This is a genomic window from Phyllobacterium sp. UNC302MFCol5.2, from assembly GCF_000686005.1.
Lineage (GTDB): Bacteria > Pseudomonadota > Alphaproteobacteria > Rhizobiales > Rhizobiaceae > Phyllobacterium > Phyllobacterium pellucidum.
In genome coordinates this window covers 449,376-505,950 of the sequence record NZ_JMLL01000010.1, presented here as the reverse complement: position 1 = coordinate 505,950, position 56,575 = coordinate 449,376, and the positions used below count along the sequence as shown (strand labels likewise).

General features: G+C 60.4%; 52 protein-coding genes and 3 pseudogenes (2 of these 55 only partly in view). 39 read left to right on the top strand and 16 right to left on the bottom strand.

Annotated elements, in window-relative coordinates:
* The 3 genes in view from BR48_RS0104400 to lpxK are tightly spaced (each overlapping or abutting the next) and all read left to right on the top strand, a layout consistent with a single transcriptional unit that may run on beyond the window.
* Window positions 1-364, top strand: partial view of a lysophospholipid acyltransferase family protein gene (locus BR48_RS0104400; RefSeq protein ID WP_036813294.1) — the 3' end only. 410 nt of this gene lie to the left of the window's left edge; the window shows 364 of its 774 coding nt (coding positions 411-774); its start codon lies beyond the left edge, outside the window; it ends in the stop codon at window positions 362-364.
* Window positions 361-1,683, top strand: a complete 1,323-nt coding sequence (gene waaA, locus BR48_RS0104395; RefSeq protein WP_027230188.1) for a lipid IV(A) 3-deoxy-D-manno-octulosonic acid transferase — start codon at window positions 361-363, stop codon at window positions 1,681-1,683. The genes BR48_RS0104400 and waaA overlap by 4 nt, the downstream gene beginning before the upstream one ends.
* Window positions 1,680-2,711: a tetraacyldisaccharide 4'-kinase gene (gene lpxK / locus BR48_RS0104390; RefSeq protein WP_027230187.1), complete on the top strand. Its 1,032-nt coding sequence runs from the start codon at window positions 1,680-1,682 to the stop codon at window positions 2,709-2,711. The genes waaA and lpxK overlap by 4 nt, the downstream gene beginning before the upstream one ends.
* Here lpxK and BR48_RS0104385 read toward each other — a convergent pair.
* The 3 genes from BR48_RS0104385 to mutL all read right to left on the bottom strand — a co-directional run bounded on the left by BR48_RS0104385 (window position 2,706) and on the right by mutL (window position 5,352).
* The gene (locus tag BR48_RS0104385; RefSeq protein WP_027230186.1) at window positions 2,706-3,161 is read right to left on the bottom strand and encodes a hypothetical protein; all 456 of its coding nucleotides are present in this window, start codon (window positions 3,159-3,161) and stop codon (window positions 2,706-2,708) included. The genes lpxK and BR48_RS0104385 overlap by 6 nt on opposite strands.
* A 5-nt stretch (window positions 3,162-3,166) precedes the next feature.
* Complete coding sequence (locus BR48_RS0104380; RefSeq protein ID WP_027230185.1) at window positions 3,167-3,403, bottom strand: DUF2093 domain-containing protein; 237 nt, start codon at window positions 3,401-3,403, stop codon at window positions 3,167-3,169.
* Between the two features lie 83 nt (window positions 3,404-3,486).
* Entirely contained in the window at window positions 3,487-5,352 is a 1,866-nt protein-coding gene (gene mutL, locus BR48_RS0104375; RefSeq protein ID WP_027230184.1) for a DNA mismatch repair endonuclease MutL, read from the bottom strand.
* Window positions 5,353-5,494: 142 nt separating this feature from the next.
* Here mutL and BR48_RS0104370 point away from each other — a divergent pair, with 142 nt between their 5' ends.
* Together BR48_RS0104370 and BR48_RS23790 are read left to right on the top strand one after the other, a co-directional pair.
* Window positions 5,495-6,685 (top strand): acyl-CoA dehydrogenase, encoded by a 1,191-nt coding sequence (locus tag BR48_RS0104370; RefSeq protein WP_027230183.1) that lies wholly within the window; start codon window positions 5,495-5,497, stop codon window positions 6,683-6,685.
* 117 nt (window positions 6,686-6,802) lie between these two features.
* Window positions 6,803-7,179: pseudogene (locus BR48_RS23790) on the top strand (glyoxalase superfamily protein).
* Here the strand turns inward: BR48_RS23790 and BR48_RS23785 are convergent.
* A pseudogene (locus BR48_RS23785) lies at window positions 7,176-8,470 on the bottom strand (aminotransferase class I/II-fold pyridoxal phosphate-dependent enzyme). The pseudogenes BR48_RS23790 and BR48_RS23785 overlap by 4 nt on opposite strands.
* A gap of 4 nt (window positions 8,471-8,474) precedes the next feature.
* Window positions 8,475-8,813 (bottom strand): TIGR01244 family sulfur transferase, encoded by a 339-nt coding sequence (locus BR48_RS0104355; protein WP_027230182.1) that lies wholly within the window; start codon window positions 8,811-8,813, stop codon window positions 8,475-8,477.
* 360 nt (window positions 8,814-9,173) lie between these two features.
* Here BR48_RS0104355 and urtA point away from each other — a divergent pair, with 360 nt between their 5' ends.
* From urtA to BR48_RS0104300, 11 genes are all read left to right on the top strand, one after another.
* On the top strand, window positions 9,174-10,424 hold the full coding sequence (gene urtA, locus BR48_RS0104350; RefSeq protein ID WP_244506726.1) for an urea ABC transporter substrate-binding protein: 1,251 nt from the start codon (window positions 9,174-9,176) through the stop codon (window positions 10,422-10,424).
* Between the two features lie 160 nt (window positions 10,425-10,584).
* A complete protein-coding gene (urtB, locus tag BR48_RS0104345; protein WP_197030343.1) occupies window positions 10,585-12,150 on the top strand; it encodes an urea ABC transporter permease subunit UrtB in 1,566 nt (521 codons plus the stop codon).
* A complete protein-coding gene (urtC, locus tag BR48_RS0104340; protein ID WP_027230179.1) occupies window positions 12,147-13,325 on the top strand; it encodes an urea ABC transporter permease subunit UrtC in 1,179 nt (392 codons plus the stop codon). Before urtB ends, urtC begins: the two co-directional genes overlap by 4 nt.
* 3 nt (window positions 13,326-13,328) lie before the next feature.
* Window positions 13,329-14,075, top strand: coding sequence for an urea ABC transporter ATP-binding protein UrtD (urtD, locus tag BR48_RS0104335; RefSeq protein ID WP_027230178.1), 747 nt, complete (start codon window positions 13,329-13,331; stop codon window positions 14,073-14,075).
* A 7-nt stretch (window positions 14,076-14,082) separates the two neighbouring features.
* Window positions 14,083-14,778: an urea ABC transporter ATP-binding subunit UrtE gene (gene urtE, locus BR48_RS0104330; RefSeq protein ID WP_027230177.1), complete on the top strand. Its 696-nt coding sequence runs from the start codon at window positions 14,083-14,085 to the stop codon at window positions 14,776-14,778.
* Window positions 14,779-14,836: 58 nt separating this feature from the next.
* Window positions 14,837-15,733, top strand: a complete 897-nt coding sequence (locus BR48_RS0104325) for a LysR family transcriptional regulator (protein WP_027230176.1) — start codon at window positions 14,837-14,839, stop codon at window positions 15,731-15,733.
* Window positions 15,734-15,837: 104 nt separating this feature from the next.
* A complete protein-coding gene (locus tag BR48_RS0104320; protein ID WP_027230175.1) occupies window positions 15,838-16,311 on the top strand; it encodes a formate dehydrogenase subunit gamma in 474 nt (157 codons plus the stop codon).
* On the top strand, window positions 16,308-17,864 hold the full coding sequence (locus BR48_RS0104315) for an NADH-quinone oxidoreductase subunit NuoF (RefSeq protein WP_027230174.1): 1,557 nt from the start codon (window positions 16,308-16,310) through the stop codon (window positions 17,862-17,864). Before BR48_RS0104320 ends, BR48_RS0104315 begins: the two co-directional genes overlap by 4 nt.
* A gap of 9 nt (window positions 17,865-17,873) precedes the next feature.
* Window positions 17,874-20,753, top strand: a complete 2,880-nt coding sequence (gene fdhF, locus BR48_RS0104310; RefSeq protein ID WP_027230173.1) for a formate dehydrogenase subunit alpha — start codon at window positions 17,874-17,876, stop codon at window positions 20,751-20,753.
* Between the two features lie 2 nt (window positions 20,754-20,755).
* Window positions 20,756-21,697 (top strand): formate dehydrogenase accessory sulfurtransferase FdhD, encoded by a 942-nt coding sequence (gene fdhD / locus BR48_RS0104305; RefSeq protein WP_027230172.1) that lies wholly within the window; start codon window positions 20,756-20,758, stop codon window positions 21,695-21,697.
* On the top strand, window positions 21,690-21,938 hold the full coding sequence (locus tag BR48_RS0104300; protein WP_027230171.1) for a formate dehydrogenase subunit delta: 249 nt from the start codon (window positions 21,690-21,692) through the stop codon (window positions 21,936-21,938). Before fdhD ends, BR48_RS0104300 begins: the two co-directional genes overlap by 8 nt.
* 4 nt (window positions 21,939-21,942) lie before the next feature.
* Here the strand turns inward: BR48_RS0104300 and BR48_RS26115 are convergent, their stop codons facing one another.
* Complete coding sequence (locus BR48_RS26115; RefSeq protein ID WP_155810807.1) at window positions 21,943-22,122, bottom strand: hypothetical protein; 180 nt, start codon at window positions 22,120-22,122, stop codon at window positions 21,943-21,945.
* Between the two features lie 94 nt (window positions 22,123-22,216).
* Between BR48_RS26115 and BR48_RS0104290 the strand changes: the two genes are divergently transcribed.
* The 3 genes from BR48_RS0104290 (at window position 22,217) to pbpC (ending at window position 30,741) form a co-directional block, all read left to right on the top strand.
* Window positions 22,217-23,113 (top strand): LysR substrate-binding domain-containing protein, encoded by an 897-nt coding sequence (locus BR48_RS0104290; protein ID WP_027230170.1) that lies wholly within the window; start codon window positions 22,217-22,219, stop codon window positions 23,111-23,113.
* Window positions 23,114-23,209: 96 nt separating this feature from the next.
* Window positions 23,210-28,657, top strand: a complete 5,448-nt coding sequence (locus BR48_RS0104285; protein ID WP_027230169.1) for an alpha-2-macroglobulin family protein — start codon at window positions 23,210-23,212, stop codon at window positions 28,655-28,657.
* Window positions 28,657-30,741, top strand: a complete 2,085-nt coding sequence (gene pbpC / locus BR48_RS0104280) for a penicillin-binding protein 1C (protein ID WP_027230168.1) — start codon at window positions 28,657-28,659, stop codon at window positions 30,739-30,741. Before BR48_RS0104285 ends, pbpC begins: the two co-directional genes overlap by 1 nt.
* A gap of 48 nt (window positions 30,742-30,789) precedes the next feature.
* On the opposite strand, the gene BR48_RS0104275 is transcribed toward pbpC, so the two are convergent.
* The 6 genes from BR48_RS0104275 to BR48_RS26530 form a co-directional block, all read right to left on the bottom strand.
* Entirely contained in the window at window positions 30,790-31,116 is a 327-nt protein-coding gene (locus BR48_RS0104275; protein ID WP_027230167.1) for an RcnB family protein, read from the bottom strand.
* 129 nt (window positions 31,117-31,245) lie between these two features.
* Entirely contained in the window at window positions 31,246-32,499 is a 1,254-nt protein-coding gene (locus BR48_RS0104270; protein WP_027230166.1) for a D-amino acid dehydrogenase, read from the bottom strand.
* A 221-nt stretch (window positions 32,500-32,720) separates the two neighbouring features.
* Complete coding sequence (locus BR48_RS0104265; protein ID WP_027230165.1) at window positions 32,721-32,930, bottom strand: cold-shock protein; 210 nt, start codon at window positions 32,928-32,930, stop codon at window positions 32,721-32,723.
* A gap of 324 nt (window positions 32,931-33,254) precedes the next feature.
* Entirely contained in the window at window positions 33,255-33,509 is a 255-nt protein-coding gene (locus BR48_RS23780; RefSeq protein WP_174207676.1) for a hypothetical protein, read from the bottom strand.
* A 50-nt stretch (window positions 33,510-33,559) separates the two neighbouring features.
* Window positions 33,560-33,757, bottom strand: a complete 198-nt coding sequence (locus tag BR48_RS0104255; protein WP_027230164.1) for a hypothetical protein — start codon at window positions 33,755-33,757, stop codon at window positions 33,560-33,562.
* A gap of 229 nt (window positions 33,758-33,986) precedes the next feature.
* On the bottom strand, window positions 33,987-34,310 hold the full coding sequence (locus BR48_RS26530; RefSeq protein WP_210165008.1) for a hypothetical protein: 324 nt from the start codon (window positions 34,308-34,310) through the stop codon (window positions 33,987-33,989).
* 238 nt (window positions 34,311-34,548) lie between these two features.
* Between BR48_RS26530 and BR48_RS0104245 the strand changes: the two genes are divergently transcribed.
* On the top strand, window positions 34,549-36,009 hold the full coding sequence (locus BR48_RS0104245) for a Ppx/GppA phosphatase family protein (protein ID WP_027230162.1): 1,461 nt from the start codon (window positions 34,549-34,551) through the stop codon (window positions 36,007-36,009).
* Window positions 36,002-36,703, top strand: coding sequence for an RlmE family RNA methyltransferase (locus BR48_RS0104240; RefSeq protein ID WP_036813285.1), 702 nt, complete (start codon window positions 36,002-36,004; stop codon window positions 36,701-36,703). Before BR48_RS0104245 ends, BR48_RS0104240 begins: the two co-directional genes overlap by 8 nt.
* 187 nt (window positions 36,704-36,890) lie before the next feature.
* On the opposite strand, the gene BR48_RS23775 is transcribed toward BR48_RS0104240, so the two are convergent.
* Complete coding sequence (locus tag BR48_RS23775; RefSeq protein ID WP_036813283.1) at window positions 36,891-38,294, bottom strand: MFS transporter; 1,404 nt, start codon at window positions 38,292-38,294, stop codon at window positions 36,891-36,893.
* 231 nt (window positions 38,295-38,525) lie between these two features.
* On the opposite strand from BR48_RS23775, the gene BR48_RS0104225 reads away from it, so the two are divergent.
* The 3 genes from BR48_RS0104225 (at window position 38,526) to BR48_RS0104215 (ending at window position 41,830) form a co-directional block, all read left to right on the top strand.
* The gene (locus tag BR48_RS0104225; protein WP_051614525.1) at window positions 38,526-39,512 is read left to right on the top strand and encodes an MBL fold metallo-hydrolase; all 987 of its coding nucleotides are present in this window, start codon (window positions 38,526-38,528) and stop codon (window positions 39,510-39,512) included.
* Between the two features lie 258 nt (window positions 39,513-39,770).
* Window positions 39,771-41,273 carry an IMP dehydrogenase gene (gene guaB, locus BR48_RS0104220; RefSeq protein WP_027230159.1) on the top strand — a complete coding sequence of 501 codons (1,503 nt, stop codon included), beginning with the start codon at window positions 39,771-39,773 and terminating at the stop codon, window positions 41,271-41,273.
* A 17-nt stretch (window positions 41,274-41,290) separates the two neighbouring features.
* Window positions 41,291-41,830, top strand: a complete 540-nt coding sequence (locus BR48_RS0104215) for a DinB family protein (RefSeq protein WP_027230158.1) — start codon at window positions 41,291-41,293, stop codon at window positions 41,828-41,830.
* Between the two features lie 98 nt (window positions 41,831-41,928).
* Here BR48_RS0104215 and BR48_RS0104210 read toward each other — a convergent pair whose 3' ends face one another.
* Entirely contained in the window at window positions 41,929-42,987 is a 1,059-nt protein-coding gene (locus BR48_RS0104210; protein ID WP_027230157.1) for an SDR family oxidoreductase, read from the bottom strand.
* Between the two features lie 104 nt (window positions 42,988-43,091).
* Here BR48_RS0104210 and BR48_RS0104205 point away from each other — a divergent pair, with 104 nt between their 5' ends.
* Together BR48_RS0104205 and BR48_RS0104200 are read left to right on the top strand one after the other, a co-directional pair.
* A complete protein-coding gene (locus BR48_RS0104205; protein ID WP_027230156.1) occupies window positions 43,092-44,009 on the top strand; it encodes a LysR family transcriptional regulator in 918 nt (305 codons plus the stop codon).
* 27 nt (window positions 44,010-44,036) lie between these two features.
* Window positions 44,037-44,462 carry an MAPEG family protein gene (locus BR48_RS0104200; RefSeq protein WP_027230155.1) on the top strand — a complete coding sequence of 142 codons (426 nt, stop codon included), beginning with the start codon at window positions 44,037-44,039 and terminating at the stop codon, window positions 44,460-44,462.
* Window positions 44,463-44,550: 88 nt separating this feature from the next.
* Here the strand turns inward: BR48_RS0104200 and BR48_RS23770 are convergent.
* A pseudogene (locus tag BR48_RS23770) lies at window positions 44,551-45,336 on the bottom strand (LysR substrate-binding domain-containing protein); the annotation flags it as partial.
* 155 nt (window positions 45,337-45,491) lie between these two features.
* Here BR48_RS23770 and BR48_RS0104190 point away from each other — a divergent pair.
* From BR48_RS0104190 to BR48_RS0104150, 9 genes are all read left to right on the top strand, one after another.
* A complete protein-coding gene (locus BR48_RS0104190; RefSeq protein WP_027230154.1) occupies window positions 45,492-46,988 on the top strand; it encodes a catalase in 1,497 nt (498 codons plus the stop codon).
* Between the two features lie 105 nt (window positions 46,989-47,093).
* The gene (locus BR48_RS0104185; RefSeq protein ID WP_027230153.1) at window positions 47,094-48,383 is read left to right on the top strand and encodes an RsmB/NOP family class I SAM-dependent RNA methyltransferase; all 1,290 of its coding nucleotides are present in this window, start codon (window positions 47,094-47,096) and stop codon (window positions 48,381-48,383) included.
* 45 nt (window positions 48,384-48,428) lie between these two features.
* On the top strand, window positions 48,429-48,887 hold the full coding sequence (locus tag BR48_RS0104180) for a TspO/MBR family protein (protein WP_027230152.1): 459 nt from the start codon (window positions 48,429-48,431) through the stop codon (window positions 48,885-48,887).
* Window positions 48,874-49,527, top strand: a complete 654-nt coding sequence (locus BR48_RS0104175) for a 5'-methylthioadenosine/S-adenosylhomocysteine nucleosidase (RefSeq protein WP_245273345.1) — start codon at window positions 48,874-48,876, stop codon at window positions 49,525-49,527. Before BR48_RS0104180 ends, BR48_RS0104175 begins: the two co-directional genes overlap by 14 nt.
* Window positions 49,528-49,656: 129 nt before the next feature.
* On the top strand, window positions 49,657-51,219 hold the full coding sequence (gene guaA, locus BR48_RS0104170; RefSeq protein ID WP_027230150.1) for a glutamine-hydrolyzing GMP synthase: 1,563 nt from the start codon (window positions 49,657-49,659) through the stop codon (window positions 51,217-51,219).
* 116 nt (window positions 51,220-51,335) lie between these two features.
* The gene (locus BR48_RS0104165; protein ID WP_027230149.1) at window positions 51,336-51,695 is read left to right on the top strand and encodes a YciI family protein; all 360 of its coding nucleotides are present in this window, start codon (window positions 51,336-51,338) and stop codon (window positions 51,693-51,695) included.
* A gap of 250 nt (window positions 51,696-51,945) precedes the next feature.
* On the top strand, window positions 51,946-52,275 hold the full coding sequence (locus BR48_RS0104160; RefSeq protein WP_027230148.1) for a metalloregulator ArsR/SmtB family transcription factor: 330 nt from the start codon (window positions 51,946-51,948) through the stop codon (window positions 52,273-52,275).
* Entirely contained in the window at window positions 52,272-52,736 is a 465-nt protein-coding gene (locus tag BR48_RS0104155) for an SRPBCC domain-containing protein (RefSeq protein ID WP_027230147.1), read from the top strand. The genes BR48_RS0104160 and BR48_RS0104155 overlap by 4 nt, the downstream gene beginning before the upstream one ends.
* A gap of 38 nt (window positions 52,737-52,774) precedes the next feature.
* Entirely contained in the window at window positions 52,775-53,191 is a 417-nt protein-coding gene (locus BR48_RS0104150; protein ID WP_027230146.1) for a GFA family protein, read from the top strand.
* A 9-nt stretch (window positions 53,192-53,200) separates the two neighbouring features.
* On the opposite strand, the gene BR48_RS0104145 is transcribed toward BR48_RS0104150, so the two are convergent.
* Window positions 53,201-54,628: an MFS transporter gene (locus BR48_RS0104145; protein ID WP_027230145.1), complete on the bottom strand. Its 1,428-nt coding sequence runs from the start codon at window positions 54,626-54,628 to the stop codon at window positions 53,201-53,203.
* 121 nt (window positions 54,629-54,749) lie between these two features.
* Here BR48_RS0104145 and BR48_RS0104140 point away from each other — a divergent pair, with 121 nt between their 5' ends.
* The 4 genes in view from BR48_RS0104140 to BR48_RS0104125 are tightly spaced (at most 45 nt apart) and all read left to right on the top strand, a layout consistent with a single transcriptional unit that may run on beyond the window.
* A complete protein-coding gene (locus BR48_RS0104140; RefSeq protein WP_027230144.1) occupies window positions 54,750-55,655 on the top strand; it encodes a LysR family transcriptional regulator in 906 nt (301 codons plus the stop codon).
* A 45-nt stretch (window positions 55,656-55,700) separates the two neighbouring features.
* Window positions 55,701-56,012: a metalloregulator ArsR/SmtB family transcription factor gene (locus BR48_RS0104135; protein ID WP_027230143.1), complete on the top strand. Its 312-nt coding sequence runs from the start codon at window positions 55,701-55,703 to the stop codon at window positions 56,010-56,012.
* The gene (locus BR48_RS0104130; protein ID WP_027230142.1) at window positions 56,009-56,341 is read left to right on the top strand and encodes a hypothetical protein; all 333 of its coding nucleotides are present in this window, start codon (window positions 56,009-56,011) and stop codon (window positions 56,339-56,341) included. Before BR48_RS0104135 ends, BR48_RS0104130 begins: the two co-directional genes overlap by 4 nt.
* Before the next feature lie 36 nt (window positions 56,342-56,377).
* Window positions 56,378-56,575: the start of an ATP-dependent Clp protease proteolytic subunit gene (locus BR48_RS0104125; protein ID WP_027230141.1), read on the top strand. It continues 417 nt past the right edge of the window; only the first 198 of its 615 coding nucleotides appear in the window; it begins with the start codon at window positions 56,378-56,380; its stop codon lies off the right edge, out of view.

Here is a 56,575-nt window from a genome sequence, read left to right as displayed (position 1 = left end):
AGCACGGGCGCTGCTCGTTTTGAAAAAAGCGCTGGCCGAAGGCAAGACCGCGGCGATGATCGCCGATATTCCGCATGGAACGCCGCGCGATAGCGGTCCCGGGGTTATTCTGCTGGCCAAGCTTTCCGGACGGCCGATCCTGCCGATCTGCTACCTGACCACCCGCAGAAAAGTTCTGGAGAAGAGTTGGGACAAGACCACCATTCCCTTGCCATTCGGCAAATCGGGGTTGATTGTCGGCGACCCGATCTTTGTTCCCGAAGATGCAGATGAAGCAATGCTCGAAGCCAAGCGTGTCGAATTGACCAATAGTTTGAACGCGAACACCAAGCGCGTGCATGAACTCGTGGACGGCGCGGCATGAGCGAAAGATGGGCACGCCTGGTGCTTGGCACCTATCGCTGGATTGGCGCGGCAACATTTCCCATTGTCGGCGCCTATGTTGCCTTCCGTGCCAGCAAGGGCAAGGAGGAGCGTGGCCGTCAGGGCGAGCGCTACGGTGTGGCGAGCGTTGCCCGCCCATCCGGTCCGCTTATCTGGGTCCATGCGGCGAGTGTTGGCGAAACGTCGGCTGTCACTCCGCTTGTCGAAGCAATCGTCGACATGGACATCCATGTCGTTTTGACGACCGGTACGGTTACATCGGCGAAGATGGTGCAGGAGCGCCTCGGCGACCGCGTCATCCATCAATATGTGCCGCTCGACCTGAAGCCCGCCGTCGACCGCTTCCTGACCCATTGGCAGCCTGATCTTGCCATCATCTGCGAATCCGAGATTTGGCCGATGACGATCCTTGAACTTGGCACCAGGCGGGTTCCGCAGGTGCTCGTCAATGGGCGCCTTTCCGATCGCTCCTTTGCCAGCTGGCACAAGCGGCCCTCGATTGCCGAGGCCCTGTTCGAAAATCTCGCCCACGTCGTTGCCCAATCGGATATCGACGGCGAAAGGTTCCGGGCACTTGGCGCAAGGCCGGTGACGGTATCCGGCAACCTCAAGGTGGACACGGCCGTACCGCCCGTGAACAATACTGAACTTGCCGCAATGCAGCGCATGATCGGCACCCGCAAGACCTGGGCCGCGATTTCGACGCATCAGGGCGAAGAGGAGATCGTTGCGCAGGTGCATCACATGCTGAAAGCGCGCCATCGCGATCTTTTGACGATCATCGTGCCGCGCCATCCTGATCGTGCGCCGGAGATCGCCGAGGCAATCGAAAAAATGGGCATGAAGGTGGCGCTGCGCAGCAAGGCGGATCAGATCGAGGCTGATACGGATATCTATCTCGGCGATACGATCGGCGATATGGGCCTTTATCTGCGCCTTGCGGAGATCGCATTCGTCGGCCGGTCGCTGACCGCGCAAGGCGGGCAGAATCCACTTGAGCCGGCCATGCTCAAATCCGCGATCCTCTCTGGACGCAATGTTCAGAATTTCCGCGATTCCTATCAGCGCCTGATCAAGAATGGCGCGGCGAAACTTGTGCGCGACAAGGATATGCTCGCGGGCGCAGTCAACTATCTCTTCAATAATCCGGAAGAACGCCAGGTCATGATCGACGCTGGCCTCAAGACCGTCGAGGACATGCGCGGATCGCTCGATCGCACCTTGACCGCACTTGAGCCCTTCATCCAGCCGCTCGTTCTGCAGGCACGCCTCAGCAATCGCGAAGGCGGCTGGAAATGATGAGCGAGGCCCCTCCTTTCTGGTGGGAAAAGCCGGATTGGCGGGCCTGGGCGCTAAGCCCGTTTTCCAAAATTTACGGCAGCGTGGCCGGGCGCCGCATAAGGCGGGCGAAGCCACCGACGATTCCGGTCCCGGTGCTTTGCATCGGCAATTTCACTATCGGCGGCGCCGGAAAAACCCCGACCTCAATCACCTTTGCCAGGGCCGCAATTGCTGCGGGGCTGACGCCCGGCATTGTTTCGCGCGGTTATGGCGGCGCGTTTTCGGGCATGCATCGTGTCGATCTAGAACATGACAGCGCCCGCCTTGTCGGCGACGAACCACTGTTGCTCGCCCGGCACGCGGCGGTCATCGTCACGTCCGACCGCTTTGCCGCGGCACAGGCATTGCAGCAGTCCGGATGCGATTTCATCATCATGGATGACGGCTTTCAAAGCGCCCGCCTGCATTTCGATTTCGCTCTGATGGTGGTGGATGCCGGCCGCGGCGTCGGCAATGGCCACGTCTTGCCGGGAGGACCCTTGCGCGCGCCGTTGATCGACCAGCTGGTGCGAACCGACGCGGTGCTCAAGATCGGTACAGCGAACGGCGCCGACCGGGTCATTCGCAATGCGGCGCGGGCGGCAAAACCGATCTATGAAGGAGTTCTTAAGCCGATATCCACATCTGAGATAGCCGGCAAACGATTACTGGCTTTCGCCGGCATAGGTGATCCGTACAAGTTTTTTACGACGCTTCGCGAAGCGGGCGGGATCGTCGAGAAAACGCGCGCCTTTCCAGACCATCATCCGTACACGGACGACAATCTCGCCGAACTCGCTGAAGCGGCCGATGGGGAAAACCTGACGCCGGTCACAACAGCCAAAGACCTGGTGAGGCTTCTCGACGGCAGCGAGGCGGCGAAGGCATTTGCCGGCCGTACCTCGGTTTTGGAGGTGGAACTCGTTTTCAACCAGCCCGGCGCACCCGCTCGCATCATACGGGAAACGCGCGATCGCGCCCGTCACCGGCGCCGGGATGCCTCATAAAATGCCAGGGTACCTTCGGTTGATCCGCGGAGGCGCTTCGCGCATCGGAATATTAAGGCTCGTTCCCGTGGTCTGGCTATAGAGCCGGTCGTTAGAGAACAGCGTTCCTCCGGCGCGGGTGATTTCGACGCCAAGCGCGACGCGGGTCGAGGCTGCCGCCGGAACCCTGATTTCATAGGCGACCGGGAATGTGCCGTTTCTGTTCAGCGTAAAGCTGGTGCGGGCCAGCCGCGGCATTGGAGCCGAATTACCCCGGCTTGCGTCGTAGGCAGTGACGAACACCACTGAGCTTGCAGTGAGGCGTGCCCATGGCGGTCCCTGCAGATAGCCCCGGATTGTTTTAACCGGGCCCGTATATGCCGGCGCATTGCTGGCCGTATCGGTGGTACAGCCGCTCACAAGAATTCCAGCCGCGAGAAGAGTGAACAGGGTTGCGCGGCGGGTCAGCATATCGCTCAGCCTTTGCTTCGACTGCGCAGGTCGGGGTTCACCTGAAGCTCGCGCTCGAGCGAAATGCGCGCATCGGCATAGGCCTCCTGACGCGCGACGCTCCAATATTTGAGTTCGTCCAGGGGGATCTTCTCCGAGGTAACCGCACAGAGCACATAGGAACCCGGCGACAGGACCTGAAAGTCGCCGTCGAGATAACGAATTTTGGCTTCGCGCGAGCCGGGTCCTTCAAATCTGTTCATATTCTGCCGATGTTCCAGTCGATTGAATGTTCATTTACGGCTCAGAGCCGCAGGTGGTCAAGCATGGCGCGATTGAAAGCCCCTTATCGCCGCCCGAAAAGACGCTCTATGTCGCTGAGCTTGAGTTCGATATAGGTAGGCCGACCGTGATTGCAGGTGCCCGAGCCCGGCGTTGCTTCCATTTGGCGCAAGAGTGCATTCATCTCTTCCGGCTTCAACCGCCGTCCCGAGCGGACCGAGCCATGGCAGGCCATGGTAGCGGCGACATGGTCGAGAATGCCTTTCAGGCCATTCGATGTATCGTGCTCGGCGATCTCGTCGGAAAGGTCGCGGACGAGTTTTTGCGCATCGATCTCACCGAGCATGGACGGCGTTTCGCGTACGGCGATCGCACCCGGTCCAAAGGCTTCGATACCGAGGCCGAAACGCGCCAACGTTTCTGCATGGGCGGCAAGCCGTTCGACATCCTCTTCCGGCAGGTCGACGATTTCGGGGATGAGCAGCATCTGGGCCGGTAGCGGCCGTGAATGCAACGCGTTCTTCAGTGCCTCATAGACAAGACGTTCATGCGCGGCATGCTGGTCGACAATGACAAGACTGTCCTCGGTCTGCGCGACGATATAGTTGGCGTGTACCTGCGCGCGAGCGGCTCCGAGGGGCGCGGAAAGCAATTCCTTTGAAGCCTCAGCGGCCGCACCGCGTGCATCGGCTGCCACGGCCTGTGCGACATCATAAAGGAATGGCTGCGCCGGTTCGGCAAATCCGCCACGGGTGTCGGCGGCGAGGGCGCCTTCGACTTCGAACGGACGGTATGGGGATTGTTCAACGGAGTAATTCTGATTGACGGCAGCGTTGCCGCGCCAATTCTGATGGAGCGGGGCAGCACGCGAGGGTTCCGCGCCGCCAAGCCTGAAGGCATGCAGCATCGCTTCGGCCCCGCTGGTTGCGGCCCGGATGCCGGATTGACCGAGGGCTTCGCGGATTGCCCCGACGATAAGGCCGCGCACAAGCCCCGGATCGCGAAAACGCACATCCGCCTTGGCCGGGTGCACATTCACATCGACGAGCGCCGGATCAAGATTGAGGAACAGGACGACGACCGGGTGGCGGTCGCGCGCGATCACATCGGCATAGGCGCCGCGGATTGCGCCCCAGATCTGCTTGTCGCGCACGGGCCGGCCATTGACATAGGCGAACTGATGCAGGCTGTTGCCGCGGTTGAACGCCGGAATGCCGGCAAAGCCGGTCAGGCGCACGCCATCGCGCTCGGCATCGATGGCGATGGCATTTTCGGGAAACTCCTTGCCGAGCACCTGCGAAATCCGCTCCAGCATTCCTGACGATCCAGCGCCGGTCGCCGCCAGCTCGATCGGCGTGCGGTCGCTGCCTGCAAGCGAAAAGCGGATATGCGGAAAGGCAATGGCGATGCGCTTGACGACATCGCTGATTGCCGATGCCTCGGCCCGGTCGGTCTTCATGAATTTGAGGCGGGCAGGCGTGGCGAAGAAAAGGTCGCGCACTTCCGCGATGGTCCCGCCGTTCATCGGGGTCGGGCGCGGCCCGTCCTGGCGACCGCCATGGATGCTGATCTCGAAGCCGGAATCCGCGTCGGACGTGCGTGATTTCAGCAACAGGCGCGAAACGGATCCGATAGAGGGCAGGGCCTCGCCGCGAAAACCAAGGGCGCGAATATCGTGCACATCATTGGTGAGTTTCGACGTGCAGTGGCGCGCCACCGCAAGGGCAAGTTCGTCGGAGCGAATGCCCGAACCGTTATCGGTGATGCGGATAAGGTTCTTGCCACCACCGGCGGTGACGACCTCGATCCGCGTTGCGCCCGCGTCGATCGAATTTTCGATGAGCTCCTTGACCACGCTTGCCGGACGTTCGATGACTTCGCCGGCTGCGATCTGGTTGATAATGGTCTCGGTGAGCTGCTTGATGGGCATTGCAAAATCTATAGTGGATTCGCCGCGTCCGCGAAATCCATGGAGCGCCGGCATCCCCGGAAAAATCGGCCGGGAAAGCATCTGGTCATTGGATTGGATTTGATGATAGGTCTTGCTTCACATCTAAGGAGGAAAAACAATTATGGCCAATTCCAAGCCGTCCTTCGTCTGGACTGATCCCTTTCTCCTGGAAGAGCAGTTGACCGAAGACGAACGGATGATCCGCGACAGTGCACGGGCATTCGCGCAAGGCGAACTTCTCCCGCGCATCGAAGAGGCCTATCTGGAAGAAAAGACCGATCCTCAGCTTTTCCGGATGATGGGCGAGTCGGGGCTTCTTGGGGTGACGCTTCCCGAAGAATACGGCACGGCCGGTGCGTCCTACGTCGCCTATGGCCTCGTCGCGCGCGAGGTCGAGCGCGTGGACAGCGGCTATCGCTCGATGATGAGCGTGCAGTCGTCACTGGTCATGTACCCGATTTACGCTTACGGCTCGGAGGAGCAGCGCCGCAAATATCTGCCGAAGCTCGCTTCCGGCGAATGGATCGGCTGTTTCGGCCTCACCGAGCCCGATGCGGGCTCTGATCCCGCCGGCATGAAAACCCGCGCCGAGAAGGTCGCTGACGGCTATCGCCTGTCCGGCTCGAAGATGTGGATTTCAAACTCGCCGATCGCCGATGTCTTTGTCGTCTGGGCGAAATCGGACGCCCATGACGGTCAGATCCGCGGCTTCGTCCTCGAAAAGGGCATGAAGGGCCTTTCTGCGCCGAAGATCGGTGGCAAGCTGTCGTTGCGCGCCTCGATCACCGGCGAGGTGGTCATGGACGGCGTTGTTGTCGGCGAGGAGCATCTCCTGCCCAATGTCTCCGGGCTCAGGGGGCCGTTCGGCTGCCTCAATCGCGCCCGCTTCGGCATTTCCTGGGGCGTCCTCGGCGCCGCTGAAGATTGCTGGCAGCGGACCGTCCAGTACGGGCTCGACCGCAAGCAATTCGGCCGCCCGCTCGCCGCCACCCAGCTGTTCCAGAAGAAGTTCGCGGACATGCAGACGGAAATCACGCTTGGCCTGCAGGCCTCCCTACGTGTCGGTCGCCTGTTTGACGAAGGCAAGGTCGCGCCGGAGATGATCAGCCTGGTCAAGCGCAACAATTGCGGCAAGGCGCTCGACATCGCCCGCATGGCGCGCGACATGCACGGGGGCAACGGCATCCAGATCGGCTATCATGTGATGCGCCACGCCCAGAACCTCGAAACGGTCAATACCTATGAGGGCACGCACGACGTGCATGCGCTCATCCTTGGCCGGGCACAGACCGGTATCCAGGCCTTCTTCTGACACTAGCGTCGGATGGACTTCGATGCCGCCCTGTTGTATCGAAGTCCCGTCGAGGACACCGCTCCAAAATCAGGCATGCGCACCGCCGCCTCTGCCCTATAATCTCAGGAGTGAGCGATGAGTCAACCGGATATTCACACCGTCACGTTCGGGCGCGCTGCGCCCGGTCTCTCTGTCAAAGACATACAGGCTGCGTGCGCTTTCTACTGCGAAGTTCTCGGTTTTCAGAAGGTCTTTGAAAACGGCAGCCCGGTCGGTTTCATGGTTCTTAAAAAGGATGCCGCGGAGATACACCTAAGTCAGGTTCGCGATTTCGCGAGGACGACGACGAACGCATTCCATATGTTCGTCGACGACATAGCGACATTCTACGCGGTCTGCGAAGCCAAGGGCGTTCGTATCATCAAGCGCTGAAAGACCAGGATTATGGCCAGCGCGCCTTCGTCTTCGCCGACCCGGACGGCAACCGGGTCGACGTCGGGCAAAGGATTTAGACGCCGCCTTCGCGCTGTGCGATGAGCTTGTCTACGGCGGCAAGGAGGATGCACAGCGCGATACCTTCAGAAGCGAGACGCACCTCTTCCTGTGACGGAAACGTCGGAGCAAGGCGCAGCGTGCTGTCGTTGGGATCGCGGCCGTAAGGAGAGGTGGCGCCTGCCGGGGTCAGAACCACGCCGGCTTCGCGTGCCAGTTCGACCACGTCGCGCGCGGTGCCGTGCATGGTGTCGACGCAGATGAAATAGCCGCCATCCGGCTGCGTCCACCGCGCAACGCCGTGCCGCCGAGGCGGGTTTCAAGCGCCTCGATGACCGAATCGAACTTCGGCGCAATGAGGGCGCGGTGCGCGTCCATATGGCGGGCCAGGTCCTCCATGCTCTTTAGAAAGCGCACGTGCCGCAACTGGTTCAGTTTGTCTGGCCCTATGGTGCGTTTGCCGGCCCGGGCGAGATACCATTTCACATTTGCCGCTGACGAGGCGAACAGGGCGAGTCCTGCACCGGCGAGCGTGATCTTGGAGGTCGATGCGAAGACGAAGGCGCGATCGGGGTGGCCGGCCTGCGCGCAAAGCTCGATAATATTGGCAATCTCGTGCCGCTCTGTCGTCAGGTGGTGCACCGCATAGGCGTTGTCCCAGAACAGGCGGAAGTCTGGCGCACCGGTTCGCATGGCTGCAAGGCGTTCAATCGTTTCGGTCGAATAGGTTTCGCCCGAGGGATTGGAGTATTTGGGAACGCACCACATGCCCTTGACGTCGGGATCGGCGACGAGTTCCTCGACCAGGTCCATATCGGGCCCGTGCCCCGTGAGCGGCACCGGGAGCATGCGAATGCCATATTCCTCGCAGATGGCGAAATGCCTGTCGTAGCCGGGAACCGGGCAGATGAAGGCCGGCGCACCTGATTGCTGCGACCAGGGCTCCATTTCGCCCGGTACGCCCTTCACCATCGCCCAGAGCAAACAATCATGCATCATGGCAAGGCTCGAATTGTCACCGACGACGATGCAATCGGCCGACGCACCCATCATGGGTGAGAACAGTGCGCGGGTTTCGGCAAGACCCTGGAGCCCGCCATAGTTGCGGGCATCTTCGCCTGCCTCGCTATAATGGTCGCCATTGCCTGGAAGAACCAGCATGCCATTGGCGAGATCGAGCTGTTCCGGGCTCGGCTTGCCGCGGGTCATGTCGATCTTCAGCCCCTTGGCGCGGAAGGCTTCGTAATCGCGCAGGACGCGGTTGCGCAGGGCGTCGAGTTCATCGGCGCCAAGATCAGCGACGGGGAGCATGTGGTTAGTCCTTCTGCTGCTGGACGATGCCGTAGATATTGGTCGAGCGGGCGCCCGAGCGGCAATAAGCGAGGACGGGACCTTCAGCCTCATCCAGCGCGCGTGCCATGCCGTCGACGTCGTCCTGCGTCAATTGACCCGCAACGACAGGGACGTAGTAAATCGCTATGCCCGCTTTTTCGGCAACGTTCTTGATCTCGGCAAAGTTGGGCTGATCGGCCGATTCACCGTCCGGGCGGTTGCAAATAATCGTGTGATAGCCTGCCGCGGCGAGATCGCGCACGTCGTCGGGTGAAATCTGGCCGCTCACGGCGTAGCCTTCGTCGATTTGACGGATATCCATCTTATGTCCCTGGGAAGTGTGAAAGTCGCCTCACCATACATCAAACGATGGTCAACGCCATCTGAAAAGCATCGCTCTTGCCCGACGATGATTAAATTATCATCACGCGTGCGGATATGACTAAAGTATAAGCGCAATTGCCGGGCATTGGCGACGCGCAAACATGGAGCCTGCAAGCCGGCTAACCGGGAGCAGGCGCTAAAATACAGATAAATTTGAAGAATTTATAATTTTCAATGCGGCTGCCGGAGTTGGCACACTCATTGCTTTTAATCCCTTGGTACACACAACCAAAAAGAGGGGTTTACCTGAATGTCCAGTCTAACAGCCAGATTTATCGGGACTTTTGCGGCCGCGGCCATGGGCGCGGCGCTGGCTTTCTCGCCTGCCGTAGCTGCGGATGACACGATCAAGGTCGGCATCCTGCACTCCCTTTCCGGGACCATGGCGATTTCCGAAACCACGCTCAAGGACACGATGCTGTTCCTCATCGACGAGCAGAACAAGAAGGGCGGCGTGCTTGGCAAGAAGCTCGAAGCGGTGGTCGTCGATCCGGCGTCGGACTGGCCGCTCTTTGCCGAAAAGGCCCGCCAGCTGATCGAGCAGGACAAGGTCGCCGCCGTCTTCGGTTGCTGGACCTCATCGTCGCGCAAATCGGTGCTGCCGGTCTTTGAAGAACTCAACTCCATGTTGTTCTACCCCGTCCAGTACGAGGGCGAGGAAAGCTCGCGCAACGTCTTCTATACGGGCGCCGCGCCGAACCAGCAGGCGATCCCTGCCGTCGATTATCTTGCCAAGGAAGAGGGTGTCGAGCGCTGGGTCCTCGCCGGTACCGACTACGTCTATCCGCAGACCACGAACAAGATTTTGAAGGCCTACCTCAACGCCAAGGGCGTCAAGGATGAGGACATCATGATCAACTACACGCCGTTCGGCCATTCCGACTGGCAGACGATCGTGTCCGACATCAAGAAATTTGGTTCCGCCGGCAAGAAGACCGCAGTCGTTTCGACCATCAACGGTGATGCGAACGTACCCTTCTATAAGGAACTCGCAAACCAGGGCATCAAGGCGGAAGACATTCCCGTCGTTGCCTTCTCGGTGGGTGAAGAAGAACTTGCGGGCCTCGATACCAAGCCGCTGGTCGGCCACCTTGCCGCCTGGAATTACTTCCAGTCGGTCGATGCCGATGCCAATGCCGAGTTCATCAAGGAATGGCACGCCTATACCAAGAACGACAAGCGCGTGACCAACGACCCGATGGAAGCGACCTATATCGGTTTCAACATGTGGGTGAAGGCAGTTGAAGCTGCCGGAACCACGGATTCCAATGCGGTGATCGATTCGATCGTCGGCGTGTCGGTGCCGAACCTGTCCGGCGGATCAGCCACGATGATGCCGAACCACCACATCACAAAGCCCGTGCTGATAGGCGAAGTGCAGGACGACGGCCAGTTCGACATTGTCTATCAGACGCCTGGTCTCGTTGTCGGCGACGAATGGTCCGATTACCTGCCGGGCTCCAAGGACCTCATTTCCGATTGGCGCAAGCCGATGTCGTGCGGCAATTTCAACGTCGTCAGCGGCAAGTGCGGCGGCGTGACCAACTGATGCCTACCCGGCTTCGGTTTGGGGCACATCCGAAGCCACTCCACCTCCACGCAAGTGGGGGTGGAGCCACTCCGAGGATACTCGTACCCAGGATTGTTTTATGCCATTGATCCGCTTGCTGGCCGTATTCCTTGTGCTCTCGGGCGTGTTTGCGCCTGGAATGGAGGCGCGGGCTGAAACGGTCGACGATGCCACGCTGCGGCCGCTCATCCAGGCCCTTGCTGCAGAAAATTTCGACGAGACAACGAAGGCGGTTTCCGGCCTCGCCAAGACCGGCGATGCGCGGGTATCCGCCATCCTCAACGCGCTGACCGCCGGCGATCTATACATCGTCAAGGCGGACAAGGCCGTTTTCATCGGCAAACGCGATGGCTCGGACTACGCCGCCACCGATCCCCTGACGGGTGCCAAGCTTGCACCCGTGCCGCGCAATGCCGCGGAAAAGATCAAGGTCAACAACCGTCTGCGCCGCGATATAGCCGCGGCGATCGGCGGGCTCACGCTGATGAGCGACAATCCTGCGGAACGACGCTCCGCCGCCGAAACAATTCTGAAGACGCGCGATCCCGAGTCCATCGCTTTGCTCGATCAGGCCATCGCGGCGGAAAAAGATAGCGGGATCAAGGCCGTGATGCAGCAGGCGAAAGCTGCGGCAGTGCTGAATTCGACCGCGCCGGATGACGCCAAGATCGCGGCTATTGCGGAGGTCACCGCCGGCAACAGCCGCGACGCACTGGGACTTCTGACTCCGCTCCAAAGTAGCGACGGCCCGGTGGGCGACGCCGCGCGTTCGGCGATCGACAGCATCAACAGCAAGCTCGCCTTGTGGAACGGCATCCAGAATATCGTCTACGGCCTGTCGCTGGGCTCCGTGCTCCTGCTTGCGGCGATCGGTCTGGCGATCACCTTCGGCGTCATGGGCGTCATCAACATGGCCCACGGCGAAATGGTCATGATCGGCGCCTATACCACCTTTGTCGTGCAGCAGATCATCCGCGCCTCGGCGCCGGGCCTTTTCGATTATTCGTTGCTCATTGCGTTGCCTGCGGCCTTCATCGTCTCGGGTGCCGTCGGCGTTGTCATCGAGCGCGGCATCATACGCTTCCTCTATGGCCGTCCGCTGGAAACCCTGCTTGCGACATGGGGCATTTCGCTGGTCCTGCAGCAGGCGATCCGCTCCTGGTTCGGCGCTTCAAACGTTCAGGTCGGCAACCCATCATGGATGGCGGGGTCGTTCGATCTCGGTCTCCTGACGCTCACCTGGTCGCGCCTGTGGATCATCGTCTTTGCCCTTTCGGTCTTCGCGGTGCTGCAGCTGGTGCTGAAGAAGACGATGCTCGGGCTGCGCATGCGCGCAGTTACCCAGAACCGGCGCATGGCCTCCGCCATGGGCATCAGGACGCCCTGGGTCGATGCGCTGACCTTTGGCCTCGGCTCCGGCATTGCCGGCATTGCCGGCGTGGCGCTGAGCCAGATCGACAATGTCAGCCCCAATCTGGGTCAGGGCTATATCATCGACAGTTTCATGGTCGTTGTCTTCGGCGGCGTTGGCAATCTCTGGGGAACGCTGGTCGGCGCGATGTCGCTGGGCATAGCCAACAAGTTCCTCGAACCCTTCGCGGGAGCCGTCCTCGGCAAGATCCTCGTGCTGGTGCTGATCATCCTGTTCATCCAGAAGCGTCCGCGTGGTCTCTTCGCACTCAAGGGAAGGGCCATCGAGGCATGATCACGCAGTGGTTTTTCACCCATGTCGATCGTCGCGGTGCAATCGTTATCGCCGTGCTGGTGGCGCTGGCCTGCCTCGTGCCACTCTCGAATCTGCTGCTGCCGCCGACCTCGGCCTTGCATGTGCCGACCTATCTCGTATCGCTGATCGGCAAGTACCTGACCTACGCCCTGCTGGCGGTCGCTCTCGATCTCGTCTGGGGATTCTGCGGCATCCTTTCGCTCGGCCATGGCGCATTCTTCGCGCTCGGCGGCTATGCGATGGGCATGTACCTGATGCGCCAGATCGGTCCGCGCGGCGTCTATGCCGATCCGGTGCTGCCCGACTTCATGGTGTTCCTCAACTGGAAGGAACTGCCGTGGTTCTGGCACGGCTTCAACCATTTCTGGTTCGCGGCGCTCATGGTTGTGCTGGTCCCCGGCATTCTCGCCTTCGGCTTCGGCTGGCTCGCCTTCCGCTCGCGTGTCACCGGCGTCTACCTGTCGATCATCACCCAGGCTCTGACCTATGCCTTGCTCCTTGCGTTCTTCCGCAACGACATGGGATTTGGCGGCAATAACGGGCTCACCGATTTCAAGGATATTCTCGGCTTCAACATCCAGGCCGACAGCACGCGCTCGATGCTGTTTGCGGCAACGGCGTTGTTCCTGGCGCTTGCCGTATTCGTAACCAGTTTCATTGTCCGCTCCAAACTCGGCAAGGTCCTCGTCGGCGTGCGCGACGCGGAGAGCCGCATGCGCTTTCTCGGCTATCGGGTCGATCGCTACAAGCTCTTCGTCTGGACAGTCTCCGCCATGATGGCGGGCATTGCCGGCGCGCTTTATGTGCCGCAGGTCGGCATCATCAATCCCTCCGAATTCGAGCCTGCCAATTCCATCGAAGCGGTGATCTGGGTTGCCGTAGGAGGCCGCGGCACCATCATCGGGCCAATTCTCGGCGCGGTGTTGGTCAATTTCGGCAAGACCTATTTCACCGCGGCATTTCCGGAGATCTGGCTGTTCGCGCTCGGTGCGCTCTTCATCCTCGTCACCCTGTTCCTCCCGAAGGGCATACTCGGCCTTTACGGCACATGGCAGACAAAGCGAAAGGACCGCATCGCTCGCAAGCGCAGCGAACCGGGCTCCCCGGCAACAGAACGTGCGACACCGATCGCCGAACCCCAGGCAGCGGAGTAGACCATGAAAGCCAAGGATACACTCCTCTATCTCGATGGCGTGTCGGTCTCGTTTGACGGATTTCGCGCCATCAACAATCTGTCGCTCGTGCTCCAGGCCGGTGAAATGCGCGCAGTCATCGGCCCGAACGGCGCCGGCAAGACAACGATGATGGATATCATTACCGGCAAGACCCGCCCGGACACGGGCGACGTTTATTTCAAGGGCGAGATCGATCTTACCCGCCACGACGAGGCGGAAATCGCGCTTCTCGGCATCGGCCGCAAGTTTCAGAAGCCGACTGTTTTTGAAAGCCATACCGTCGAGGACAATCTTATGCTTGCGCTGGCAGGCCAGCGCTCGGCCTTCTCGGCGCTGTTCCATCGCCAAAGCGCCGACGAGGCGGAACGGATCGACAACACTCTACACACGATCCGCCTGCACACCAAGCGGGACTGGCTGGCTGCAAATCTCTCGCACGGCCAGAAGCAGTGGCTGGAGATCGGCATGTTGCTCGCGCAAGATCCGAAGCTGTTGCTCGTCGACGAGCCTGTCGCAGGCATGACGGATGCTGAAACGGCGGAAACCGCCAAGCTCCTGCGCGAAATTGCCAAGACGCGCTCGGTGCTGGTGGTCGAACACGACATGCATTTCGTGCGCGAACTCGACGTCAAGGTCACGTGCCTCCATGAAGGCTCGGTTCTGGCGGAAGGCTCGCTCGACTATGTCAGCAACGACCAGCGCGTCATTGAAGTTTACCTCGGACGATAGGAACATCATGCTCAGCGTTGAAAATGCCTCTCTCCACTATGGCGCCGCTCAGGCGCTGCGCGGCGTATCGCTGGAGGTCAAGCCGAAGTCGATCACCTGCGTTCTCGGCCGCAACGGAGTCGGCAAGACGAGCATGCTGCGCGCCATCGTCGGCCAGCACCCGCTGTCATCGGGATCAATACGCTTCGAAGGCGCGCCGATCGACCGGAAGCCGTCCTACGAGCGTGCCCGCGCCGGCATTGCCTTCGTTCCGCAAGGCCGCGAGATTTTTCCGCTGCTCACCGTCCGTGAAAATCTGGCAACCGGATTTGCCGCCGCCTCACGCGGCAATCGCACCGTGCCCGCGGAAGTGTACGAGCTGTTTCCGGTGCTGAAGACGATGCTGGGTCGCAGGGGCGGCGATCTTTCCGGTGGCCAGCAGCAGCAACTGGCAATCGGCCGTGCGCTGGTGACGCGGCCGAAATTGCTGGTGCTCGATGAACCGACCGAGGGTATCCAGCCATCGATCATCAAGGATATAGGCCGCGCTATCCAGTTTCTGCGCGATCAGGCCGGCCTCGCCATCCTTCTCGTCGAGCAGTATCTCGACTTCTGCCGCGAACTCGCCGACCACGTCTACATCATGGATCGCGGCGAGATCGTACATTCCGGCGACGCGCCGAGCCTCGACCGGCCGGAGGTCCGCAAGTTCCTGACTGTTTGAATTTGCCTTGCTGACGACAGGTCAACATCGCTAGGTTCGCTCCGAAGGAGCAACCTTGATGATCGACAAGCTGGAATTTTTCATCGCGCTGGCGCGGCATCGGCATTTCGGTCGTGCCGCCGAGGAATGCGGCGTAACCCAGCCCACCTTGTCGGCCGCCATCCGTCAGCTCGAGGACACGCTCGGCGTCGTTCTCGTCCAGCGGGGCTCGCGCTTCAAGGGCCTTACGTCCGAAGGCCAGCGCGTTCTTGAATGGGCGCGGCGCATCGTTGGCGACACGCGCACCATGCGCGAGGAATTGCGCGCCGCCCGCCTTGGACTTGCCGGTCATGTAAAGATCGCGGCAATTCCGACCGCGCTTGCCATGGTGTCGCGGCTGACGACTCCGTTTCGGGAGAAGCACCCGGACGTGACGTTCTCGGTAACGTCGCGCACTTCGCTTGAAGTTCTGACGCTGCTCAGCAATTTCGAGATCGATGTCGGCATAAGCTATCTCGACAATGAGCCACTCGGGCGTGTCACTTCGGTGCCGCTTTATACCGAGCGCTACCAGCTCATTACATCGGCCGGGAGTACCCACGCCGACCGGCAGTCCGTCACCTGGAGGGAGGTCGGACAATTACCGCTCTGCCTGCTCACCATGGACATGCAGAACCGCCGCCTTATCAACAAGCATTTGCAAGAGGCGGGAATAGAGGTCCATCCGACGCTCGAATCGAATTCGATGATCGTGCTGTTCTCGCACATTCGCACTGGCAAGTGGGCGAGCATCATGCCGCTCAACCTTGCTGAGACGCTCGGATTTGCCGAACCGATCCGCGCCATCCCCATTGTCGAGCCCGATGCGCGCCACCTTGTCGGGCTCGTTGCGGCCGACCGCGAACCGCACACGCCGCTGGTTTCGGCGCTTCTGCACGAAGCGCGGGCCCTTGCGCAAAGCTTGGATATGGTTTGATAGAAATCTTCTATCGAATGACGAGACTGCGATATTGATATATAATGCCATATTTGATCTGTTCTAAAGAACAGGGAGAAACATGAGGGAGGGCACTGCACAGTATGCAGAGTGCAAGTACCGATATCGCCGAAAGGGCGATAGGCATTATCGATCAACTGAAGGGCAAAGAAGGTCCTCTGCTTCCGATCTTGCACGAGTTGCAGGCTGAGTTCGGCTATGTTCCAAGGGAAACGCTGCCGATCATTGCCAGCGCTCTCAATATTTCGCGCGCCGAGGTCCATGGCGTTTTCACATTCTATCACGACTACCGCGATCATCCGACGGGGCGGCACGTTCTGAAGCTGTGCCGGGCTGAATCCTGCCAGTCGATGGGCGGCGATGCGCTGGCCGATCGCGCGCGCGAACTTCTTGGGATTGATTGGCACGGCACCACTCCTGATGGCGCCGTAACACTTGAACCCGTCTATTGCCTCGGTCTTTGCGCCTGCTCGCCATCGGCGATGCTCGACGGTGAAGTGATTGGTCGCCTTGACGCAGAACGGCTTGAAGAGATCATGACGGAGGTGCGGCTATGACCGTCACCTTCTACGTTCCGCGCGATTCAGGCGCGCTTGCGCTCGGCGCCGAGCGGGTTGCAAAAGCTCTGCAGTCCGAAATCGACAGTCGCGGTCTCGATGCCCGCATCGTGCGCAATGGTTCGCGCGGCATGTATTGGCTTGAACCTTTGGTCGAGGTCGAAACGCTATCCGGCCGCGTGGCCTATGGTCCGGTCAAGGCGTCGGAGGTACCGGCATTGCTGGACAACGGGATGGGCGAGGGCAGGGTGCATCCGCTCTGGCTCGGCCTTACGGATCAGCTGCCGTTCCTCGCGCGACAGACGCGGCTGACCTTTGCTCGTTGCGGCATTATCGATCCCGTCTCGCTTGAGGATTACCGTGCCCACGACGGCCTCAAGGGCCTGGAAAACGCGCTTACGCTGGCACCGGCCGAAATTGTCGCCCAGGTGACGGAATCCGGACTGCGCGGCCGTGGCGGCGCAGGTTTCCCGACCGGCATAAAGTGGAAGACCGTGCTCGACACCGCAGGCGCGCAAAAATACATCGTCTGCAACGCCGATGAAGGCGATAGCGGCACCTTTGCCGACCGCATGATCATGGAAGGCGATCCTTTTGTCCTTATCGAGGGCATGACGATCGCCGGCATCGCCACTGGTGCGACCAAGGGCTATGTCTATATTCGCTCCGAGTATCCGCATGCAGTCGCGGTGATGAACGAGGCGGTCGAGGTTGCGCGCCGGGCGGGCGTGCTTGGAAAATCGGTGCTCGGGTCGCCCTATGCCTTCGATATGGAGGTGCGCGTTGGCGCCGGCGCCTATGTCTGCGGTGAAGAGACCGCCTTGCTCGAAAGCCTTGAAGGTCGCCGCGGCATCGTTCGTGCCAAGCCGCCGCTTCCCGCCCACAAGGGCCTTTTCGGCCGTCCGACCGTCATCAACAATGTGATCTCGCTGGCCTCGGTCCCGGTCATTCTCGACAAGGGCGCCACCTTCTACAAGGATTTCGGCATGGGCCGGTCGCGCGGCACCATCCCGCTGCAGATCGCCGGCAACGTCAAGCATGGCGGCCTGTTCGAAACGGCATTCGGCCTGACGCTGGGTGACATCGTCGATGATATTGGCGGCGGCACGGCAAGCGGCCGCCCGGTAAAGGCGGTGCAGGTGGGCGGTCCGCTCGGTGCCTATTTCCCGCGCGAACTCTTCGATACGCCCTTCGACTACGAGGCGTTCGCGGCGAAGGACGGCCTTATCGGCCATGCCGGTCTCGTCGTTTTCGACGATACGGTCGACATGCTTAAGCAGGCGCGGTTCGCCATGGAATTCTGCGCGGTCGAATCCTGCGGCAAGTGTACGCCCTGCCGCATCGGTTCGACGCGCGGCGTCGAAGTGGTGGACCGCATCGCGGCCAATGTCGAACCCGAAAAACAGATCAAGGTTCTGACTGATTTATGTAATACAATGAAGTTCGGCTCGCTCTGTGCCCTTGGCGGTTTCACGCCCTATCCCGTCATGAGCGCGCTGACGCATTTTCCTGAAGATTTCCGGCCGGCGCCTGTCGCCCAGGCTGCGGAATAGGAGAAGACAATGTCCCTGATTCATGAAATCGATTACGGCACGCCCGCCTCGCGGTCCGAAAAGCTGGTCACTCTGACCATCGACGGAAACGAGGTGACTGTGCCGGAGGGCACGTCGATCATGCGCGCCGCCATGGAAGCCGGCATCGAGGTTCCAAAGCTCTGCGCCACGGATATGGTCGACGCTTTTGGTTCCTGCCGCCTGTGCCTCGTCGAGATCGAAGGTCGCGGCGGCACGCCCGCTTCCTGCACAACGCCCGCGATGCCAGGTCTGGTCGTCCATACGCAGACGTCGCGCCTGAAGGATATCCGCAAGGGCGTGATGGAGCTTTACATCTCCGATCACCCGCTCGACTGCCTCACCTGCGCCGCCAATGGCGATTGCCAGTTGCAGGACATGGCCGGCGCCGTCGGGCTCCGGGATGTTCGCTATGGCTATGAGGGCGAAAACCACGTTTTTGCCAGGGCGGGGACTGTCGCCAATGACCAGTGGCTGCCCAAGGACGAGTCCAACCCCTATTTCACCTATGACCCGTCGAAATGCATTGTCTGCTCGCTCTGCGTGCGCGCCTGCGAGGAAGTGCAGGGCACCTTTGCGCTGACGATCCAGGGCCGCGGCTTCGACAGCCGCGTGGCCGCTGGCCCGCATGACAGTTTCGTCGAAAGCGAATGCGTATCCTGCGGCGCCTGCGTGCAGGCCTGCCCTACGGCGACGCTGACGGAAAAGTCGGTCATCGAGATCGGCCAGCCCGAGCATTCGATGGTGACGACCTGTGCCTATTGCGGTGTCGGCTGCTCGTTCAAGGCCGAGATGCGCGGCGAAGAACTGGTGCGCATGGTGCCGTGGAAGGACGGCAAGGCCAATCGCGGTCACTCCTGCGTCAAGGGCCGTTTCGCTTACGGCTATGCGACACACAAGGACCGTATCCTCAACCCCATGATCCGCGAGAAAATCAGCGATCCGTGGCGCGAAGTTAGCTGGGACGAGGCCTACAAGCACGTCGCCAGCGAGTTTCGCCGTATCCAGTACCAGTATGGCCGTAACTCCGTCGGCGGCATCACCTCGTCGCGCTGCACCAATGAGGAAACCTACCTCGTGCAGAAGCTGGTGCGCGCCGGTTTGGGCAATAACAATGTCGATACCTGCGCTCGCGTCTGTCACTCGCCGACCGGCTATGGCCTGAAGCAGACGTTCGGCACTTCGGCCGGCACACAGGATTTCGACAGCGTCGAGCATACCGATGTCGTCATGATCATCGGCGCCAACCCGACCGATGGACATCCCGTCTTCGCCTCGCGTTTGAAAAAGCGTTTGCGCAAGGGCGCCAAGCTGATCATCGTTGACCCGCGCCGCATCGATCTTGTCCGCAGCCCGCACATCGAGGCCGCCTATCATCTGCCGCTGCGCCCCGGCACCAACGTGGCGGTCGTCACGTCGCTCGCGCATGTCATCATCACTGAAGGGCTTTTTGACGAGAGGTTCATCCGCGAGCGCTGCGACTGGGACGAATTCCAGGATTGGGCAGCTTTTGTCTCGTCTCCGGAACACAGCCCCGAAGCCACCCAGCAGATTTCGGGCGTCGATCCGCAAATGCTGCGCCAGGCTGCGCGCCTTTTCGCGACCGGCGGCAACGGCTCCATTTATTACGGTCTCGGCGTTACCGAGCACAGCCAAGGTTCAACGACGGTTATGGCCATCGCCAATCTTGCCATGGCGACCGGCAATATCGGACGCCAGGGCGTTGGCGTTAATCCCCTGCGCGGCCAGAACAACGTTCAGGGTTCCTGCGACATGGGCTCGTTCCCTCACGAGTTGCCGGGTTACCGCCACATCTCGGACGAATCGACCCGCGATATATTCGACAAGCTCTGGGGCGTGAAGCTCCAGGATGAACCCGGCCTGCGTATTCCGAACATGCTCGATGCCGCTGTCGATGGCAGCTTCAAGGGGCTCTATGTGCAGGGCGAGGATATCCTCCAGTCTGATCCCGACACCAAGCATGTTGCTGCGGGTCTCGCCGCGATGGAGTGCGTCGTCGTCCACGATCTCTTCCTCAACGAGACGGCCAACTACGCCCACGTATTCCTGCCGGGTTCGACCTTCCTCGAAAAGGATGGGACGTTCACCAATGCCGAGCGTCGCATCAACCGCGTGCGCAAGGTGATGAGCCCGCTCAACGGCTATGCTGACTGGGAGGTTACGCAAAACCTCGCCAAGGCGATGGGGCTCGACTGGAACTATACGCATCCGTCGCAGATCATGGACGAAGTTGCGCTGACGACGCCAAGCTTTGCCGGTGTATCCTACGAACTCCTCGAAAGAGAGGGATCGGTGCAGTGGCCGTGCAACGAAAAGGCGCCGCTCGGCACGCCCATCATGCATATTGACGGCTTCGCGCGCGGCAAGGGCAAATTTATCCGCACAGAATATGTCGCGACCGACGAGCGTACCGGGCCTCGCTTCCCGTTGCTTTTGACGACTGGGCGTATCCTGTCGCAGTACAATGTCGGTGCGCAGACGCGCCGGACCGACAATGTCGTCTGGCATGAAGAGGACCGCCTCGAGATCCATCCGCACGACGCCGAGCAGCGCGGCCTGCGCGATGGCGATTGGGTGAAGGTCGCAAGCCGTTCCGGCGAGACAACACTGCGCGCCCTGATCACCGATCGTGTGTCGCCCGGCGTCGTCTATACGACCTTCCATCACCCTTCGACGCAGGCCAACGTCATCACCACGGACTTTTCGGACTGGGCAACCAATTGTCCGGAATACAAGGTCACGGCGGTGCAGGTGGCTGTATCGAACGGGCCCAGCGACTGGCAGGTCAAATATGACGAGCAGGCGCGCCAAAGCCGCCGGATTGCGGCGACGCTCGACGCGGCGGAATAGCAATGATCGAGCGGCCGACCCGGCTTTCAGTCCCGCGCATCATCCGTCGCCGTAAAGGCGTGGATGACAGCTATGCGGTGGAAGGCCGGATTGTGCCCGAGGAAACGCCGATTGCCTTCAGCTATAACGGCACCACCCACGCTGTCATGATGGCGACACCTGCCGACATGGAGGATTTCGCCGTTGGGTTCAGCCTTTCCGAAGGGATCGTTTCGCAGCTTGGCGAGATCAGCGAAATTGCCGTCGAGGAACATAATGAGGGTGTAGATGTCCAGCTGCGTCTTGCGACCGAAGCCGGGCAGGAATTGACGGACCGTCGCCGGCGCATGGCGGGTCCGGTCGGCTGCGGGCTGTGCGGCATTGAATCGATCGAGCAGGCGTTGAAGCCGGTCGCTTCGGTGGAGAAGGTGCGCCTGACGCTGACGCCGCAGGAGATCGCCGATGCCATGACCACCTTGTCGAAGCGCCAACCGCTCCACGGCGAGACCGGTGCGGTGCATGCGGCAGGCTTCTATGTGCCGGGGCAGGGCATCGTCGCGGTGCGCGAGGATGTCGGCCGGCATAATGCGCTCGACAAGCTCGCTGGCGCGCTGTGCCGGGCCGGTATTGACGGCGAGAGCGGCGCGGTTGTCATCACCAGCCGGGTTTCGATCGAAATGGTCCAGAAGACCGCGATCATCGGCGCTTCGATGCTCATTGCTGTCTCTGCCCCGACTGCGCTGGCGGTTCGTACGGCAGAAGCTGCCGGCATGACGCTCGTTGCGCTGGTGCGGGGCGAGGAGTTTGATGTCTTCACCCGGCCGGAACGCGTCCCGCATGTGCTGACGCAGGTGAAGACCAAAGCCGACGAGGCGGCAGCCAGTGCCCCGGCAAAGGCCAATCCCGATTCCGCCGCATCCACACTTATTCAAAGTCCGACAGTTCAATTGGTGCAATATGGATAGTGAAAGCCACAAGTCGACGGAACAGAAACTGGTCTACATGGCCAATCAGATCGCGGGCTTCTTCCACACGCAGCCGAAGGACGAGGCGATTGTCGGCGTCGCCGAGCATATCAACCATTTCTGGGAGCCGCGCATGCGCACCCAGCTCTTCGCCATCCTCGACAAGGACGGCAACGGCCTGGATGATCTCGTCATCGCCGCCGCCAAGCATATCCGCAAGCCTGGATCGGTTGCCGCCTGAATTGTTATAGGCGACACACCGAGCGGGCATCGAAAGGCAAATCAGCCAACTCGTCGAGGCACATCGCGTCGAGAACGGGATGCGATAACGGATCCCGTTGCCAGTCGAGGATTTCGCTGTCGCCGTGCTCCCATTTTGCGATCGCGGACCGCCAGAAAATGCGCATCAAAAAGAAAATCTTCATAATCGATCTCCTTGAACTCGAGATTTGCGCTATTATTGGCCGAGCGATCAGCCGTGCAATCAAGATTGCCGATATTGGCATGAAGAAAATCTAAATGAAGAATCTCAACCGGTTTCATTTGAACGGACTAAAAGCCGTGGAAGCGATCGGACGACTTGGCTCATTGCCCAGAGCGGCCGATGAACTCGGCGTCTCGATTAGTGCCGTCAGCCAGCAATTGATCCGCACGGAGGAACAGATCGGCCAGGCGATCTTCGAGCGTACGCGGGCCGGTCTGGTGCCGACGGGCTTCGGCCGCAGCCTGCTGCCACGCCTTGCCGATGGTTTTCAGCAAATTTCGCAGGCGGTCGCGCTTGCCGAGAGTACCGAACAGGTGCTGCTCCTGTCCGTCGCGCCCACTTTCGCCTCGAAATGGCTGGTGCCGCGGCTCGGGCGGTTGCGCGCTGCTTACCCCGATCTTAAAATCCGCATCGATCCGTCTCCGGGGCTGCTCGATCTCAACCGATCCGATATTGATCTTGCCATCAGGCTGGGCAGCGGTGACTGGCGCGACGGCGCGCCGGAACGCCTGCTGCCGCAATCCATGTTCCCCGTGTGCACTCCGGCCTTTGCCGCACGCCTGTCTTCGCCAGCCGACATCTTTCGCCAGCCCATCATCTGTTACGAAAATCCGATGTTCAGTTGGGATGAATGGCAGGTCGCGACGGGCCTTCAAGGGCCGCTGCCGTTTGACGGGCCGACCTTCTCCGATCCATGGCTCGCGCTGGAGGCGACGATCAGTGGGCAGGGCATCATGCTCGCCTGGGACCTGTTCGTTGAGGACAGCCTTGGCGACGGGCGGCTCGTCGCGCCGTTTCCAGCCCGGGTGCCGTCGCCGATCGCCTATTGGCTGGTTTCGCCGAAAAATCGCAAGCCGACGCCGCAGATGCTGCGGTTCCAGCGCTGGATCCGCACTGAAATTCAACAGAAGGGCGCTGCAGCTTCCGTATGATCTGTTGACAAGTTACGGCGAAGTTTGAACAGTGCCCAGCGTCGACATTGAGGGCCGGAATCTGCCGGTCCTGAGCGTTGGGAGGCCCTGATGTCCATGCGTGCTGTTTTCGGCTTTTCTCTCTTGGTTTTCAGTATGTTCGCAGCTTACGCGCCAGCCGGGGCAGCAGAGACGAACCGTGATGTGGTCGTAACCAAGGACGGCGATTATTTCGGTTTCGATCTTCGAACGGAACAGGATGTTACCCAAGACCAATGTGAGGTTGTTTGCCTCGCTGATCGCACTTGCAAGGCTTTCACCTATAACCCCAAGGCCAGGTGGTGCTTTCTCAAGTCGGATTTCAAAGAGCTGAAGCCGGCGCCGGGATCGATTGCCGGCAAGGTCGTCGAAACGGCGGCAGAACCTGATATCGGAGCGCCGCCAAAGCTGCAATTCCTGTCGGATCAGCTCGTTCAGGAGGCGCGGCAGGTCAAGGGAGGCTTGACGGCGACGGACGCGCAGAAGGCGCAAGGCGTCGATGGCATTCTGGCCGCTGCGCGGGGGGAGCTGGCTGCGGGCAATCTCGAAAATGCGCTGAACAACTTCAAGACGGCTCTCGCGTTGACCCCCGATGACAGCGCGCTCTGGATCGAGACGGCTCGCGCTGCCAATCGCGCCGACAAGAACACCTATATTGCCGGCCAGGCCACGCTGGCGGCGCTGAACGGCTACCAGCTGACGCGCATGGCTTCGAGCCGTGCCGATGCGCTCGCCGCCCTCGCGGTAGCACTGCAGAACGCCGAGAATTATCGCGCTGCCCTCAGCGCCTACAAGGCCAGCCTCGAGCTTGTCGACGACAAGACGGTGGCGGCTGCTTATGCAGACTTGAAGGCCCGGCAAGGCTTCCGCGTTGTCAACCATACCATTGACGCGGACAGCGCGACGCCGCGCGCCTGCGTGCAGTTCTCCGAGCCTCTGGTGAAGATGGGCACGGACTACGCGCCGTTCGTCACGCTAAACGGGGCACCGCCAAAAGCCATGGAGGCGAGCGGCAGCGAGATATGCGTGGAAGGTCTGGAGCACGGCCAGCGCTACAAGCTCGCCCTGCGGCCCGGTCTGCCGTCCTCCGTTGGCGAGGCGCTGGAAGCACCTGTCGATCTTGACCTCTACATCCAGGATCGCTCCGCCATGGTGCGATTCACCGGTGACAATTTCGTGCTGCCAAGCACGGTCCGTCGTGGAATTCCCATCGTTTCGGTCAACACGGCGAGCGCCAATCTGAAGCTTTACCGTATCGGCGACCGTGGTCTTGCGCCGCTGATGACAAGCTCGCAATTCCTGACCCAGCTCGACGGCTACAACGCGCAGCGCCTGCAGGACGAATCGGGTGAACTCGTATGGCAGGGCGCGATCGACATTCAGTCCGAGCTCAACAAGGACGTGGTTACGAGTTTCCCGGTCGATGAAGCGCTGCCCCAGCGCAAGCCGGGCGTCTATGTACTGACCGCCGTTTCGCCGGATTCGAAAGCCGAGGAGTGGGACGCACAGGCAACGCAGTGGTTCGTCGTCTCCGACATCGGTCTGACGACCTATGCCGGTACGGACGGGCTCAACGTTTTCGCCCGTTCGCTGGCGACAGCACAGCCGCTTATCGGTGTCGAATTGCAGCTTCTCGCCAAGAATAACGAGATCCTCGGCACGGCCACCACTGACACGGAGGGAAGGGCGACCTTCACCGCTGGGCTAATGCGCGGCACCTCAGCCACCGCACCCGCCGTAATCACCGCCAAGAACGGCGATGCTGACTACGTGTTCCTCGACATGACGCGCGCCGGCTTCGACCTCTCCGACCGCGGCGTGACAGGCCGCGCGGCCCCCGGCGCAATCGACATATTGGCCTGGACGGAACGCGGCATCTATCGCGCCGGCGAGACGGTGCATGCCTCGGCATTGGCGCGTGACAACGCCGCCAACGCCATCGAAAAACTGCCGCTTACCTTTATCTTCAAGCGCCCCGACGGGGTCGAGGACCGCCGCATGGTCAGTGACGGGGCGAATCTCGGCGGCCATACGCTCGATCTCGCGCTCCAGCCCAATTCCATGCGTGGCACCTGGACCATGCAGATCTTTACCGATCCAAAGGCATCGCCCCTCGCGGAAAAGCAGTTTTTGGTGGAGGACTTCGTGCCGGACCGGGTCGAATTCGACCTGACCAGCGACGCAAAATCGATCGAGATCGGTCAGCCGACGCCGGTCAAGGTCGATGGGCGCTACCTCTATGGCGCTCCGGCCGCGGGGCTCGATCTTGAAGGCGAGATCGCCCTGAAGCCGACGCATGAAAGCGCCGACTTCAAGGGCTATTCCTTCGGTCTTGCCGATGAAGAGGTCAGTGAGGACTCGCGCATTCCGCTGGAGGATCTGCAGCCGCTGGACGATGCCGGCAAGGGCACCTTCGATGTCCTGATCAGCGACGCACCCTCGACAACGCAGCTTCTCAATGCCGACATTGTCGTGCGTATGCAGGAGGCAGGCGGCCGCGCTGTCGAGCGGACGCTGACGCTTCCCGTCAAGCCGGCAGGACCGATGATCGGGATCAAGGCGGAATTTGCCGGCGACCTGCCGGAAAACTCGGTTGCGAAATTCCATGTGATCGGCATCGACCAGAACAACCAGAAGCAGGCGATGCAGGGTCTCGAATGGAAACTGGTCAGCGTCGAGCGCAACTATCAATGGTATCGCGACGGCAATTCATGGAAATACGAGCCGATTCTTTCGACGAAGCAAGTCGCGAGCGGACAAGTGAACACGACAATCGACGGCGCGGAGATTTCGGTGCCCGTCACCTGGGGCCGTTTCCGGCTCGAGGTTGAAACCACCGCTGCGGACGGCCCTACATCGAGCGTCGAATTCGACGCGGGTTACTATGTCGCCGCAACATCGACGGAAACGCCGGACGGCCTCGAAATCGCTCTCGACAAGTCGAATTATGCGCCCGGGGAAACGGCGAAACTCAAGGTGTCGCCGCGCTTTGCCGGTGAACTTCTCATCGCCGTTGGCGCAGACAATCTCCTCCTCACCAAGCGCGCCAACATACCTGCCGAAGGTGGCGAAGTCGAAATTCCGGTCACTGCCGATTGGGGCGCTGGCGCCTATGTCACGGCAACTCTGTTCCGCCCGGGCAACGACCAGGAAAGCCACATGCCGATGCGCGCCATCGGTGTCAAATGGCTGGGGGTCAATCCGGGCGATCGCAACCTTGACGTCAAGCTCGACGTCGTACCAAAGACGGAGCCCCGCAAACCGCTCAACATCGCGCTGCAGGTCACCGGTGCGGGGGCAAATGAAAATGCATTTGTCACCGTCGCTGCCGTTGACGTTGGCATTCTCAATCTCACGCGCTACGAAGCCCCCAACCCCGATGCATGGTATTTCGGACAGCGCGAACTCGGCATCGAAATTCGCGATCTCTACGGGCGCCTCATCGATGGTTCGCAGGGCGTGACCGGCAAGCTGCGCACTGGCGGCGACGGTGCGCAGATGCCGATGCAGGGGAGCCCGCCGACCGAAAAACTTGTCGCCTTCTTCTCGGGTCCGGTAAAACTCGACCCGCAAGGCAAGGCCAATGTCAGCTTCGACATACCGCAGTTCAACGGCACGGCACGTATCATGGCAGTCGCCTGGTCGAAGGCCGGGGTAGGCCATGCCACGTCTGACGTGATCATCCGCGATCCCGTCGTCGTGACAGCCAGCATGCCGAAGTTCCTCGCGCCGGGCGACAGGTCGTCGCTTCGGCTCGACATCGCCAATACCGACGCACCGGCCGGCGATTATCAGCTGCAGGTAACGACCAACCCGGTGGTCAGTGTCGAAGCGGCGAACGCCTCGCAGACCATCAACCTGCCCGCCGGTGGCAAATTCGACATTACCCTGCCGCTAAAGGGAGAACACCCGGGCGACGGCGTCGTTTCGGTGAAGCTTTCGAACGCGGCCGGCCTGTCGCTCGAGCAATCCTTGAATGTTCCGGTACGCGCGGCAACGCTGCCGGTCACTGTACGCAAGCCAATCAAGATCGCACCGAACAGCACGCTGAAGGTGGATGGCGAATTGCTGGCGGGCAGCATCCTGCAAGGAGCTTCGGTGAGCCTTAACGTGACGCGTTCGGCTGCCTTCGACATTCCGGCGCTGTTGATGACGCTCGATCGCTACCCCTATGGCTGCGCCGAGCAGACGACGAGCCGGGCATTGCCGCTGCTTTACATGAGTGAACTCGCCAAGCAGTCGGGAATTGCGGAGGATACGGACGTGCAAAAGCGCGTCCAGGACGCGATTTACCGCGTGCTGTCCTACCAGTCATCTTCAGGCAGCTTCGGCCTCTGGAGCCCCGGAACGGGCGATTTGTGGCTCGATGCCTATGTAACCGACTTCCTCACCCGCGCCCGCGAACAGAAATATGAGGTGCCGGAACAGGCCCTGGTGCAGGCGCTGGAAAACCTGCAGAATTCGCTGACCTATGACGTAAGCGTCAAGGACAAGGGCAATGAGATTGCCTATGCGCTCTACGTGCTTGCGCGCAACCGCAAGGCGGCCATCAGCGACCTGCGCTATTATGCCGACACGAAACTTGCCGAGTTCCCAACGCCGCTGGCGCGGGCGCATCTCGCCGCCGCCCTCTCGCTCTATGGCGATGCGCAGCGTTCGCAAAGCATCTTCACCGATGCGCTGCAGCAGTCCACACTCGTTACCAATGTCAGCCTCGCGCGCTCCGACTATGGTTCATCGCTTCGCGACGATGCTGCCGTCCTTGCCCTTGCCGCGGAAAGCCGCCCGGTCCCGCCGATCATTCCGCAATTGTCGAAGATCGTCGCGAGCGAGTGGGAGCGCAAGACCTATACGAGCACCCAGGAACAGACGTGGATGCTGCTGGCGGCGCGTGCCATCCAGGGCGGCGATCAGGATTTGAAGCTTGACGTGAACGGCACGGCGCGGACCGGCGGCTATGTCGCGCGCCTGAGCGGTGACGAGCTCCTCGCCCAGCCCGTCTCGATCACCAACACATCGGCGGAACCGGTCTCCGCGGTTCTGACGACCCTCGCGTCGCCGGCGCAGCCATTACAGGCGGGCGGCAACGGCTTTGGCATAGAGCGCACCTACTACACGCTGGACGGCCAGGAGGCCAATGTCAGCGAGGCCAAGCAGAACGAGCGCTATGTCGTGGTGCTGAAGGTGACCCAGAACAATAGCTGGCCGTCACGCGTCCTCATCACCGACCTTCTGCCGGCTGGCTTCGAGATCGACAATCCCGGCCTCGTCAACAGCGCCAGCCTGTCGAATTTCGACTGGATCGGCGAAGTCGAAGCTGCCCATACGGAATTTCGCAGTGATCGCTTCGTTGCGGCCTTCGACCGCGCCAACGGCGACAGTGGCGAGATAACGCTTGCCTATGTGGTGCGCGCCGTAACCCCCGGCACCTATGATCATCCGGCAGCGAGCGTAGAGGACATGTATCGTCCGCAGTTCTCGGCGCGCACTGCCACGGGCCGCATGGAGGTCGTCGCAGGACAATAATGTCGATCTGGCGCAAACTGTCCATCGGCATGGCGGCCAATCTGGCTTTGGCTGCTACGTTGGCGTTTGGCCTTGCCGCAGCCGATCGTGCCTATCCGCCGCCCTTGCAGAAAGCCCGCGACGTCTCCCCGGAGGTCCTTGACGTTGACGGGCAGTTGCTTCGTGCATTTGCAACACCTGGTGGGCATTGGCGGCTGGGCACAAAAGCCGCCGACGTCGATCCGCAATTCGTGCGCATGCTCATCGCCTATGAGGACCAGCGCTTCTGGCAGCATCGCGGTATAGATCCGATCGCGCTCGCCCGTGCTGCCGTACAGCTTGTCGCCAATGGCCGCATTGTATCGGGCGCTTCGACACTCTCCATGCAGGTGGCAAGGCTGATCGAGCCAAGAGAAGGGCGCTCGCTGACCGCCAAGGTGCAGCAACTCGTTCGTGCGCTGCAGATCGAGCGACGCCTCAGCAAGGCCGAGATACTCGATCTTTACCTGACTCTTGCGCCCTATGGCGGCAATCTGGAAGGCGTGCGCGCGGCAAGCCTTGCATATTTCGGCAAGGAACCACGTCGCCTGACTGTGGCGCAAGCGGCGCTTCTCGTCGCTCTGCCGCAATTGCCCGAACGGCGCCGGCCGGACCGCAACCTTGCGCTGGCCGAGGCGGCACGTTCGCGCGTACTGCACCGGATGGCGGTTGAAAAGGTCGTCGGCGACGGAGAGGCGGATCGAGCCGAACTCGCATCGATCCCGGCGCAAAGATTGCAGCTGCCGGCCTACGCTGCCCATCTCGCCGAAGCCGCAAGGCGCAAGGAACCGGACACTCTCCGGCACATAACCACGCTGCGGCGGCCGGTCCAGCAGGGGCTCGAAGGCGTGGCGAAGGACTTTGCTGCACGGTTTGGGGCAAAAGTGTCCGTTGCCATGGTGATGGCGGATGTGCGCACCGGCGAGATCGTCGGCGAGGTCGGATCCGCCAATTACTTCGATGCCAGCCGTTCCGGCTGGATCGACATGACGCGCATCAACCGCTCGCCCGGATCGACGCTAAAACCGTTCATTTACGGGCTCGCCTTTGAAGACGGTCTCGTCAGCCAGGAGACGATCATCGAAGACCGGCCGGCCGATTTCTTCGGCTACCGCCCGCGCAATTTCGATATGAGCTATCAGGGCGATGTCAGCATCAGGCAGGCATTGCAGCTCTCGCTCAACGTTCCGGCCGTGCGCCTTCTCGATGCGGTTGGTCCGGCGCGGCTGATGATGCGCTTTCGCCGCTCCGAAATCAGGCCGGTCCTGCCACCGAATGAAGCGCCCGGGCTTGCCATCGGTCTCGGCGGCGTTGGCATAACGCTGAAGGATCTCGTCCAGCTCTATGCAGGGCTTGCCAACCGGGGTAGGCCCGTCCGTCTTGGCGACGGCATTCAGGACAAGCCCCGGCAAATTATGGCCGAACCGCTGCTCGAGCCGGTCGCGGCATGGAACGTCGCGGACGTCCTTTCGGGCGTCATGCCTCCACTCGGCGCCGGCCAGCGTGGCATCGCCTACAAGACCGGTACCAGCTACGGATACCGTGATGCCTGGTCGGTGGGTTTCGATGGCAATTATGTGCTCGGTGTCTGGGTGGGCAGGCCCGACAATGGCGCGGTTCCGGGACTCACCGGTTTCGGGTCGGCAGCACCGATCCTTTTTGAGGGCTTCGCCAAATCCGGCGTCGCCATTACACCGCTGCCTCCAGCACCTGCCGGTGCAGCACGCATCGCACAGGCGCAACTGCCGATCAGCCAGCGACGATTCTCGGTAACGTCGAGCGGCCTCGTCACAGCATCGACGCGGGAGCCGGCGCCGCAAATCGTCTATCCGCCCGAAGGAGCAAGGGTTGATCTCGGTGCAAAGGCGGACGGCGAAATCATGCCGTTGGCATTGAAGCTGCAAGGCGGTCGCGCCCCGTTCCGCTGGCTTGCGAATGGCAAGCCGTTGCCGGAAACATCGCGCCGCCGCGTCAATCAATGGCTGCCGGATGGCGGGGGTTTTTCGACGCTCACCGTCATCGATGCAGCCGGACGGGCAGCGAGCGTTCGCGTCTTTGTTGATTGAATCGAAAAGGGCGGCATCTGAACGCCGCCCTTCGAATATTTTCTACGCTCAGCGAGCCTGGACAAGCGCGGAAATGATACCCGTCGCGATGCTGACCATGACGTAGTCATTATCGGCCTTCACCCACTGATAACCGCGCGGTGGGGTGCGCAGGTGATAACGATGGTAATCACGCACGACATGGCGGCGGTAGCTCGGCGGAAGCTGCTTACCCCGCGACCAGTGATTTCTTTTCACGGTCACCGTTTTCTTGACGACAACTTCGTTTTGCGGATGGCCGTAGCGGTAACCCTGGTGCGAATGTTGCTGCTGGGCGAAAGCCGCTGGGGATGCCAGCAACGATAGGGCAAGTGTTGCCAGAGCGATCTTTTTCATTGTGTTACCTCGTCTGTTGCGTGGCTGAACTAAGCCACAGGTTGTCTTGGGAGACACCCCTGGTTTAGTCCTGACGAGATGAATGAAATCTGAACGCCAATCTAAACAATTTGTAATGTTTAAAATGGGTTAGCCGTACCGCGTGATTTCAAGCGGAGATGCGTCGACATCCGGCGATTTGCCAGAGACGATATCGGCAAGGACGCGCCCGGAACCGCAGGCCATGGTCCAGCCAAGCGTGCCGTGTCCAGTATTGAGGTAAAGATTCGAATATTTGCTGGCCCCGATAATCGGCGGACCATCCGGTGTCATCGGCCGCAGACCGGTCCAGAATGTCGCCTTGGAAAGATCGCCGCCACCCGGGAAGAGATCGCCGACCGAGTGATGCAGCGTTGCCCGCCGCGCGTCGCGAAGGCTCAGGTCGTAACCGGAAATTTCGGCCGTTCCGCCAGCGCGAATGCGATCGCCGAGACGCGTGATCGCGACCTTGTAGGTTTCGTCCATAACCGTCGAAACCGGTGCCGAATCCGGATCGGCAATTGGCGCCGTGATGGAGTACCCCTTGATCGGGTAGACCGGGATGTGAACGCCTATGCGCCGCAAGAGGAAAGGCGAGTAACTGCCGAATGCCACCACATAGGCGTCGGCAGTGAACTCCTCGGTTTCCGTCGAGACGCTGGCGATGCGATTTCCGGATGTGTTTATCGACGTGATGGTGGTGTTGAAACGAAAGGCGACGCCTTTTTCGGCGCATAGCTTTGCCAGCTTGTCGGTGAACATCTGGCAATCGCCGGTTTCATCGCCGGGAAGACGCAGGCCGCCGACGAACTTGCCTTTGACATTGGCAAGTGCGGGTTCCGCACCGATGCAGCCCGCGGGATCAAGAAGTTCATAGGGAACGCCGAACTGCTTGAGCACCTCGATGTCGCCGGCCGTTCCTTCATATTGCTTCTGGGTGCGGAAAAGCTGCAACGTGCCTTGCATGCACTCGTCATAGGCGATGCCGATTTCAGAGCGCAGCTCCTTCAGGCAGTCGCGGCTATATTCGGCAATGGGCACCATGCGCGCCTTGTTGCGGGCATAGCGGGCCGAAGTGCAGTTACGCAGCATCCGGATGAGCCAAAGCGCCATATAGGGATCGAACTTTGGCCGCACGACCAAGGGCCCGAAATGCATCAGCATCCACTTGATCGCCTTTACCGGAACGCCGGGACCGGCCCATGGCGAAGAGTAGCCGGGTGAAATTTCCCCTGCATTGGCAAAGCTTGTTTCGAGCGCCGGCCCAGGCTGGCGATCGACGACGACAACGTCATGTCCCGCCTGCGCCAGATACCACGCCGATGTGACACCGACGACGCCACTGCCCAGAACAAGTACTTTCATCGCCGCAATACTCCTTCGATGCGGATTCGTTACCGCCGCACTGTCATATGGCGTGATGCTTCTTTCCAGACATTTCTTTGCAATGCGATGAAATGTCTTGGTTTTCCCGAATGTCATAAATCCGGGCAAAATAAAAGGCCGGGAAAACCCGACCTTCTCAAATTCATCTCGCAACCAGTGCCAGTACATCCGTGGTCAAAGACCGCAGAGACGAATTATCTTTAGGCAGCCTGCAGCTGATCAGCTGTCATCTTGCCGGACTTGTTGTCACGGACCAGCTGAAAGCTGATCTTCTGACCGTCGTTGAGGCTGCGCATACCTGCGCGCTCAACTGCGGAGATGTGAACGAACACGTCTGCCGAACCATCATCCGGCTGAATGAAGCCGAAGCCCTTTGTGGAATTGAACCACTTTACTGTTCCAGTGCTCATGATGAACCCTTTCAATGGAAATATTTCTACCCTCGGCACGACGCGCCAAGCAGTTTTTTAGCTCGATTTTTGAAGAAGGATTTTTTCAGAGCGCCTAGTGGCGCAATAAAAGGACTGACAAACTACCAAATACCGATGGGACTTATATAAACACCAGGCTTTATTTCGTCAATGCCACAACCCAATAAAATATTTGCGTGTAATATAACGAATTGCCTCGGTGCTTCAGATAGCCATTTCTATTTGAAAATATTTATCGCCGCCTTCAAAGGACGGAGAACGGCCGTCCGTCCATGCGAACTCGGATTGAGCTCAAGAATGGGATCATCTCGCCTTTGCCTTGCGCACAGTCTTCGATTTCGTCGCGGGAGCGCGCGTGGAGACTTCCGTCTGTTCCGCAGCTTCCTTCGCAAGGCGCAATGCCTTGAGACGCGCGGTCTTGTTTTCCCATTTTGCGGTTTCATCGTTGATAATGGCGGTCGCCGCAAGCGTTGTGGCCAGATTCTTCTGCTCGGAAGGACTTAGAACGGGTTTTGGCTTTACGCCCACCGCGGGTATTTGTTTAGGACTATGTTTCATCGTGCCTCGCTTTACTCTGCTACAAGCTTCGCACGTGACGCCGCTGAAGTCTATCGCGCCGGGGTCTGGCGTCCCGGCTTCCAGCCACGCGCAAAGCCATAAGACAGGGCGAGCGAGGCATACTCGATCTCGCGCAGAAGGAACTCGCGTTCGGAAAGCAGCGCGGCAATCGTCGCCCGAGCATCGCCCTGATGGTAGGCCAACGCCTCATCGATTTCATCCTCCGGTTGCCGGGATATCGCGTTCATCAGAATCTCCTTTTCCAAGAGATTGCCACAACCAGACCTATATGAAAAGGAATTTGTTCCTGTTTTGTTCGCGCGCGGAGCCTTGGTGGTGGATTGGTTTTGCGGGCCGATCGGTTGCGCTGCGCTACTCCAGATACGTAGCAAACTGCCCTTGCGCGGTTGCGGATTGGTTCGCTACCGCGCACTCCAACGTTCTGTTGATCAGTTCAGGAAGTGGTATGTCGGCTCGTCAACGCACAGACGCAATTACCACGCCGCCGCCGACCGCTTCACTCTGGGTGAAATTTGGTTCGGACCGCGCAAAGGCGCTGCCGACAAGCCAAATGACCACGAGGAAGATCAGGGTCGCTGCACACAAAAGTATAAGGCCGACCACGGAAACCGGCCTGTGCTCATGCTCTGGCATAAAGGATCCATCGACTACGGTTGTACAATGAAGAAATACAACCAGAAATTGCAAATAAAGCGTGTTCAGCAGTTCGTTGAGGGTGTCGGCGTGGGATTCTGGCGGAAGGATCGACGGAACGCTACTAACATATGATCGTTGCTGCACATATTGGCCGCTCCTAATCCCTTTGGATTAATGTGGCGGAACATTCATGGAACAACAGGTTGCCAGATTTTACGGCGGGCGTGGATAAAGGTTCGTGATCTTGATGGACCACGCTTCGCGCTAATTCAGCTCGTGCACTTTAATATTTGTCAAAGCGTGTTACATTATGTTCAACGTTAATTGAAAAAGCGTCCTGCTGCGTCCTTCAGGGTTCGCGCGGCGCTCAAAGGAAAATATCTTGAAAGACCCCGAAACGGGCGCGGGCAACGCGCCGCACGGAGGGGCGTCTGGCGGTGGCACGGTGCTGAATGGCAGCACAGGTCACCCCAAGAATGGGCCCGGGCCTCACGGGGATTCTGCGCTCGATGCGCGGAACGACCAGCCTGATTCCCAGGAAGGACGCTTCGACAAGAATCCCAGGAAACGAGCACGCCGTCGCAGGCGCGGCAAGTCGAAACAGGCGGCTGTTTCGAATGCACCTTCGCTTGCGCCAACGCCTGTTTCAGTTTCCACTGCTGAAACGCCTGCCGCTGCCACCAAGCATGGAAAGAATCGCCGGCCCAATCGTTTTCGTCGGCGTGGCCGGGCCGGTGTAAAGCCGCCAGCGTCCGCAACGCCGGCGCCAGCGACCGTTTCTGCAACTGCATCGGCAACACCGCAACCGCAGTCGTCTCGGCAAGACTTCCGCTTTTCTGGGCCCCTTTACGCCGCGCTCGATCTCGGCACGAACAATTGCCGTCTTCTCGTTGCCTCGCCGACGCGTCCCGGGCAATTCCGTGTCGTTGATGCATTCTCCCGCATCGTGCGGCTCGGCGAGGGACTTGGCGCCAGTGGACGGCTCGGCGACAGCGCCATGAACCGCGCCATCGAGGCATTGAAGATTTGCCGCGACAAGCTCGAGAATCACGATGTTCGCAAGGCGCGGCTTATCGCGACCGAGGCATGCCGTCAGGCAGAAAACGGTCCGGAATTTCTGGGGCGGGTCAAGGACGAGACCGGGCTTGAACTCGAGATCATCAACCGGCAAACCGAAGCACGCCTGGCCGTGTCCGGGTGCGGCACCCTGGTCGAGCGCGAGACCGATGCTGTCGTCCTCTTCGATATTGGCGGTGGCTCATCCGAAATCGCGCTGATCGACCTCACCGAGCGTCGTTCGCCGCGTCTTGCCGAGCACATCATCGCCTGGACGTCGCTTCCGGTCGGGGTAGTAACACTTGCCGAACGCTTCGGCGGGCGCGACGTGACGACGGACAATTTCGCCGTCATGGTCAACCACGTTGCCGAGCTGCTCAATGATTTCTCCGAGCGGCACAAGCTCGGCGATCTCGTCAAGAGCCAGAATTTTCATCTTCTCGGCACGTCCGGCACCGTCACGACGCTGGCTGGCATCCATCTCGGGCTCGAACGCTACGACCGGCGCCGCATCGACGGCATCTGGATGGAGAATAACGACGTAACCGAAATGACGAGCAAGCTCCTCTCCTGGAGCTTTGACCAGCGCGTCGCCAATCCCTGCATCGGGGCTGACCGCGCTGACCTCGTTCTGGCCGGCTGCGCCATTCTGGACGCCATTCGCAATGTCTGGCCGAGCCAGAAGCTGCGTGTGGCCGACCGGGGTTTGCGCGAAGGCATCCTGACTGAACTCATGTCGCGCGATGGGGCGTGGCGCAATCGCTGGCACCGGAGTGCACATGGCTAAGACAACAACGGGCGGGCGCGGCGGCACGGGAACGCGCGGCCTTCATACCAAGATCAAGAAGAAGGCGGGGACGATCAAGGAATCGTCGCGCCGCTGGCTGGAACGGCACATCAACGATCCTTACGTGCAACGATCGAAGCAGGACGGCTATCGCTCGCGCGCCGCCTACAAGCTCATCGAGATCAACGACCGTTACAAGATCCTGAAGAAGGGCCAGCGTATCATCGATCTTGGCGCCGCCCCGGGCGGCTGGAGCCAGATCGCCGCGTCGATTGTCGGGTCGCTAGACGAGCAACCGACCGTCGTCGGCATCGACTATCTGCACGTCGATCCCCTGCCGGGCGTCACGCTTCTCGAAATGGACTTCCTGGACGATGCCGCGCCGGACAAACTGATGGAAGCGCTCGGCGGCCAGCCGGATATCGTGCTCTCCGATATGGCGGCACCGACCACCGGTCACCGTCGCACCGACCATATCCGCACCACGCATCTTTGCGAGGTCGCGGCGGATTTTGCCGTTGCGGTGCTGCGGCCCGGCGGGCATTTCCTGACGAAGACGTTCCAGGGCGGGACGGAAAACGAATTGCTGGCTTTGCTGAAGAAAAACTTCAAATCCGTCCATCATGTGAAGCCGCCGGCGTCGCGCGCCGAGTCTGTCGAGCTCTATCTGCTGGCACGCGATTTCAAGGGATGATGCCAGTATCCTGACGTGGAAATAACGAGGAAAGTGCTAAATTCTGTCTTGGAGTGAGGGGCGAGCTTTCGCCCGCCCCCCGTTTCCTTATCTAATGAAATGAACCCGGATGCAGACTTGCCAGCCGGTCCGGGTTCTTTTCATTGTAAGGGGGAAATACTCCCAAAAGCACCTCTTTAGCGTTCGCCTACTCCGCCGCGGCCGGCACTTTCACCAATGGCCGGTGGCCGGAAACTTCTGCGCCTGCATCGGCTCGCAATCCCCGGAACGACAGGCACGCGAAGCTCGATACTGCCGCGACGATGAAGAACGCGATGTGAAAATCGGAGAGTTGCAGCGGGCCGCCATGCATCTTGGTCGAGACCTCGAGTATGCCGCCTGCAACTGCAACGCCGAGCGCAATGGAGATCTGCTGGGCAACGGAACTGATAGGTGTTGCAAGGCTCGTCTGTTCATTCGGGATGTCCGCATAGGCGAGCGCATTGGTGCCGGTGAAGAACAGCGAGCGGAAGAAGCCGCCGGCAAGAAGGACGAGGATCATCAGTACATAGGGCGTTTCCGGGGTGAAGAAGCCATTGACGGCGATGAATGCTGCGGCGACCACCGATCCGTACATCAACGAGTTGCGGAAGCCCGTCTTCCTGTAAAACCATTTCGTCACCAGCTTCATGCTCATTGCGCCAGCGGCGGAGACAAAGGTGATGAGACCGGATTGAAACGGTGTCATGCCGAAGCCGATCTGGAACATCAGCGGCAGCAGGAACGGCACCGCGCCGACGCCTATTCGAAACAAACTTCCCCCGACTATCGATGCCCGGAACACCTGATTCTTGAAGAGATCGAGCGAGAGAAGTGGCTCCGGCGTCTTTCGCGCGTGAAGCAGGTAAAGCACAGCAGAAACAATCCCGAGCGCCAGCGTCGAAAAACCGACCCACGAGGGGAGGGCAGGCAGGCTCACGACGGAAAGTCCGAAGACAATGCCGGAGGCGGCGATGCCACTCAGGAAAAATCCGGGAACATCGAGCGGCCGCTGGATCAGCGTTTCGATGGCCGGAAGATAGCGCGTGGCGAACCATATGCCGATAATGCCGATCGGAACGTTGATCAGGAAGATCCAGTGCCAACTGAAATAGGTCGTCAGAAACCCTCCGACCGGTGGACCGAGCAAGGGCCCTATGAGCGCGGGCATGGTGAGCCAGGCCATCGCACCGACAAGTTCGCTGCGCGGCGTCGAGCGGACGAGAACGAGGCGGCCGACCGGCGTCATCATTGCGCCACCGACACCTTGAAAGAACCGCGACACGACGAAGGCAAATAGTGATCCCGACGCGGCACAGGCAATGGAGCCGAGGACAAAGACGACGATCGCCGCGCGAAACACGTTCTTTGCTCCGAAGCGATCGGCCATCCAGCCGCTGACGGGGATGAACACGGCCAGTGAAACGAGATAAGCGGTCAGGGCGAGTTTCAGCGCAATAGGGCTCGTACCGATATCCGCAGCAATTGCCGGAAGCGATGTCGAGATAACGGTGGAATCCATTTGCTCCATGAACAGAGCGACGGCAAGGACGAGGGGAACTATGCGGTTCACGATGTTTCCAGTTCTCACAACCGAGAAAACAGGAGGCAGGGTCCGATACGCAGGACTCAGTTGCTCTTGATGAAAGCTCCGATAGCACCCGCTGTTCCGGCGCTCAAGCCGCGATCAAAGAGATGTGATCCGGCAACGCCGTCTTGTGATCGATTTGCCATGGCCGCAAGGACGACGGGTTCGCATGCCGGTGTAAGCTTGGCTGTTGAACGAATACACAGGAGAGGCGTCATGCAAAGTTTCGAGATTTCCCGCCGCGACTTGCTCGTGGCCTCCACAGCAGCCATCGGAGGTTTGACGATGCCGCAATTGATTGCCGATTCCGCCATGGCCGCCGCCGTGCCCCAGTCGGACACGCCGCCGCCGGGCTTCAAGCGGTTCAAGCTTGGCGAGTACGAAATTACCACCGTCCTCGACGGACTGCGCCCAGGTGACGGACCCTATCCAACCTTCGGCGCCAACCAGACGCAGGAAGCCGTCTCACAATTGATGCGGGCGAACTTCCTGCCGGAGACGAAATTCGTCAACGGCTTCTCGCCCGTGCTGATCAATACCGGATCGGACCTTATCCTGTTCGATACGGGCTTCGGGGCGGCCGGACGGGAGAATGGCCTCGGCAGGCTCGAGGCCAACATGAAGGCCGCCGGCTATACGCCCGACCAGGTTAGCATCGTTGTTCTCACGCATATGCATGGCGACCACATCAACGGTCTCATCAACGGCGACACGCCGGCATTCCCCAATGCCAGCATCGTTGCCGGCGAGCTCGAATATTCGTTCTGGACCGACCCGGCCCGCATGGGAACGCCGGCAGAAAACGGTGCGAAGGCCGTTGCCGCCAAGGTCAAGCCGCTTGCCGAAAAGATCAAGTTCATCAAGGCCGGGGATCCTGTCGCGTCCGGCATCACCAGTGAAGCAGCTTATGGACACACCCCGGGGCATATGATCTTCCACATTGAATCCGGTGGAAAACACCTCGTCATTACAGGTGACACGGCCAATCATTATGTCGCCTCGTTGCAGCGGCCGGATTGGGAAGTCGCCTTCGATACGGACAAGGCCATGGGGGCCGCAACCCGCAAGAAGGTCTTCGATATGATTGCGACCGACCGCTTGCCTTTCATCGGCTACCACATGCCGTTCCCCTCGGTCGGCTTTGCCGAGAAACAGGAAGGCGGCTATCGCTTCGTTCCCGTCACCTATCAATTCGACGTCTGATCGTTGGCAGCCCTGTGGACCGCCGGCCGGGCATCGCGCCCGGCGGCGTGGATTTGCCTCAATATCGTGCGCCTGCAGCGCCGCGATAGACCACCTGTAGATCCGATGGCGATAAGTTGATCGTATTTGAATTGCGTTTGAGCCTTTTCAAACGGACATATCCGTGTTACCAGCCCGTGCCAATTCATCTGAACTGAACGTGATCGGCGCTCCACCCGTGTGGTGCGCCCTTTAGTCTTTACCGCAAGGAATTGGTCCATGGCAAAAATCGTTGAATCCGCAACAGGCGCATTGGCACTGACATTTGACGATGTCCTGCTGCAACCCGGTCATTCCGAAGTCATGCCCGGTCAGACCGACATTCGCACCCGCATCGCTCCGGATATCGAACTCAATCTCCCGCTGCTTTCCGCCGCCATGGACACGGTTACCGAGTCGCGGCTCGCCATCGCCATGGCTCAGGCCGGCGGCATGGGCGTCATCCACCGCAACCTCTCCCCGGAACGACAGGCGGAGGAAGTTCGCCAGGTCAAGAAGTTCGAATCGGGCATGGTGGTCAATCCTGTCACGATCGGCCCTGATGCCACGCTCGCAGATGCACAGGCGCTGATGCGGTCGCATGGCATTTCTGGCATTCCCGTCGTCGAGAATGCCGGTGAGGGCAGTCGCAGACCGGGACGGCTCGTCGGCATTCTCACCAATCGCGACGTACGCTTTGCATCAAACCCTGCGCAAAAAATCCACGAACTGATGACGCGCGACAACCTCATCACCGTGCGCGAGAACGTGCAGCAGGACGAGGCGAAGCGCCTCCTGCATCAGCACCGCATTGAAAAGCTGCTGGTCGTCGACGATCGCGGCCACTGTGTCGGACTGGTTACGGTCAAGGACATCGAGAAGTCGCAGCTCAACCCGAATGCCGCGAAGGACGCCCAGGGACGCCTGCGCGTGGCGGCCGCGTCGAGCGTCGGCGAAGACGGCTTTGAACGGGCTGAACGGCTGATCGCCGCCGGTGTCGATGTTCTCGTCATCGATACCGCGCATGGCCATTCGCAGCGCGTTCTCGACGCGGTGACCCGTGCAAAGAAAATGTCGAATGCCGTGCGCATCATCGCCGGCAACGTGGCGACTGCCGCTGGAACGCAAGCCCTCATCGACGCCGGCGCCGACGCCGTCAAGGTCGGCATCGGCCCTGGTTCGATCTGCACCACGCGCATCGTCGCCGGGGTGGGCGTGCCACAGCTTTCGGCCATCATGTCGGCCGTCGAGGCAGCGCAGAAGGCAGATGTTCCGATCATCGCCGATGGCGGCATCAAATATTCTGGCGATTTCGCCAAGGCTTTGGCGGCAGGCGCCTCGGCCGCCATGGCCGGTTCGGCTTTGGCGGGTACTGAAGAAAGCCCGGGCGAGGTCTATCTCTATCAGGGGCGGTCGTTCAAAGCCTATCGCGGCATGGGCTCCGTAGGTGCAATGGCCCGCGGTTCGGCCGATCGCTATTTCCAGGCTGAAGTGCGCGATGAATTGAAGCTGGTGCCGGAAGGCATCGAGGGACAGGTCGCTTACAAGGGCCCGGTCGCGGGTGTGCTGCACCAGTTGGCAGGAGGCTTGCGTGCATCCATGGGTTATGTGGGTGCCAGGAACTTGGAAGAATTCCGCGAAAAGGCTACATTCGTGCGCATCACCAATGCCGGTCTGCGCGAGAGCCATACCCATGATGTCACGATCACACGTGAGAGCCCGAACTATCCGGGCGGCAACTGACAAAAGGGCGGAAGGCGATGACTGACAGCGCCCTCCGCGACCACTTTTCGGCCATGGCGCGCAACAGCGCCTGGTCCAACCATCGCCTTCTGACCGCCTGCGAGCAATTGACCGACGAGGAATTCGCACAGGAGCGCACCAGCTTTTTCCCGTCGATCCAGCTTACGCTCAATCACAATCTGATAGTTGACCATATCTATATGGCCGACATGATCGGCAAGGGCCGGCAGAATGTGGGGATCGAAGGCGACGTGCCGTTTCCGAAGGCGAGCGATCTGAAGCGCGCCCAGGAAGAGTTCGACATTAGCCTGATCGAATTTTGCGATGGCTTGAGCCCAGAAGATCTGGACCGCGTCATTTCGATCACGTGGCGCACCGGCGACACCTCGCAGGAGCCGATCCGCCTCGTGCTGTCGCACCTTTTCGTCCATCAGATCCATCATCGCGGTCAGGCCCACGCAATGCTTGCGGGGACGCAGGTGCCGCCGCCGCAACTCGACGAATTCTTCCTCAACTACGACAGCCCGCGCCGTCAGGGCGAACTATTCACGCAGTGAGTCTTATGCGCGCGCGTCACTACGGCGTACCTTTGCTATACAAGGGCAACGACTTCGCGAAGACCGATATCGCAGCTGGCTGAGCCCGTCCCACAGCTTCAGGGAATGATTTTCCTGTCGCGAAGGTCGCGGAAAACCCGCATGAACATTTCCTCGGTGTCCACATATTCGTGGAAGCCGGCGCGTCTGAGTTTTGTCCCGTCGGCAAAGAAATCGTAGTTCCAGCTGAAAACAGCATCGCCGAAGCCCCATGACGAAACGTCCTCATAGGGCGTTTCAAAAAGGTTGTGCTTGTCGATCATCCGCTTCCAGAGATCCGCTTTGTCCGCCATCACGACCCCGAGCGCCATCGGAAGCGGCGGCGCGACCTCGAGGTCGAAGAATTTCGCGATCTTCGGCCACATCTCGCTCCAGCGGAAAAGGTCGCCATTGTTGATGTTGAAGGCCTGGTTGCCACATTGCGGGTGCGTCGCGATGAATACGGTTGCCCGCGCCAGAAGACCGGCGTCAGTCATCTCCATAAGGCTGTCATAGGCGCCGGGCTTGCCGGGGAAACGCAACGGTATGCCAAGTTCCCTTGACATCGACGCATAGACGGCGATCACCGAAGCGAGGTTCATCGGATTGCGCAGGGCAAAGCCGACCACGACAGACGGGCGCAGCGCCGACCACGTCCAGGTCTTGCCCCTTTGCAGGGCTTCTAGAAAATCCTGCTGATCGATGTTGAACTCCGGCGGCATGTGATTGGCGTCGGTTTCCCGCGCCGGAGTCTTGAAAGGCCCGAGATGCGCGCCATAGACCTTGTATCCCTGCATCAGGCTGATGTGCTTAAGGCGCGGTGCGATGGGCTCGATGGCATTGACCACATTGACCAGCATGGCGAGATTGGGCGGCACGAGCTCGGCCCAACTCGGCCTGTCCTGATAGGCCGCGTAAAAAATGTGGGTTGCGTCGGCAAGACCCGCGAGTTTGTCCCTCGTATCATCGACGTCGAGCAAATCGACGGCGATGTGGGTGAGCTTGCCTGCCGCCTTTCCGCCGCGACGTGAAAGTCCAACGATCTCCCAGTCGCCGAGTTCAACCAGATGGGCGATGAGATTGCCGCCAATGATCCCGTTGGCCCCGACGACAACCGCCTTCTTCCGTCCCAATTTCATTTGTGCCTCCTTGATCTGCTGCGAAGGCTAAGATGATTTATATATTTCAATTTATGTAGACGCGCGATATTTATAACATTCATAAGTGAAAATTTGAGGCCGTCATGGATCGTTTTGCGGCTATGAAGACGTTCGTTCGGGTTGCTGAGCTGGGCACGCTCTCGGCGGCGGCGCGTGAACTTGGCCTGACCCAGCCCGCCGTGAGCCAGCAGGTCATGGGGCTTGAGCGACACCTGAATGCGCAGTTGCTGCATCGATCCACCCGCAGGCTGGCTTTGACGGAAGCCGGCGAGGCCTATTACCGGGAGGCGCGTGCGATCCTGCAATCCGTCGACGAGGCGGAGGAGAGCGTGGCAGCGGCAACGATCGGACTGCGCGGCAACCTCCGGGCGCATGGTCCGGTCGGCTTCGGCCAGATGCATCTTTCCCCGGCCGTCATCGAATTTCAGCGGCTGCATCCGGACCTTGTGATCGAGCTTGTCCTAGACGACCGCATCGCCGACGTGATCACCGAAGGGGTCGATGTCGCCATCCGGCTTGGCGAACTCAAATCGTCCGGGCTGATTGCCCGCAAGCTTGCAACGTTCGAGCGCATTCTCGTGGCTTCGCCTGGCTATCTTGCCGAACATGGTACGCCGCAATCGCCGGACGATCTCATTCATCATCGGCATATCCGTTTCGCGTGGACGCCGCTCGGAGAGGCGATCCCGCTGATCGGGCCGGCAGGGCCTGTCACTGTCCCGGTTCGCTCGACCTTTCTCGCCAACAACGCCTTTGTGCTCAACGACGCGCTTTGCGCCGGTCTCGGCATTGGCGGAGCACAGGTGCCGCTCGTCAAGGCGCATCTCGATAGCGGCCGCTTGATACGGGTGCTTCCCGACCATGCCTACGCGCCGCTCGATATCCACGCGGTCTACGCCACCTCCCTCTTCGTCCCACGCAGGGTCCGCGCGTTCATCGATCATCTTTCGACTTATATGGCGAGGATTGAAGGCTTGCGCATGATCCACAAGCCTGACTAGAACGTATTCAACAATGGAGGGCTATGGATGTCACAGACCGCAATTTTCTGGCCGATGATCGCGCTGACCTTTCTGATCTGCTGCGTTTACGCCGTGGTATTTCTGCGCCGGCGTGAGGCTGTAATCAGCGGTCAGGCGAGGCCGTCGGACTTCAGGTTGCCGCTCAACGAGCCCGAAGCAAGCGTCAAGGCAATTCGCAATCTGATCAATCTCTACGAACTGCCGGTTCTCTTCTACGTCGTTTGCCTGTCGCTGTATGTCGTCAACGGCGCCAATATTCTTGCCGTGGTTCTCGCTTGGCTTTTCGTCGTCTCGCGCGTCGCGCATACGATCGTGCATATCACGTCCAACCGCCTGAGGCTGCGGCAGCCGCTTTTCATGGTTGGGTTTATTCTGAACGGTGCATTATGGGTTATGCTGGCGCTGCATCTCGCATTGCCGCCCGTCGCATAGGTTCCTCCCAATCACACTACATCATCCTCGGGATCTCGACCTGAGGACCATGCTTGCCGAAGTCGGACCTGATGACGCTAGTGGAGGACTATGCGGCCAGCGCCTTCAATTCGTCCGCCGAGATGGCGAGTTGCCTGCCGCAATCGACGATCGTCGCGGCAAGCGCCTCGAAATCATCGCGCCGCTCGCTCTGCTTGCGCCAGATCAGGCCGATATCTCGCGCAGGTTCAGGATCAGCGAAAGCCACAATCCGCACATTGTTGCGCGTTGCTTCCGTGCGGACGGCGATTTCCGGTATCAGGGTCAGGCCCATGCCATGGCTGACCATTTGCAGCAGCGTCGCCATGCTCGTCGCGCCGTAGTTGACGAGTTGCCGCCGCTTCACATTGGTGCAGACAGCGAGCGCCTGATCTCGCAGGCAATGGCCTTCCTCCAACAGCAACAGGCGTTCGACGGCGACATCCTCCTGGGTCATCGGCGAGGTCAGGACATCGATATCATTGGTCGAGGTCGCGACGAGAAAACGGTCGCGAAACAGCGGCCGGGCGATCGTCCCTTCCGATTCGATCGGCAAGGCAGCGACCAGCGCATCAAGATCGCCGAGGCGCAAATCTTCGATAAGTTTGGAAGTGACCGCTTCGCGCAATTCGATTGATAGCTCGGGATAAGCCTCATGCAGGGCGGGGACGAGCAACGGCAGGAGATAGGGCGCGATTGTCGGAATGATGCCGAGCCGCAGCTGACCCTTGAGGATGCCGCGCTTTTGCGCTGCAAGCTCTTCAAGTGAACGGATCTCATCGAGAATAGTGCGGATGCGCGGCAGGAGCCGCTTGCCCATGTCGGTGAGGACAACGCTTCTGCGGGTCCGCTCGAATTTGCCGGACGGAAAACATGATAACCAAATCCTATCAATAATTATTCTAAATACAATTGGAAACTATGATTAGAATGGTTCTATGGTGCGCGCGGATGCGGCAGCGCTGCACCGTGGGATTCTTTTTTCAACATGAAGATATTAGGGAGAGGCCAATGGCTGATCGTCCGACATTGACAACAACTGCCGGTGCGCCGGTTTCCGATAACCAGAACAGCATCACCGCCGGCGAACGCGGCCCGGTGCTGATGCAGGATTACCAGCTTCTTGAGAAGCTTGCGCATCAGAATCGCGAGCGCATTCCCGAGCGCGTCGTGCACGCCAAGGGCTGGGGTGCCTTCGGTACCCTGAAGATCACCGGCGATATTTCCCGCTACACTAAGGCGAAGGCGCTGCAGCCGGGCGCCGAAACGCCATTGCTCCTGCGCTTCTCGACTGTTGCCGGCGAGCTTGGCGCGGCTGATGCCGAGCGCGACGTGCGCGGCTTTGCCATCAAGTTCTATACAAGCGAAGGCAACTGGGACCTCGTCGGCAATAACACGCCGGTCTTCTTCGTGCGCGATCCGTTGAAGTTCCCCGATTTCATTCACACGCAAAAGCGCCATCCACGCACCAACATGCGCTCGACGACTGCCATGTGGGACTTCTGGTCGCTTTCGCCGGAAAGCCTGCATCAGGTAACGATCCTGATGTCGGATCGCGGTCTGCCCGTCGCCCCGATGTACATGAATGGCTACGGTTCGCACACCTATTCATTCTGGAACGACCAGGGCGAGCGGTTCTGGGTAAAGTTCCACTTCAAGACCCAGCAGGGCCACAAATTCTACACCAATGCCGAGGCTGAAAACCTGATCGGCAAGACCCGCGAATCCTATCAGGAAGAGCTTTTTGGCGGCATCGAACGTGGACAGTTCCCGAAATGGACTGTTCAGGTCCAGGTCATGACGGAAGCCGAGGCCGAGAGGACTTCCTATAACCCCTTCGACTTGACCAAAGTCTGGCCGCACGGCGAATTCCCGCCGATCGTGATCGGCGTCATGGAACTCAACCGCAACGCCGACAACTATTTCGCCGAGATCGAACAGGCGGCCTTCTCGCCATCGAATATCGTTCCTGGCATTGGCCATTCGCCCGACAAGATGCTGCAGGCGCGCGTATTTTCTTATGCGGATGCCCATCGCTATCGCCTTGGCACGCATTATGAAGCGCTCCCGGTCAATGCACCGAAATGCCCGGTCCATCACTATCACAAGGATGGCCCGATGAATTTCTTCGGCCAGAAGACCGGCAATGTCGATGCCTATTACGAGCCGAACAGCTTCTCGGGAGCTGTCGAACAGCCCGCCGCGAAAGAACCGCCGCTGCCCCTGTCGGGCGCTGCCGATCGTTATAACCACCGCATCGGCAATGACGACTATGGTCAGGTCGCGGCGCTGTTCGGCCTGTTCGATGCTGGCCAGAGGTCGCGCCTCTTCTCCAACATCGCCGCAGCGATGGAGGGCGTTCCGGGCGCGATCGTCGAGCGCCAGCTGGCACATTTCAAGCGCGTTCACCCGGACTACGAGGCAGGTGTCCGCGCCGCGCTGAAGGAAGCGCATGGCTATGAAGCAAGCTCGATCTCGCAGGAAGAAAAGTCTGAAGCGGCCGAATAATTACGCTGCATCGATCTGAACCGAGAAAAGCCGGGGCACACGCTCCGGCTTTTCTTTATTGCCGCGGCCATGTATGCGACAGGGAAGACAGAAAAAGGAATGCACATGCGACTTGGCGGACGCCTGCAGGCGGCAATCGAAGTTTTGGACGATATCGAGAACCGCAAGCGACCGGCCTCCGATGCCTTGAAGGATTGGGGCCTGTCTCACCGTTTCGCCGGCGCCGGCGACCGCGCGGTCATCGGCAATATCGTCTATGACGCCCTTCGCCGTAAGCTCTCTTTGGGTTGGCGCATGGATAGCGATGCCGCCCGCCACATCGCTTTCGGGGTCCTGCTTTCCGATGCCGAACTCGACATGGAAGAGATCAATGCAGCGCTGGACGGCGACAAGTTTGCTCCCGCGCCGCTCGAAGCCGAGCGCCGCTCGATCTGGGAAGCGCGCGACCTTGCCTCGGCGCCCGACCACATCCGTGCCGATGTCCCGGAATGGTGTGTGCCGCATTTCGAGGCGATATTCGGCGATCGTTGGGTGAGGGAGGCGGCAGCTCTCAGCGACCGTCCGCCCGTGGACCTGCGCGTCAACACGCTGAAGGCCGATCGTGACAAGGTCCTGAAGGAACTGGCGCGGGCCGGCGCCAGCGCTGCGCCGCTGCTCGAAACCGCGGTGCGCGTCCCGCCTTTGCGGGCCATGGGGCGCCATCCCAACGTGCAAGCCGAGCCGGCCTTCCAGCGCGGGCTCTTCGAGGTGCAGGATCTGGGCTCGCAGATTGCGGCAAAGCTCAGCGATGCCAAGCCCGGCGAGCAGGTGCTCGACTATTGCGCCGGGGCCGGCGGCAAGACACTCGCGCTCGCCGCTGAAATGGGCAACAAGGGACAGATCCATGCCTATGACGCCGAGCGCGCACGGCTCGCGCCGATCTTCGACCGCCTGCGACGGGCAGGGGTGCGTAACGCCCAGGCCCACGCAAATGTCGAAGACCTCGCGGTGCTCGAGGGGCAGATGGATCTTGTACTCGTCGATGCGCCGTGCACGGGTTCGGGAACGTGGCGCAGGCGGCCCGATGCGAAGTGGCGCCTCAGCGACCAGCAGCTTGAGCGCCGTGAAGTCGAACAGCGCGAGGTGCTCGATGCTGCCAAGGCCTACGTCAAGCCGGGGGGCAGGCTCGTCTATATCACCTGTTCCCTCTTCGCGCCGGAAAACGGCAACCAGGTCGATGCTTTCTTGAGCAGCAACCCAGCCTATGCACGCGTCGACACAAAGCCGCTCTGGGACCGTGCGGTCAGCGAGGCCAAGGATCTTTCCCCGCTTTTCAAGGACGGAACAGCGATCCTTTCACCCCTCGCAACCTCGACGGACGGGTTCTTCATTTCAGTTCTCAGACGGGAAAAATAACGTTACAAAAGCCGCAAGGCACGTCCTCCAGCAGAAGGTTCGAGCATGTCCCGTTCCATGGCGCTTCTCTTGTTTCTCGTGTTGGTTATCGGCGGTGGGCTCGCCATAGGCTACATTACGCTGCCCGGTGAATGGTATGCGGGTCTGGTGAAACCCTCGTTCAACCCGCCGAACTGGATCTTCGCTCCGGTCTGGACAATTCTCTACATATTGATCGCCATTGCCGGCTGGCGCGTCTGGGATTACGGCCTGCCACGGCCGCAGCAATTCTGGTGGGCTCAACTCGTTCTGAACTTCCTTTGGTCGCCGACATTTTTCGGCTTCCAGCAGATGGGACTGGCGCTGATCGTCATCAGCTTGTTGCTCGTCGCCATCATCGGTTTCATAAAGGTGACATGGGAGCCGGACAGAAGTTCCGCGCTGCTTTTCCTGCCCTATCTCGCCTGGGTGGCGTTCGCGACACTTCTCAACGCATCGTTGTGGATGCTCAATGCAACAGGATGACATGTACGCTTACCTGACGCCGATCGCCGGAAAAAACGTCGTCTTCGCCATGGCTGTCGATGCCGAATATGGTCCGCATCTGCGAAGGCTGTTTACCCCGATGATAACCGGGGTTGGTCCGGTCGAGGCGGCGGTGAGCGTCGCAGCAACGCTTGCCAGCCTCGCTGCCAACCGCGCGCTCCCTGATCTTGTCGTTTCGCTTGGCTCGGCCGGTTCGCGCACGCTCGAACAGGCCGAAATCTACCAGGTGACGAACGTCAGCTATCGCGACATGGACGCCTCGCCGCTGGGGTTCAAGAAAGGCGCGACGCCCTTCCTCGACCTGCCGGTTGTTGTTCCGCTGCTGCTTCGCATTCCGGGCGTCAAGGAGGCTTCCCTGTCGACGGGCGCCAACATCGTCTCCGGCGAGGCCTATGACGGCGTCCACGCCGAAATGGTCGACATGGAGACGTTTGCCGTGCTTCGGGCCTGCCAGCGTTTCGGACTGCCGCTCATCGGCCTGCGCGGTATTTCCGACGGCAAGGAGGAACTGCGGCATCTCAACGACTGGAAAGAATATCTCCATGTCATCGACGAGAAGCTTGCCCTTGCGGTCGAGGCGATGGGCGCGGCGTTGGCAGACGGGCGCATTGCTGTTTGAGGGAATTCCAGCGGCCCGTTGAATCAAAATCGCAAGCTCTTCATCTCTTCCCTAAACAACTGGAATCACTTTTTCAGTGCGGCGTGGTAACCCATTGCACCGACTCGACATTTGCTTTAAAGGCCCGCCATGAACACTCCCGTGCACCCAGATACAGTCCTCATCGTCGATTTCGGCAGCCAGGTTACACAGCTGATCGCCCGCCGCGTGCGCGAGGCCGGCGTCTACTCCGAGATCGTTCCCTTCCAGTCTGCCGCCGAGGCTTTCCACCGCATCCGTCCCAAGGCTGTGATCCTTTCCGGCAGCCCGCACTCGACCGTCGACATCGGGAGCCCGCGCGCCCCGCAGGACGTTTTCGATGCAAACATTCCGGTCCTTGGCATCTGCTATGGCGAGCAGACCATGTGCGCCCAGCTTGGCGGCAAGGTCGAGGGCGGCCACCACCGGGAATTTGGTCGCGCCTTCCTCGATATCCAGGAGGAGTGCGCGCTGTTCGAAGGCGTCTGGGCCAAGGGCACACGCCACCAGGTATGGATGAGCCATGGCGACCGCGTGGTTGAAATTCCGGAAGGCTTCAAGGTCGTGGGCACATCGACCGGCGCGCCCTTCGCGGCGATTGCCGACGAGGCGCGCAAATACTATGCCGTCCAGTTCCACCCGGAAGTCGTGCACACGCCGGATGGCGCCAGGCTTCTCCAAAACTTCGTCCACCGCATCGCCGGTATCGAGGGCGACTGGACGATGTCGGCCTATCGCGAGCAGGCCGTCAATGCCATCCGCAAGCAGGTGGGCGACAAGAAGGTGATCTGCGCGCTTTCGGGCGGCGTCGATTCCTCCGTGGCCGCCCTTTTGATCCACGAAGCCGTCGGCGACCAGCTGACCTGCATCCTTGTGGATCATGGCCTGATGCGCAAGAACGAAGCCGCCGACGTCGTTCAGATGTTCCGCGAGCACTACAATCTGCCGCTCATTCTCGTCGACGCCTCGGAGCGCTTCATCAGTGCGCTCGAAGGCGAAGCGGACCCTGAAAAGAAGCGCAAGACGATCGGCAGGCTTTTTATCGAAGTCTTTGAAGAAGAAGCCAAAAAGCTCGGCGGCGCCGATTTCCTCGCGCAAGGCACGCTTTACCCGGACGTCATCGAAAGCGTCTCATTCACCGGCGGTCCGTCGGTGACCATCAAGTCGCATCACAATGTCGGTGGTCTGCCCGACCGCATGAACATGAAACTGGTCGAGCCCTTGCGCGAACTCTTCAAGGATGAGGTGCGCGTGCTCGGCAAGGAACTAGGTCTGCCGGACCATTTCATCGGACGCCACCCATTCCCGGGTCCGGGTCTTGCCATCCGCTGCCCGGGCGGTATCACGCGTGAAAAGCTCGAAATCCTGCGCGAAGCCGACGCCGTCTACCTCGACGAAATCCGCAAGGCCGGTCTCTACGACGTGATCTGGCAGGCCTTCGCCGTCCTTCTGCCGGTGCAGACCGTCGGCGTCATGGGCGATGGGCGCACCTATGAGTTTGTCTGTGCGTTGCGGGCGGTCACCTCCGTCGATGGCATGACGGCGGATTTCTACCACTACGATATGGGCTTCCTCGGCCAGGCGGCGACGCGGATCATCAATGAAGTCAAGGGCATCAACCGCGTTGTCTACGACGTGACTTCAAAGCCGCCAGGCACCATCGAGTGGGAGTAGACTTTCCCCGCCGAGCCTCGTTCGTCTAAAAATGCTGACACTTGTCGGTTTCCGAAAGCTCCGTTCGTCGTTTGTATGAATGGCCGATGAGATCGGCTCAAACAAGGAGACAGACGATGCGTGTGATGGTTTTGGTAAAGGCGACCGAAGACAGCGAAAAGGGGCTTCTTCCCACGGCCGAGATGTTCGAGGCCATGGGCAGGTATAATGACGAACTGACCAAGGCGGGAATCTTGCGCGATGCCGATGGGCTCAAGCCGTCCTCGCAGGGCAAGCGCGTTGCTTTCGATGGCGCGAACCGCACGGTTATCGACGGTCCATTCGCCGCACCGCGCGAACTGGTCGCCGGCTTCTGGCTCTGGGACGTCAAGGATATGGACGAAGCGGTCGCATGGGTGAAGCGCTGCCCCAACCCCATGCCCGGACCGAGCGAGATCGAAATCCGTCCGCTTTATGAGATGGCTGATTTTCAATGACGAACCGACAGCGGTCGTAGGTTTAGCGCGGCTTTCACATTAACATGGTGTGTTGCGACCCTGGGGATTTCGCCGGGCGTGTGGAATTGGTAAACGCGAGGCCAAACGAAAGCCTTTTCGGTGTCGGTCACGACCGACACATGCGTCGCCGATAGCCGCATGGCTTCAACCACGATCTATTTCGCTTCAAATGCGCTTCAACTTATAAATTAGCGTTGACTAATGAATTAGCATTCACTAATGTATTCTCATGCTCGATGCTGCTACCATCACCAACGTCATGCGTACGCTCGCCGATCCAACCCGGCGCGCCGTGTTCGAGCGGATCGTTGGGACCGATGAAATCACGGTGGTGGAGCTGACGCGGGGAAGCGGGGTTACGCAGGGCGCCATATCGCAGCACCTGAAGTCACTGAAACGTGCCGGCCTGGTGGCCGAACGGCCCGAGGGGCGAAACGTCTATTATCGCGCCAGGCCCGAAGGGCTGGAGCCGCTGTTCGACTGGATGAACCACTACGGCGTCTTCTGGCGCGAGCGGTTCGCCAATCTTCGCAGCCTTCTCAAGGAGATCAATCCATGAACGACGCCGCATTGAACGCCGATACACACGACATCGTCGTCGACGAGGTCTTCCCGCATGCGCCGGAGACGATCTGGAAGACGCTGACCACCGGCGCATTGATCGGCCGCTGGATGATGGCGGCCAAGGGTTTTGAACCCGTGAAGGGCAACCGCTTCACCTATCAGACAACACCGGCGGGTGAGTGGGACGGCACCATTCATTGCGAGGTTCTCGAGGCCATACCTAATGAACGCTTCGCCTATGCCTGGAAAGGCGGTCACGAGAGCAACACCGGCTATGGTTCGCGCCTCGACACGATTGTAACATTCGTCCTGAAACCGATCGACAACGGCACGCGGCTCACGCTGACCCATTCCGGCTTCATCGCGCCGAAGAACGATACAGCGTTCAGGAGCATGAGCGACGGCTGGAGAAAGATCATCCCGCGTATCGGCGATGTCGCCGACGAAACAAACTAACTTCCCAATCCGGACATAACCATCATTGGAGGAAACTCATGAGCAAGCCTTATACCGGCGGCTGCGCCTGCGGCGCCGTTCGCTATGAAATCGGGGCTGAACCCGTATTCTCTAACGATTGCCAATGCCGTGACTGCCAAAGGCGCAGCGGCACCGGACACGGATCCTACATGACCTTTGCCGGCGCTAACCCGAAACTCAGCGGCGAGGCGAAGCTGTGGGCGCTTGCGGGCGACAGCGCCAATATAAAGTCGCACGGCTTTTGCCCGACCTGCGGATCGCCGGTCTATCTGACCTTCGCGACCATGCCGGAACTCTTTACCATCCATGCGGCAAGTCTCGACGATCCGAACCGCTACGTACCGCAGGTCGTGACCTACGCCATGCGCGCGCTACCCTGGGATCATGTCGATCCGGCCCTGCCAAAGTTCGACAAGATGCCGCCGGACATGTGATCTCGTTCCCTATTCTGGGCGGATGGTCGCGGTTCGCACGGCGACCGCCAGTGCAGCGAGCGCCAGAACCGCAGCAGCCGCGAAGGTCACATGCATGCCAGCAATGATCACATCGGCAGGTGCTGCCGCGATATCAAGCGCCGAGGATGCCCGGGCAAAAACCGCCCCCATCACCGATGCGCCGGTAATCAGGCCAAGATTGCGGGAGAGGCTGAGCATGCCCGAGACGACGCCGCGCTGATCGGCGGCGACGTCCTTCATGGTCGCGGTATTATTGGCCGCCTGAAACAGGGCATAGCCCGGCGTGAGGATGGCAATGGCAGTTATGTAGCCGGCAATGCCGAACGTCGCCGGTATCAGGCAGAGCGCAAGTGAACCCGCCACCATAATGGAGAGGCCGGCCAGAATGATGGCGCGCGTACCGCGGCGATCGACCATCCGCCCCGCCGGCACGCCGCTCAAGGCTGAGATGATCGGCCCGCCCGACATGACAATGCCGACGAGGGCGGCGCTCAGCCCAAGCCCGCGCGCCAGGTAGAAGGGGCCGACGACCAGCGTCGTCATCATGACGGTCGAGACGAGCCCGTTCATGGCAAGGCTGCCGCTCAAAACCCGGCTGCGCAGTATCGCCAGCCGAACCAGAGGAGATTTCGTCCTTTTCTCCACAAGCACAAAAAGCATGCCCGCCACAACCGCAAGCCCGATCAGGCCTGCGCTGAAGCCGCCGAATCGGCCCCGACCAATCGTCATCGCCAGGGCATAGGCGGCAAGTGTCACCGCCAGCAGCAATGTGCCCGGCAGGTCGAAGCCGGTGCGGGTTGCAAGGCCTTTGCGGCTTTCGCCCGGCAGATAGCGATAGGCGAGGATGAAGTTGCCGATGCCGAGCGGCAGCATCACCAGAAAGATCGCGCGCCAGCCAGCGCCGGCGATCAACACGCCGCCGAGCGAAGGACCGAGCGCCGTTCCGATTGCCGACATCGTTCCGAGCAAGCCCATTGCGCTGCCGATCCTTTCCTTCGGAATCGTATCGCCAACAAATGCGATGCTGAGCGACATCAGGATAGCCGCTCCAAGCCCCTGCGCCGTGCGGGCGGCAACCAGCATCCACAATGTGGGGGCCGCGGCGCACAAGGCGGAGGCAAGGGTGAACAGCAGGATTCCGGCGAGGAGCACCTGCCGATGGCCGACAACGTCCCCGAGGCGTCCCACGCTTACGATGCAAACCGTGACGGCAAGAAGATAGGCGAGGATGATCCATTGCACGTGCTGGAACGGCGCGGAAAATGCCTGCGCCAGCGTCGGTAACGCGACGTTGGCGATGCTGACGCCGAGGGCAGCAAGCAGCGTCGAGAGTGCAAGCGCGGTGAGCGTCAACCGAGCGGATACCTCCTTGCTTCCGGCTGCCGGTTCCGTTCGATCAATCGCCATCTGGTCCATCTTCGGGCTCCTTGCCACTTCCCCCGGTAGGCTAAGCGCTTGCGACAGATGGCGGAAGACGCAGCATTTGCACTTCAATCGTGCGTTTGACGCCATATCTCGAAGTCCTTATTGTTGTGACATGACGCCGCCCGACCTGAACCTGCTCGTTACGCTCGATGTGCTCCTCGCGGAGGGCAGCGTCGCGCGCGCCGCCAAACGTCTGAGACTGAGCCCATCGGCGATGAGCAGGGCGCTCGCGCGTCTGCGCGAGACGACAGGCGACCCGCTCCTTGTCCGTGCCGGGCGAGGCCTTGTCCCGACACCGCGTGCGCTTGAACTGCGCGAGCGGGTTGGTCCACTCGTGGAGGATGTGCGGGCCGTTCTGCGGCCGCAGGAATCACTCGACCTCGGCCGCCTCAAGCGAACCTTTATCTTGCGCACCAGCGACGGCTTCGTCGAAACATTCGGGCCGCAACTGATGGCACGGCTCGGCGCAGAAGCGCCGGGTATACGCTTGCGTTTTGTGCAGAAAGCCGACAGGGAAAGTGCCTTGCTTCGCGACGGCAGCGTCGATCTGGAAACGGGCGTCGTCGGCAAGGCGACGAGCCCGGAACTGCGCATCCAGACGCTGTTCCGGGATTGGTTCGTCGGTGTGGTTCGCAAAGAGCACGCACTCGGCGAGGGCGAGGTGACCACCCGGCGCTACGTCGGGGGGCGGCATGTCAGTGTTTCGCGGCGCGGGGTCGACAGGGGACCCATCGACGAGGCCCTGGAATTGCTGGGGCTTGAACGAGAAATCGTGGTGACCGTCGGCGGGTTTGCGAGTGCGCTCGCGCTTGCCCGCGGGTCGGACCTGATCGCCAGCGTGCCGGAACGGCACACGAGCGCCTTGCGCATTGGCATGCACAGCTTCCCGCTTCCGGTTTCGATGCCGGTCGTCACCGTTTCGCTGCTTTGGCATCCACGCCATGATGCCGATGCCGCGCACCACTGGCTGCGAGGCTGCGTGCAAGACGCCTGCGCCGAACAAATTGAGCAGGATTAAACTGGCTCGCTTGACATTGAGATAAGTGTTTGCTTATCTCAATCTATGGAACAAATCGTTTTCAAAGCCCTTGCTGATCCGACGCGCCGGGCCATTTTTGAAAAGCTCGCAGCCGCGCCGCAGAATGCCACAGAGTTGCGTCAAGGCTTTGGCATAACCCAGCCCGCCATGTCGCAGCATCTGTCGGTCCTGCGCGAAGCGCGGCTTCTGAAGGAGCGCCGCGAAGGGCGGTTTACCCAATATGAAGTCGAGCCCGATGGCCTTTTGATATTGGTCAACTGGCTTGCCAAATATCGCACCTATTGGCCTGATCGCGCTGCCGATCTGGCGGACCTGCTCAAGGAGATGGACCAGTGAATGAAGCCCCTTCACGTTCCGAGCCGCAGCTCAAGTTTAGCTTCGAATTCGAGGCCGACCCAGACAAGGTTTGGAAGGCGATCAGCGTCGAAGCCTTTCGCAAGCGCTGGCTCCCGGACCAGAATGTGCTCGAGGTTCTGCACGAAACGCAACGCGAACAACTTGAGTTGCTGATCGAGGAGACCGAGCCGCCGCACCACCAAGGCATCGTGACTTTCAGCATACGTGCAAATGGCCGTGGCGGTACCATTTTTGGAATCGTTCACCGGCGAACAATAGCCCGGGGGGCTGCGAACGACGCCGTGCCAAGAATGCTGCTCGCCGCTTAATACTCAAAACATCAATCGGAAATCTGGAGGTTGTGCATGCGCGACACGATGCAACTCGTCCCTATGGTGGTGGAACAATCCTCGCGTGGAGAACGCTCATTCGATATCTATTCGCGCTTGCTGCGCGAGCGTATCGTGTTTCTGAACGGCGAGGTGAACGATGCCATGTCGGCAACGGTCTGCGCGCAGCTGCTTTTCCTCGAAGCGGAAAACCCCAAGCTGCCCATCGCGCTC

Bases quoted from the DNA above. Each gene is read 5' to 3' on its own strand.
- BR48_RS0104165 (WP_027230149.1), top strand. From the start codon at position 51,336: ATGCGTGTGATGGTTTTGGTAAAGGCGACCGAAGACAGCGAAAAGGGG.
- BR48_RS0104320 (WP_027230175.1), top strand. From the start codon at position 15,838: ATGCAGAGTGCAAGTACCGATATCGCCGAAAGGGCGATAGGCATTATC.
- BR48_RS0104315 (WP_027230174.1), top strand. From the start codon at position 16,308: ATGACCGTCACCTTCTACGTTCCGCGCGATTCAGGCGCGCTTGCGCTC.
- urtC (WP_027230179.1), top strand. From the start codon at position 12,147: ATGATCACGCAGTGGTTTTTCACCCATGTCGATCGTCGCGGTGCAATC.
- BR48_RS0104140 (WP_027230144.1), top strand. From the start codon at position 54,750: ATGACGCCGCCCGACCTGAACCTGCTCGTTACGCTCGATGTGCTCCTC.
- BR48_RS0104185 (WP_027230153.1), top strand. From the start codon at position 47,094: ATGCGACTTGGCGGACGCCTGCAGGCGGCAATCGAAGTTTTGGACGAT.
- BR48_RS0104180 (WP_027230152.1), top strand. From the start codon at position 48,429: ATGTCCCGTTCCATGGCGCTTCTCTTGTTTCTCGTGTTGGTTATCGGC.
- BR48_RS0104175 (WP_245273345.1), top strand. From the start codon at position 48,874: ATGCAACAGGATGACATGTACGCTTACCTGACGCCGATCGCCGGAAAA.
- BR48_RS0104155 (WP_027230147.1), top strand. From the start codon at position 52,272: ATGAACGACGCCGCATTGAACGCCGATACACACGACATCGTCGTCGAC.
- waaA (WP_027230188.1), top strand. From the start codon at position 361: ATGAGCGAAAGATGGGCACGCCTGGTGCTTGGCACCTATCGCTGGATT.
- fdhF (WP_027230173.1), top strand. From the start codon at position 17,874: ATGTCCCTGATTCATGAAATCGATTACGGCACGCCCGCCTCGCGGTCC.
- BR48_RS0104265 (WP_027230165.1), bottom strand. From the start codon at position 32,930: ATGAGCACTGGAACAGTAAAGTGGTTCAATTCCACAAAGGGCTTCGGC.
- urtA (WP_244506726.1), top strand. From the start codon at position 9,174: ATGGGCGCGGCGCTGGCTTTCTCGCCTGCCGTAGCTGCGGATGACACG.
- BR48_RS0104135 (WP_027230143.1), top strand. From the start codon at position 55,701: ATGGAACAAATCGTTTTCAAAGCCCTTGCTGATCCGACGCGCCGGGCC.
- mutL (WP_027230184.1), bottom strand. From the start codon at position 5,352: ATGCCCATCAAGCAGCTCACCGAGACCATTATCAACCAGATCGCAGCC.
- BR48_RS0104290 (WP_027230170.1), top strand. From the start codon at position 22,217: ATGAAGAATCTCAACCGGTTTCATTTGAACGGACTAAAAGCCGTGGAA.
- BR48_RS0104150 (WP_027230146.1), top strand. From the start codon at position 52,775: ATGAGCAAGCCTTATACCGGCGGCTGCGCCTGCGGCGCCGTTCGCTAT.
- pbpC (WP_027230168.1), top strand. From the start codon at position 28,657: ATGTCGATCTGGCGCAAACTGTCCATCGGCATGGCGGCCAATCTGGCT.
- BR48_RS0104145 (WP_027230145.1), bottom strand. From the start codon at position 54,628: ATGGACCAGATGGCGATTGATCGAACGGAACCGGCAGCCGGAAGCAAG.
- BR48_RS0104225 (WP_051614525.1), top strand. From the start codon at position 38,526: ATGCAAAGTTTCGAGATTTCCCGCCGCGACTTGCTCGTGGCCTCCACA.
- BR48_RS0104285 (WP_027230169.1), top strand. From the start codon at position 23,210: ATGCGTGCTGTTTTCGGCTTTTCTCTCTTGGTTTTCAGTATGTTCGCA.
- guaA (WP_027230150.1), top strand. From the start codon at position 49,657: ATGAACACTCCCGTGCACCCAGATACAGTCCTCATCGTCGATTTCGGC.
- BR48_RS0104270 (WP_027230166.1), bottom strand. From the start codon at position 32,499: ATGAAAGTACTTGTTCTGGGCAGTGGCGTCGTCGGTGTCACATCGGCG.
- BR48_RS0104215 (WP_027230158.1), top strand. From the start codon at position 41,291: ATGACTGACAGCGCCCTCCGCGACCACTTTTCGGCCATGGCGCGCAAC.
- BR48_RS0104200 (WP_027230155.1), top strand. From the start codon at position 44,037: ATGTCACAGACCGCAATTTTCTGGCCGATGATCGCGCTGACCTTTCTG.
- BR48_RS0104255 (WP_027230164.1), bottom strand. From the start codon at position 33,757: ATGAACGCGATATCCCGGCAACCGGAGGATGAAATCGATGAGGCGTTG.
- BR48_RS0104210 (WP_027230157.1), bottom strand. From the start codon at position 42,987: ATGAAATTGGGACGGAAGAAGGCGGTTGTCGTCGGGGCCAACGGGATC.
- BR48_RS0104190 (WP_027230154.1), top strand. From the start codon at position 45,492: ATGGCTGATCGTCCGACATTGACAACAACTGCCGGTGCGCCGGTTTCC.
- BR48_RS0104355 (WP_027230182.1), bottom strand. From the start codon at position 8,813: ATGGATATCCGTCAAATCGACGAAGGCTACGCCGTGAGCGGCCAGATT.
- lpxK (WP_027230187.1), top strand. From the start codon at position 1,680: ATGATGAGCGAGGCCCCTCCTTTCTGGTGGGAAAAGCCGGATTGGCGG.
- fdhD (WP_027230172.1), top strand. From the start codon at position 20,756: ATGATCGAGCGGCCGACCCGGCTTTCAGTCCCGCGCATCATCCGTCGC.
- BR48_RS0104240 (WP_036813285.1), top strand. From the start codon at position 36,002: ATGGCTAAGACAACAACGGGCGGGCGCGGCGGCACGGGAACGCGCGGC.
- BR48_RS0104300 (WP_027230171.1), top strand. From the start codon at position 21,690: ATGGATAGTGAAAGCCACAAGTCGACGGAACAGAAACTGGTCTACATG.
- guaB (WP_027230159.1), top strand. From the start codon at position 39,771: ATGGCAAAAATCGTTGAATCCGCAACAGGCGCATTGGCACTGACATTT.
- urtB (WP_197030343.1), top strand. From the start codon at position 10,585: ATGGAGGCGCGGGCTGAAACGGTCGACGATGCCACGCTGCGGCCGCTC.
- BR48_RS0104275 (WP_027230167.1), bottom strand. From the start codon at position 31,116: ATGAAAAAGATCGCTCTGGCAACACTTGCCCTATCGTTGCTGGCATCC.
- BR48_RS0104160 (WP_027230148.1), top strand. From the start codon at position 51,946: ATGCTCGATGCTGCTACCATCACCAACGTCATGCGTACGCTCGCCGAT.
- BR48_RS26115 (WP_155810807.1), bottom strand. From the start codon at position 22,122: ATGAAGATTTTCTTTTTGATGCGCATTTTCTGGCGGTCCGCGATCGCA.
- BR48_RS0104370 (WP_027230183.1), top strand. From the start codon at position 5,495: ATGGCCAATTCCAAGCCGTCCTTCGTCTGGACTGATCCCTTTCTCCTG.
- BR48_RS0104380 (WP_027230185.1), bottom strand. From the start codon at position 3,403: ATGAACAGATTTGAAGGACCCGGCTCGCGCGAAGCCAAAATTCGTTAT.
- urtE (WP_027230177.1), top strand. From the start codon at position 14,083: ATGCTCAGCGTTGAAAATGCCTCTCTCCACTATGGCGCCGCTCAGGCG.
- BR48_RS0104325 (WP_027230176.1), top strand. From the start codon at position 14,837: ATGATCGACAAGCTGGAATTTTTCATCGCGCTGGCGCGGCATCGGCAT.
- urtD (WP_027230178.1), top strand. From the start codon at position 13,329: ATGAAAGCCAAGGATACACTCCTCTATCTCGATGGCGTGTCGGTCTCG.
- BR48_RS0104385 (WP_027230186.1), bottom strand. From the start codon at position 3,161: ATGCTGACCCGCCGCGCAACCCTGTTCACTCTTCTCGCGGCTGGAATT.
- BR48_RS23780 (WP_174207676.1), bottom strand. From the start codon at position 33,509: ATGAAACATAGTCCTAAACAAATACCCGCGGTGGGCGTAAAGCCAAAA.
- BR48_RS0104205 (WP_027230156.1), top strand. From the start codon at position 43,092: ATGGATCGTTTTGCGGCTATGAAGACGTTCGTTCGGGTTGCTGAGCTG.